At 69.6% G+C, this 47,519-nt stretch carries 38 protein-coding genes and 1 riboswitch; of the genes, 24 read left to right on the plus strand and 14 right to left on the minus strand.

Translation table 11 applies throughout. The annotated features are described in order from the left end of the window. From Q7T09_RS01805 to msrA, 3 genes are all read left to right on the plus strand, one after another. On the plus strand, nucleotides 1-168 hold a 168-nt coding region (locus Q7T09_RS01805; RefSeq protein ID WP_304697291.1), incomplete at its 5' end, for a CoA-transferase. Beyond that, nucleotides 168-815, plus strand: coding sequence for a 3-oxoacid CoA-transferase subunit B (locus Q7T09_RS01810; protein WP_304697254.1), 648 nt, complete (start codon nucleotides 168-170; stop codon nucleotides 813-815). The genes Q7T09_RS01805 and Q7T09_RS01810, both read left to right, overlap by 1 nt. 53 nt (nucleotides 816-868) lie before the next feature. Continuing rightward, a complete protein-coding gene (msrA, locus tag Q7T09_RS01815; protein WP_304697255.1) occupies nucleotides 869-1,444 on the plus strand; it encodes a peptide-methionine (S)-S-oxide reductase MsrA in 576 nt (191 codons plus the stop codon). Nucleotides 1,445-1,590: 146 nt separating this feature from the next. Here the strand turns inward: msrA and Q7T09_RS01820 are convergent, their stop codons facing one another. Continuing rightward, nucleotides 1,591-3,153 carry a glycosyltransferase family 39 protein gene (locus Q7T09_RS01820; protein WP_304697256.1) on the minus strand — a complete coding sequence of 521 codons (1,563 nt, stop codon included), beginning with the start codon at nucleotides 3,151-3,153 and terminating at the stop codon, nucleotides 1,591-1,593. Nucleotides 3,154-3,376: 223 nt separating this feature from the next. Between Q7T09_RS01820 and Q7T09_RS01825 the strand changes: the two genes are divergently transcribed. The 5 genes from Q7T09_RS01825 (at nucleotide 3,377) to aguB (ending at nucleotide 10,558) form a co-directional block, all read left to right on the plus strand. After that, nucleotides 3,377-6,754, plus strand: coding sequence for a TonB-dependent receptor domain-containing protein (locus tag Q7T09_RS01825; RefSeq protein ID WP_304697257.1), 3,378 nt, complete (start codon nucleotides 3,377-3,379; stop codon nucleotides 6,752-6,754). 281 nt (nucleotides 6,755-7,035) lie between these two features. After that, nucleotides 7,036-7,848 (plus strand): helix-turn-helix domain-containing protein, encoded by an 813-nt coding sequence (locus tag Q7T09_RS01830; protein WP_304697258.1) that lies wholly within the window; start codon nucleotides 7,036-7,038, stop codon nucleotides 7,846-7,848. Between the two features lie 65 nt (nucleotides 7,849-7,913). Continuing rightward, nucleotides 7,914-8,387: a nuclear transport factor 2 family protein gene (locus Q7T09_RS01835; RefSeq protein WP_304697259.1), complete on the plus strand. Its 474-nt coding sequence runs from the start codon at nucleotides 7,914-7,916 to the stop codon at nucleotides 8,385-8,387. A gap of 282 nt (nucleotides 8,388-8,669) precedes the next feature. Continuing rightward, nucleotides 8,670-9,680 (plus strand): agmatine deiminase family protein, encoded by a 1,011-nt coding sequence (locus Q7T09_RS01840; RefSeq protein WP_304697260.1) that lies wholly within the window; start codon nucleotides 8,670-8,672, stop codon nucleotides 9,678-9,680. Beyond that, on the plus strand, nucleotides 9,680-10,558 hold the full coding sequence (gene aguB, locus Q7T09_RS01845) for an N-carbamoylputrescine amidase (protein WP_304697261.1): 879 nt from the start codon (nucleotides 9,680-9,682) through the stop codon (nucleotides 10,556-10,558). Before Q7T09_RS01840 ends, aguB begins: the two co-directional genes overlap by 1 nt. 118 nt (nucleotides 10,559-10,676) lie before the next feature. Here aguB and Q7T09_RS01850 read toward each other — a convergent pair whose 3' ends face one another. Together Q7T09_RS01850 and Q7T09_RS01855 are read right to left on the minus strand one after the other, a co-directional pair. Beyond that, nucleotides 10,677-11,471, minus strand: a complete 795-nt coding sequence (locus Q7T09_RS01850) for a phosphatase PAP2 family protein (protein WP_304697262.1) — start codon at nucleotides 11,469-11,471, stop codon at nucleotides 10,677-10,679. A 55-nt stretch (nucleotides 11,472-11,526) separates the two neighbouring features. After that, entirely contained in the window at nucleotides 11,527-12,411 is an 885-nt protein-coding gene (locus Q7T09_RS01855) for a MaoC/PaaZ C-terminal domain-containing protein (RefSeq protein ID WP_304697263.1), read from the minus strand. Between the two features lie 194 nt (nucleotides 12,412-12,605). Between Q7T09_RS01855 and Q7T09_RS01860 the strand changes: the two genes are divergently transcribed. Then, the gene (locus Q7T09_RS01860; RefSeq protein ID WP_304697264.1) at nucleotides 12,606-13,406 is read left to right on the plus strand and encodes a SapC family protein; all 801 of its coding nucleotides are present in this window, start codon (nucleotides 12,606-12,608) and stop codon (nucleotides 13,404-13,406) included. A 124-nt stretch (nucleotides 13,407-13,530) separates the two neighbouring features. On the opposite strand, the gene Q7T09_RS01865 is transcribed toward Q7T09_RS01860, so the two are convergent. Continuing rightward, nucleotides 13,531-13,923: an acyl dehydratase gene (locus tag Q7T09_RS01865; RefSeq protein WP_304697265.1), complete on the minus strand. Its 393-nt coding sequence runs from the start codon at nucleotides 13,921-13,923 to the stop codon at nucleotides 13,531-13,533. Nucleotides 13,924-14,075: 152 nt separating this feature from the next. Here Q7T09_RS01865 and Q7T09_RS01870 point away from each other — a divergent pair, with 152 nt between their 5' ends. Further along, nucleotides 14,076-16,196 (plus strand): protein-disulfide reductase DsbD, encoded by a 2,121-nt coding sequence (locus Q7T09_RS01870; RefSeq protein ID WP_304697266.1) that lies wholly within the window; start codon nucleotides 14,076-14,078, stop codon nucleotides 16,194-16,196. Here Q7T09_RS01870 and Q7T09_RS01875 read toward each other — a convergent pair. Next, the gene (locus tag Q7T09_RS01875) at nucleotides 16,193-16,633 is read right to left on the minus strand and encodes a hypothetical protein (RefSeq protein ID WP_304697267.1); all 441 of its coding nucleotides are present in this window, start codon (nucleotides 16,631-16,633) and stop codon (nucleotides 16,193-16,195) included. The genes Q7T09_RS01870 and Q7T09_RS01875 overlap by 4 nt on opposite strands. A gap of 99 nt (nucleotides 16,634-16,732) precedes the next feature. Between Q7T09_RS01875 and pgi the strand changes: the two genes are divergently transcribed. From pgi to plsY, 3 genes are read left to right on the plus strand one after another with little or no spacing between them, the layout of a single operon-like run. Continuing rightward, nucleotides 16,733-18,346, plus strand: a complete 1,614-nt coding sequence (gene pgi, locus Q7T09_RS01880; protein ID WP_304697268.1) for a glucose-6-phosphate isomerase — start codon at nucleotides 16,733-16,735, stop codon at nucleotides 18,344-18,346. 18 nt (nucleotides 18,347-18,364) lie between these two features. Continuing rightward, nucleotides 18,365-19,234 carry an SDR family NAD(P)-dependent oxidoreductase gene (locus Q7T09_RS01885; RefSeq protein WP_304697269.1) on the plus strand — a complete coding sequence of 290 codons (870 nt, stop codon included), beginning with the start codon at nucleotides 18,365-18,367 and terminating at the stop codon, nucleotides 19,232-19,234. Between the two features lie 18 nt (nucleotides 19,235-19,252). Then, nucleotides 19,253-19,912 (plus strand): glycerol-3-phosphate 1-O-acyltransferase PlsY, encoded by a 660-nt coding sequence (gene plsY / locus Q7T09_RS01890; RefSeq protein WP_304697270.1) that lies wholly within the window; start codon nucleotides 19,253-19,255, stop codon nucleotides 19,910-19,912. Between the two features lie 2 nt (nucleotides 19,913-19,914). Here the strand turns inward: plsY and Q7T09_RS01895 are convergent, their stop codons facing one another. Then, nucleotides 19,915-20,697, minus strand: coding sequence for a siderophore-interacting protein (locus Q7T09_RS01895; protein WP_304697271.1), 783 nt, complete (start codon nucleotides 20,695-20,697; stop codon nucleotides 19,915-19,917). A 372-nt stretch (nucleotides 20,698-21,069) separates the two neighbouring features. On the opposite strand from Q7T09_RS01895, the gene hisS reads away from it, so the two are divergent. Genes hisS through hisG form a run of 3 tightly spaced genes read left to right on the plus strand, consistent with a single transcriptional unit; the run spans nucleotide 21,070 to nucleotide 24,622 of the window. After that, complete coding sequence (hisS, locus tag Q7T09_RS01900) at nucleotides 21,070-22,542, plus strand: histidine--tRNA ligase (protein ID WP_304697272.1); 1,473 nt, start codon at nucleotides 21,070-21,072, stop codon at nucleotides 22,540-22,542. Beyond that, nucleotides 22,539-23,675: an ATP phosphoribosyltransferase regulatory subunit gene (locus Q7T09_RS01905; protein WP_304697273.1), complete on the plus strand. Its 1,137-nt coding sequence runs from the start codon at nucleotides 22,539-22,541 to the stop codon at nucleotides 23,673-23,675. The genes hisS and Q7T09_RS01905 overlap by 4 nt, the downstream gene beginning before the upstream one ends. Continuing rightward, on the plus strand, nucleotides 23,672-24,622 hold the full coding sequence (hisG, locus tag Q7T09_RS01910) for an ATP phosphoribosyltransferase (protein WP_304697274.1): 951 nt from the start codon (nucleotides 23,672-23,674) through the stop codon (nucleotides 24,620-24,622). The genes Q7T09_RS01905 and hisG overlap by 4 nt, the downstream gene beginning before the upstream one ends. A 325-nt stretch (nucleotides 24,623-24,947) precedes the next feature. Here the strand turns inward: hisG and Q7T09_RS01915 are convergent, their stop codons facing one another. The 6 genes from Q7T09_RS01915 to Q7T09_RS01940 form a co-directional block, all read right to left on the minus strand. Beyond that, nucleotides 24,948-26,993 carry a M13 family metallopeptidase gene (locus tag Q7T09_RS01915; protein WP_304697275.1) on the minus strand — a complete coding sequence of 682 codons (2,046 nt, stop codon included), beginning with the start codon at nucleotides 26,991-26,993 and terminating at the stop codon, nucleotides 24,948-24,950. A gap of 83 nt (nucleotides 26,994-27,076) precedes the next feature. After that, nucleotides 27,077-28,708, minus strand: a complete 1,632-nt coding sequence (locus tag Q7T09_RS01920) for an AMP-binding protein (protein WP_304697276.1) — start codon at nucleotides 28,706-28,708, stop codon at nucleotides 27,077-27,079. 79 nt (nucleotides 28,709-28,787) lie between these two features. After that, entirely contained in the window at nucleotides 28,788-29,276 is a 489-nt protein-coding gene (locus Q7T09_RS01925) for a copper chaperone PCu(A)C (protein ID WP_304697277.1), read from the minus strand. 32 nt (nucleotides 29,277-29,308) lie between these two features. Then, nucleotides 29,309-29,785: a YcnI family protein gene (locus Q7T09_RS01930; RefSeq protein WP_304697278.1), complete on the minus strand. Its 477-nt coding sequence runs from the start codon at nucleotides 29,783-29,785 to the stop codon at nucleotides 29,309-29,311. Beyond that, nucleotides 29,773-31,839 (minus strand): TonB-dependent receptor, encoded by a 2,067-nt coding sequence (locus tag Q7T09_RS01935; RefSeq protein ID WP_304697279.1) that lies wholly within the window; start codon nucleotides 31,837-31,839, stop codon nucleotides 29,773-29,775. Before Q7T09_RS01935 ends, Q7T09_RS01930 begins: the two co-directional genes overlap by 13 nt. Before the next feature lie 64 nt (nucleotides 31,840-31,903). After that, nucleotides 31,904-32,179, minus strand: a complete 276-nt coding sequence (locus Q7T09_RS01940; protein WP_304697280.1) for a hypothetical protein — start codon at nucleotides 32,177-32,179, stop codon at nucleotides 31,904-31,906. A gap of 202 nt (nucleotides 32,180-32,381) precedes the next feature. Between Q7T09_RS01940 and Q7T09_RS01945 the strand changes: the two genes are divergently transcribed. From Q7T09_RS01945 to Q7T09_RS01960, 4 genes are all read left to right on the plus strand, one after another. Then, nucleotides 32,382-34,169 (plus strand): cation:proton antiporter, encoded by a 1,788-nt coding sequence (locus Q7T09_RS01945; RefSeq protein ID WP_304697281.1) that lies wholly within the window; start codon nucleotides 32,382-32,384, stop codon nucleotides 34,167-34,169. A 607-nt stretch (nucleotides 34,170-34,776) separates the two neighbouring features. Then, complete coding sequence (locus Q7T09_RS01950; RefSeq protein ID WP_304697282.1) at nucleotides 34,777-35,961, plus strand: OmpA family protein; 1,185 nt, start codon at nucleotides 34,777-34,779, stop codon at nucleotides 35,959-35,961. A 177-nt stretch (nucleotides 35,962-36,138) separates the two neighbouring features. Beyond that, a complete protein-coding gene (gene putA, locus Q7T09_RS01955; RefSeq protein WP_304697283.1) occupies nucleotides 36,139-39,228 on the plus strand; it encodes a bifunctional proline dehydrogenase/L-glutamate gamma-semialdehyde dehydrogenase PutA in 3,090 nt (1,029 codons plus the stop codon). 40 nt (nucleotides 39,229-39,268) lie between these two features. Further along, on the plus strand, nucleotides 39,269-41,053 hold the full coding sequence (locus Q7T09_RS01960) for an SLC13 family permease (RefSeq protein WP_304697284.1): 1,785 nt from the start codon (nucleotides 39,269-39,271) through the stop codon (nucleotides 41,051-41,053). On the opposite strand, the gene Q7T09_RS01965 is transcribed toward Q7T09_RS01960, so the two are convergent. Beyond that, nucleotides 41,050-41,613 (minus strand): TMEM165/GDT1 family protein, encoded by a 564-nt coding sequence (locus tag Q7T09_RS01965; RefSeq protein ID WP_304697285.1) that lies wholly within the window; start codon nucleotides 41,611-41,613, stop codon nucleotides 41,050-41,052. The two genes, Q7T09_RS01960 and Q7T09_RS01965, sit on opposite strands and share 4 nt — an antisense overlap. A gap of 17 nt (nucleotides 41,614-41,630) precedes the next feature. Further along, nucleotides 41,631-41,814: riboswitch (yybP-ykoY riboswitch) on the minus strand. A gap of 309 nt (nucleotides 41,815-42,123) precedes the next feature. On the opposite strand from Q7T09_RS01965, the gene Q7T09_RS01970 reads away from it, so the two are divergent. The 3 genes from Q7T09_RS01970 to Q7T09_RS01980 all read left to right on the plus strand — a co-directional run bounded on the left by Q7T09_RS01970 (nucleotide 42,124) and on the right by Q7T09_RS01980 (nucleotide 46,009). Continuing rightward, nucleotides 42,124-43,989: a ribonucleoside-diphosphate reductase subunit alpha gene (locus Q7T09_RS01970; RefSeq protein ID WP_304697286.1), complete on the plus strand. Its 1,866-nt coding sequence runs from the start codon at nucleotides 42,124-42,126 to the stop codon at nucleotides 43,987-43,989. 92 nt (nucleotides 43,990-44,081) lie between these two features. Beyond that, nucleotides 44,082-45,023: a lipid A-modifier LpxR family protein gene (locus Q7T09_RS01975; protein ID WP_304697287.1), complete on the plus strand. Its 942-nt coding sequence runs from the start codon at nucleotides 44,082-44,084 to the stop codon at nucleotides 45,021-45,023. A 137-nt stretch (nucleotides 45,024-45,160) separates the two neighbouring features. Then, nucleotides 45,161-46,009: a lipid A-modifier LpxR family protein gene (locus tag Q7T09_RS01980; protein WP_304697288.1), complete on the plus strand. Its 849-nt coding sequence runs from the start codon at nucleotides 45,161-45,163 to the stop codon at nucleotides 46,007-46,009. A gap of 106 nt (nucleotides 46,010-46,115) precedes the next feature. Here Q7T09_RS01980 and Q7T09_RS01985 read toward each other — a convergent pair whose 3' ends face one another. Continuing rightward, nucleotides 46,116-46,775 (minus strand): glutathione S-transferase family protein, encoded by a 660-nt coding sequence (locus tag Q7T09_RS01985; RefSeq protein ID WP_304697289.1) that lies wholly within the window; start codon nucleotides 46,773-46,775, stop codon nucleotides 46,116-46,118. 135 nt (nucleotides 46,776-46,910) lie between these two features. On the opposite strand from Q7T09_RS01985, the gene Q7T09_RS01990 reads away from it, so the two are divergent. Next, nucleotides 46,911-47,519 (plus strand): ribonucleotide-diphosphate reductase subunit beta (locus Q7T09_RS01990; protein WP_304697290.1); only part of this gene is annotated, 609 nt, incomplete at its 3' end.

Raw genomic sequence — 47,519 nt, forward strand, 5'->3', positions numbered from 1 at the left:
ACGGCCGGCAAGGCCACCGTCGTCGAGGTCGAGCAGCTGGTGGCGATCGGGGCGCTGGACAGGGACAACATCCACACGCCGGGCATCTTCGTCGACCGCCTCTTCAAGGGCGCGGTGTTCGAGAAGCGCATCGAGCGCGTCACCACCCGCGTCAAGGAAGCTGTCTGATGGCCTGGACCCGCGAAGACATGGCCGCCCGCGCGGCCCGTGAGCTGCAGGACGGCTTCTACGTCAATCTCGGCATCGGCATCCCGACGCTGGTGGCCAACTACATCCCCACCGGCATGACCGTCACCCTGCAGAGCGAGAACGGCATGCTGGGCATGGGCCCCTTCCCCTATGAGGGGGAGGAGGACGCCGACCTGATCAACGCCGGCAAGCAGACCATCACCGAGCTGCCGGAGAGCTCCTACTTCTCCAGCGCCGACTCCTTCGCCATGATCCGCGGCGGCCACATCGCGCTCTCGATCCTGGGCGGCATGCAGGTGTCGGAAACCGGCGACCTGGCCAACTGGATGGTGCCGGGCAAGGTGGTGAAGGGTATGGGCGGGGCCATGGACCTGGTGGCCGGGGTCAAGCGCGTCGTCGTGGTCATGGACCATGTGGAGAAGTCCGGCGCGCCCAAGCTGCTCACCGCCTGCACCCTGCCGCTCACCGGCGCGCGGGTCGTCGACCTGCTGATCACCGACCTGGGGGTGTTCGACATCGCCCGCGGCAAGTCGCCCCTGACGCTCACGGCCCTGGCCGACGGCGTCACCCTCGAGGAGATCACCGCCAAGACGGAAGCCAGGTTCGAGGTGGCCCTGGCGGGGTGAAACCTCCGGGCTCCCCCTTGCGTATGTCCCTCTGAGACAACCAAGGTAGAGCCATGAACAAGCCTCTCTTCGCCGCCGTCGGCGCCGCCGTCCTCCTGCTGGCCGGATCGGCCCCGGCGGCCGGCCCCCTGAAGACCGCCGTCTTCGCGGGCGGCTGCTTCTGGTCGGCCGAGCACGACATCGAGCACGCCAAGGGGGTGAAGGACGTCGTGGTGGGCTATGCCGGCGGCGCCTCCACGCGTCCCACCTACCAGGACCACGAGGGCCACCTGGAGGCCATCCAGGTCACCTACGACCCCAGCCAGACCAGCTATTCCCTGCTGGCGGCCAACTTCTTCCACCACATCGATCCCACCGACCCGGACGGCCAGATCTGCGACCAGGGCCCGTCCTACCGCACCGCGGTCTTCGTCGACGGCCCCGCCGAGCGCGCCGCCGCGCAGGCCATCAAGGCCCAGGTGGCCAAGGAGCTGGGCAAGCCCGTGGCGACGCAGATCCTGCCCGCCGGCGCCTTCCACATGGGCGAGGCCTACCACCAGGACTATGCGAAGAAGAACCCCATGGCCTACGCCCGCTACCGCATGGGCTGCGGCCGCGACGCGGCGCTGAAGGCGGTGTGGGCGCGCTGATCTCTTCTCCTCTCCCCGTTCAGGGGGAGAGGATGGGTGAGGGGGCGCGCAGCAAAGCTGCGCGTCACGACGCCGGAGCAATAACGGGACTTCAGAAAGAGCCCTCACCCTGCCCCCTCCCGCAAGCGGGAGAGGAAGAAGCGTCGCTACTCCGGCCTCGTCACCTTCGGCGCCGGCGGCTGCCCCGTCACCGGGTCCCTCGGCAGGGGGGCGAACCCGTCCCCGAGGAACAGTTCCGTCCGCCGCTTGCGTTTCCTGTCCAGCATCACGCTGCGGATCTCGCGGTCCGAGACGGCCTTGAAGTCCTGGGCCATCTCGTCGCGATAGACCAGGTCCAGGCTGGCGGCCAGGACGTGGGCGCCGGTGGCCGGTGTCAGGGGATCGGTGGTCTCGGCCTGGTTCTGCGGATGGGCCTCGCGCACCCACATCCTCAGGGGCGGGGCGCCGGGGCCGGCGAAGAACTCGCGCCCGTAATAGGCGCTGGCGTTGAACAGGAAGCGGTCGTCCACCGCCACCGCGGTCAGGCCCGGCTCCGCCGCCGCCCGCTCGGTGATGCCGCGCACGGTCTGCTCCCAGCCCTTGGCCCGCTTGAAGGCGTTGGCCGCCCCCATTTTCTCGGCCAGGGGCGGGCTCACCACGCAGGCCAGGAACAGGGCCGCGATCAGGGCCTGGGTCCCGACCGCCGCGATCAGCCACCCCTTCGCCCGCCAGCGCATCAGCCAGGCGGCGACCAGCACCGAACCGGCCACATAGCCCGCCCCGGACCAGTTGGCGTTGGCCCGGCTGATGAAGGCCTGGAAGGTGACGATCAGCAGCGGCGGGATGGAGAAGCACAGCAGGGTCAGGTCAGCCGGCGTCAGGCGCTTGCGGACCGCCAGCAGCAGGCTCCCGCCGATCAGCACCGCCAAGGGGATCGGCCCGAACACCCCGAACTGGGAGACGACGAACTCGCCCAGCTCGGGCAGGTTGAACAGCTTGCGCCCGCCCCAGGCGGCGTTGGCCGCCGTGTGCTGCACGGTGGAAAATCCGTGGGCGGCGTTCCAGGCCAGGTTGGGCGCCAGGATCAGCAGGAAGGCCGCGAGCGCCGCGCCCGCCGTATCCCAACTCCAGACCGTCCGGGCCTCGCGGCTGATGGCCAGGTGCAAGCCGAGCCCGATCAGGGCGTAGACCGCCGCGTACTTGGAGAGGAAGGCGAGCCCCACCGCCGCCCCGAACCCGGCGGCGATCCACAGCCGGCCGCGACCCTCCGCCCTCGGAAGCTCCACATAGGCCAGGAGCGCGAGGCTCAGATAGAAGAGCAGGATGGCGTCGGTGGCCATGGCGAGCGCCGAGATCTGCACCCCCGGCATCAGGGCGTAGAGGGCGGCCGCGGCGAACCCGACGGCGGGCGAATAGAGCCGCCGGCCGATCCCGAACACCGCCAGGGTCGCCCCCAGGTGATAGAGCGGGGCGGCCAGCCGCACCCAGGCCTCGCCGTTCCCGCCGATCGCCGTCGTGGTCCAGATGGTCCAGGCGATCATCGGCGGCTTGGAATAGTAGCCCCAGTCCAGGGTTCGCGACCAAAGCCAGTACTGGGCCTCGTCGGGATAGAGCTCCAGGGGGGTGACGAAGAGGGCGACCAGCCGCGCCGCCGTCAGGCCGAGCGCCAGCAGCAGGGCGCCTCGCCATTGGGCGCCGGCTCCGGAGGCGGACAAAGCGTTATCGGACAAGCGATCCATCCTGGTTTCGGCGGCGGACGGTGGCGCGGCGCGGGCGCCCTGTAAAGGACGATGCGTGTCTTTCACGCAGCACTTGCGCGGCTTGAAGCCGCCGTAACAAAAGCGTCACCCATCAACACAATTTTAGCGCTATAGCGTGAGCCAGACGCCGAAGGGGGCTGGGCAAGCGATCCCCGCACGGCACGATGGATAGGGGATCTTCCAGATGACTTCGATGAAACGCCTCGCCGGCGGCGCGGCCCTGAGCGTACTCGTGTGCGCCATGTCCAGCGCCGTCTACGCGCAGGAAACCACCTCGGCGGTGGGCGGCGCCATTGTCGACCAGAGCGGCGCGCCCGTTCGCGGCGCCAGCGTCGCCATCGTCCACACGCCTTCCGGCACCCGGTCCCAGACCGCCACCGGCCCCGACGGCAGCTTCGACGCCCGCGGCCTGCGCCCGGGCGGTCCCTACACCCTGACCTTCACCGCGCCGGGCTATGAGGCCAAGAGCCTCACCGGCGTGAACCTGGTGGTCGGCGGCAACCAGCGCCTCGACGTCAACCTCCAGGCCCAGGACCTGGTGGACGAGTTCGTCGTCACCGCCTCGCGCGACGTCACCGCCAACAACACCAGCCGCAAGACCGTGCTGGACGCCTCCGACGTCGAAAGCGTCGTCTCCATCACCCGTGACGTCCGCGACCTGGCCCGCCGCTCGGCCCTGGTCAGCCAGAACACCCGCGGCGACAGCGGCATCTCCATCGCCGGCTCGAACCCGCGTCAGAACCGCATCACCATCGACGGCGCCACCGCGGTCGACAACTACGGCCTCAACACCGGCGGCACGCCGACCCGGCGCGGCCCGGTCGTGCTCGACGCCGTCGAGCAGTTCACCATCGACGCGGTCCCCACCGACGTGGAGAACGGCGACTTCCAGGGCGGCGCCCTGGACGTGGTGCTCAAGGCCGGCGGCAACGACTTCCACGGCTCGATCTTCACCAACTATCTCAATGACGGGATGCAGGGCGACTCGATCCGCGGCGCGCCGGTGAGGAACGCGATCAGCCAGACCAACTACGGCGCCTTCCTGTCCGGCCCGATCTGGAAGGACAAGGTCTTCTTCGCGGTCTCCTACGAGCGTTACGAGTCCTCCGACCTGACCTCCACCGGCCCCACCGGCCAGGGCTACCAGAACAGCATCAACGGCGTCACCCAGTCGACCATCGACACCGTCACCAACATCTTCAACACCCAGTACGCCTCGAAGTTCGACGTCGGGAAGATCGCGCGCACCAAGCCGATCGTCGACGAGAAGTACGCGGCCAAGCTGGACTGGAACATCACCGACCGTCAGCGCCTCAGCCTGACCGCGCGCTACGCCCTGTCGGAGGTCACCCAGCGCACGAACCTCAGCCGCACCTCCGCGGGCCTGGACTCCTCCTGGTACCTGACCGGTGAAGAAGACTACTCCTATGTCGGCGAACTGAACTCCGACTGGACCGACAACCTCCACACCCAGATCCGCGTCACCTATCGCGACTACGAGCGTCGTCAGCTGCCGCCCTCGGGCCAGAACTTCGCCGACATCAGCGTCTGCACCTCGCCCACCAGCATCAATTCCGGCGGCGACAACCTGACGAGCTGCGGCTCCACCTCGGTCGTGCGCTTCGGCCCCGACGAATTCCGCCAGGCCAACAGCCTGGCCACCGAGACCTTCCAGATCCAGGCCAAGGGCGAATATTCGCTCGGCGACAACCTGATCAAGTTCGGCTATCAGCTGAAGAAGCAGAACATCAACAACCTGTTCGTGCCCACCAGTGACGGGGTCTACTACTTCGACTCCATCGCCGACTTCACCAACGGCACGGCCGGCCAGCTGCGCTACGGCAACTCCGTCGGCGGCAAGACGGTGGAATCCTCCGCCGCCGTCCTGGAATACATGGTTCACAGCCTGTACCTGCAGGACGCCCTGGCGGTCACCCCGGACCTGAACATCACCGCCGGCTTCCGCTACGACTGGTACGTCAGCGACTCGACCGTGGTTCCCAACACCAACTTCCTGGCCCGGAACAAGTTCAGCAACCAGTCCACCTATGACGGCCGCGGCATCATGCTGCCGCGCGTCAACTTCGACTGGAAGCCGACCCAAAGCCTGAAGATCAGCGGCGGCGTCGGCCTGTTCTCCGGCGGCGTTCCCGACGTGCTGATCGGCAACTCCTACGGCAACGGCAATGGCATCTCCACCTCGGGGATCCAGATCCAGCGCACGGCCACCGGCTTCCAGGACATCTCCGGCACCCCGGGCTTCACCCCGGCCATCGGCGCCGCGGCCCTGAACATCAACAAGGCAGACGCCACCTTCGGCTACGACATCCCAGCCGCGGTCATCGCCTTCCAGGGCGGCAGTGTCGCCTCGCCCCTGGCGGAAGTCTCGGCCCTGTCGCCCAACTACCAGCTGCCCTCGGACTGGAAGGCCTTCCTCTCGGCCAACTGGGACACCCCCTGGTACGATATTCGCCTGGGCCTGGACGTTGTGGGTTCCAAGACCCGCGACGGCATCCTGATCCGCGATACCCGCGCCCAGCCGCTGATCGTCAACGGCGCCATCGCCCGCACCCCGGACGGCCGCGTCCGCTACGACGCCATCGGGTCCTCGACCTCGGCCACCGCGGCGGCCCGCGCGGCCTTCAACGTCACCTCGCAGAACCCCGGCTCGTCCAACCGCGACCTGGTGGTGTTCAACGACGGTGCTGGCCGTGGTCTCACCGTGGCGGTCTCGGCCAGCAAGTCCTTTGACTGGGGCCTGGACGTTCGCGGCTCCTACACCCACTCCGACATCAAGGACCGCAGCTCGTCGCTGCGCTTCGCCTCGACCCAGAGCTCGCTCTACGGCGGCATCGCCGGCGATGACGCGAACGGCGCGGCCTACGGCACGTCCTTCGACTCCATCGACCACGCCTTCAAGTTGGACGTCTCCTACGCCCACAAGTTCTTCGGCGACAACGAGACCCGCGTGACCCTCTTCGGCGAACGCCGCTCGGGCCGCCCGACCTCCTTCGTGATGTCGGACGCCAGCTCCGGCCGCAGCCCGGTGTTCGGCGTCAACCGCGGCAACTTCCTGCTCTATGTGCCGAAGATCACCGGTGAAGTGTCCAGCCCGACCGACCTCGACGTCGGCCTGGTCACCTTCGACAGCGTCGCCACGCGCGACAACTTCCTGGCCGCGGTCACTCAGTTCGGGATGACCGAGGGCGCGGTGCAGGAAAAGGGCTCCTTCACCAACCACGACGTCACCCAGGTGGACCTGCAACTCTCGCAGGAACTTCCCTCGCCGATCTCGGGCCACAAGTTCCGGCTCACCCTCGACGTCCAGAACCTGCTCAACCTGATCAACGACAAGTGGGGCATCGTCGACGAGTACTCCGACACCAACCGCGTGGTCAGCGTGGCCTGCGCCGACGCTTCCGGCGCGGCTGTGACGACCTCCTCGGCCAACCCCTTCGCCTGCAACCGCTACCGCTACTCCAGCTTCCAATCGAGCTCGACCCAGCGGAACCTCGACACCGGCGGCAAGTCGCTCTGGACCGTCCAGGTCGGCCTTCGCTACGAGTTCTAGTCCTCGCGGCGACCTCGCTTTCGCGGAAAGGGCGGCCCTCCCGGGCCGCCCTTTTTCGTTGCGGGGGAATGAATTCCTCCCCCAACGGGGGAGGGGGACCGCGCAGCGGTGGAGGGGGCTAGGGCCGTGCCGATCCAACGGTCCAAGCCCCCTCCGTCTCGCGGCCTTCGGCCCCGATCCACCTCCCCCGAACCGGCCTTCGGCCTGGGGGAGGAACCAGGGGACTCGGACCCTCCCCCCACCTCGACAATCCCCGCCCCGCTTCCTAGGCTCGGCCCCGCATGGCGCGGATCACCCCCCTCTGGAGCTCGGCGGAGCTGACCGTCTATCGGTTCGACCACCCGGTCGAACACGAGGACCAGCCCTTCTGCGCGCGCTCCGACGCCTACCGCGCCAGCTTCGTGGAGGAGGGGACCTTCGACCTGGAGATCGGCGAGGGGCGCTGGCGGGTGGAGCCCGGCGACGTGATGCTCAGCCATCCGGGCATGGCCTTCCGCTCGGCCTTCCAGGGGACGGGGTTTTCCGACACCTGCCTGTCCATCGTCTACCAGGCGGCCAATGACGACGGCTTCGACCGCGCCGGCAGCTGGGCCGCCGCCGGACGCCCGGTGCTGCGGGCCAGCAACCGCCTGCGCTACCTGCGCTGGGGCCTGGCCCGGGCCGTGGACGAGGGCGCGCCGATGTTCGCCGAATACTGCGCCACCGAGATCTTCCAGGCGCCGCCCCACCTCGAGCCCACGGCCCTGTTCAGTGAAAAACGCTTCGCCTGGTACGTCGAGCGGGTGCACCACGTCCGCGACCGGCTGGACGCCGAATTCGCCGAGCCCTTCAGCGTCGCCGACCTGGCCCGTTCGGTGGGGATGAGCCTGTTCCACTTCAGCCGGGTCTTCACCGAACTGGCCGGGGTCCCGCCCCACCGCTACCTGCTCAAGGCCCGGCTGAAGGCCGCCCGCGCGATGCTGAGCCAGGGGCGCAGCGTCACCGAGACCTGCTACGCCTGCGGCTTCAACAACCTGTCCCACTTCAGCCGCAGCTTCGCCCGCCGCTATGGCGCGGCGCCCTCGGCGATCGCCCGGGGAAGTTTGGCAGGATAGTGCAAGCCGCCCGCGGCTTGGCTCGGCTAGGTCGGCCCCTATCAAGCTCGACGATAGGAAGCCCCATGAAACCCGCCCTCTACCCCCTGTGCGCCCTGCTGGCCATCGGCGCGGCCCCCGCCCGCGCCGCGCCCGACCAGGACCGCGCCGCCGTCGCGGCCCTCGACACCGCCTACCAGGCCGCCGTGGAGCGCAACGACGCCGCCGCCATGGCCCAGATCCTCCACCCGCGGATGATCCTCATCACCGGCGACGGCGGGGTCCATACCGGCGAGGACCTGCTGGCCCTGGCGCGGACCCGCGAGGTCGCCTTCGAACACCAGGTGGAGGACGAGGGCACCCAGACCGTGCGCCTCTACGGCCCCGACACCGCCATCGTCACCGCCCGCCTGTGGCTGAAGGGCGTCCGCGGCAGCCGCGCCTTCGACCGCCGCCTCTGGTTCAGCGACACCTATGTCCGCACCCCGCAGGGCTGGCGCTACGTCTTCGGCCAGGCCTCCACCGACCTGCCCGCCGCCGTGGGCGCGGGACCGGGGTAGGGACGGCGTCCCAGCTTCACCTCCTCGCCCCCGCTTGCGGGGGAGAGGTGCTGACCTCCAGATCCTCCCCCAGCGCGCAGCGCGATGTGGGGGAGGTGGCGCGCACCGAAGGGGCGTGACGGAGGGGGATCAACGTAGTTGACCTCTTCGACCCCAAAACAAGGGTCAAAGTCCCCCTCAGTCAGCTTCGCTGACAGCTCCCCCAGGAGGGGAGCATCTAGGCGCCGCTTGACGAACCTCTCCCCACCGCCCATTTCGCGCAGCCAACCACAAGGGCCGCCGATGACCGTGATCGTTCCCGCCGAATGGGCGCCCCACCGGGCCATGTGGCTGGGCTTCCCCAGCCATGAGGAGCTGTGGGCCGAAGACCTCGCCCTGGCCCAGGCCCAGGTGGGGGCGCTGGCCCGCGCCCTGGCGGGTCCAGGCCGCGAGCGCGTGCGCCTGATGACCGGCTCCCCCGAGGGCGAGGCGGCCGCCCGGGCTCAGCTCGGCGACGTGGCGGGGATCGAGATCGTGCCCGGCCGCTTCGGCGACATTTGGCTGCGCGACACCGGCCCGATCTTCGCCAAGGGCCCGGCCGGCGATGAGGCGCGCGGCTTCCGCTTCAACGGCTGGGGCGGCAAGTACGAGATGGAGGGCGACGACACCGTGGCCGCCCAGATCGCCACGGCCAGCGGCGCCCCGCTGATCCAGCAGGAGATCATCCTGGAGGGCGGCTCCCTGGATCACGACGGGGCCGGCACCATCCTCACCACCGGCCAGTGCCTGCTCAACCCCAACCGCAATCCCGGCTGGACGGCGCAGGCCGCCGAGGCCGAGCTCGCCGCCTCCTTGGGCGCCCGCAAGGTGCTCTGGCTGGGGGACGGCCTGGCCAACGACCATACCGACGGCCATGTCGACAACCTCGCCCGCTTCGTGGCGCCGGGCGTCGTGGTCTGCCCGGTGGCCTGGGGCCGGGGCGACGTCAATGTGGACGCCTATGACGCCTGCGCGCGCGACCTGTCGGCCATGACCGACGCCGAGGGCCGCAAGCTGAAGGTGGTCCGCGTCCCCTCGCCGGGCTGGATCGAGAGCCACGAAGGCGGGGCGGCGCCGGCCAGCCACATGAACTTCATCATCGCCAACGGGGCGGTGGTCATGCCCACCTATGACGGCGACCCGCGCGCCGCCGAGCTGGCCCTGCAGGTCCTGCAGAGCCAGTTTCCGGACCGCCAGGCCATCGCCCTGCCCTCGGACGCCATCCTCACCGGCGGCGGATCCTTCCACTGCATCACCCAGCAGGAGCCCGCCTGATGGCCCGCACCCTGACCGTCGCCGCCCTGCAGACCTCCTACGGGATGGACCTGGACGCCAACATCGCCAAGACCGCCGACCTGATCCGCCAGGCCGCCGACCAAGGCGCTCAGGTGATCCTGCCGTCGGAGCTGTTCCAGGGCCCCTATTTCTGCGTGACGCAAGAAGAGCGCTGGTTCGCCCAGGCCCATCCGTGGCGCGAACACCCCTGCGTCACCGCGCTGGCGCCGCTGGCCGCCGAACTCGGTTTGGTCCTGCCCATCTCCATCTTCGAGCGGGAGGGGCCGCACTACTTCAACTCGCTGGTGATGGTCGACGCCGACGGGTCGCCGATGGGGGTCTATCGCAAGAGCCACATCCCCGACGGGCCGGGCTATCAGGAGAAATACTATTTCCGCCCCGGCGACACCGGCTTCAAGGTCTGGGACACCCGCTTCGGGCGCATCGGCACGGGGATCTGCTGGGACCAGTGGTACCCGGAGGCGGCGCGCGCCATGACCCTGATGGGCGCCGAGATCCTGCTCTATCCCACCGCCATCGGGTCCGAGCCGCACGACGACACCCTCGACACCGCCGCCCCCTGGCGGCGCGCCATGCAGGGCCACGCGGTCTCCAACGTCATCCCGGTGGTGGGCGCCAACCGCATCGGCTTCGAGCCGTGGGAGAACTATCCGAACGGCGGCCAGGCCTTCTACGGCTCGTCCTTCATCGCCGACCATCGCGGCGACCTGGTGGCCGCCCTTGGCCGGCAGGAGGAGGGGGTGCTGAGCGCCAGCTTCGACCTGGACTTCCTGGCCGCCCACCGCGCCGCCTGGGGCTTCTTCCGCGACCGCCGCACCGATCTCTACGGTTCGCTGGTCAGTCCGCGCCCTGTCTGACGGTCACTTGTCGGCACATGTCGGTCGGTTCGTCGGCCGGAAAACCCTTGTGGGCTAAGGCCTCGCGGCGTGCGCGGCGAAAAGGCCGAATCCTCCATCCGCGACGGCCAACATGTTGTCAGGCCGGGCAGCTCATCGCCGGCGCCCTGGCCAGTTCCTTGCGCGCCGCGGCCAGGTCCCTCTGGAACTCCGGGTCCCCGTGCAGCCGCGCCACCATGGCCGAGGCCAGGGTCCGGCCGGCCTCGATGTCGCTCTGGAAGTGGACCCCGCAGATCACCCGGCTATCCCCCACCGCCCTGCCCGCCGCCATCAGCCCGTCGGCCTTGGCCGGCTCCAGTTCGCTGAGGATCAGCCCCCAGGACCAGCCCACCATGGCGTGGCCCGAGGGGTAGGAGGCGTTGGTCTTCATCCAGTCCTCGCGGGGCACGCAGATCTGCTGGCTGTCGCCGATCATCGGCCGCAGCCGGCCATAGTGGTTCTTGGCCGGCGTGCCGATGGTGCGGACGTCGAGCTCGATCCGGTGCAGCAGCTGGTAGAGCACCGGGGTGGCCTTGGGCCCGATCTCCTTGCCGGCCGCGCAGGCATAGCCCTTCAAGGCCCCGCCGGCCCAGATGTCGTTGTCGGCGATCGCCTGGGTCCAGCGGGCCGAGCCGGCCATGGACCGGGTCTCGTTGTACTGGGCCCGGTCGGCCTGGCCGCGCAGGCTGGCCTCCGCCGGCGGCGGGCCCAGCAAGGCCGCGCCGTCGAGGGCCGCAGGGCTCAGATAGCCGGAGAGCTTGGTGGGGATGGGGCCGGCGGCCGAGCTCGGCGAGACGTTCTCCGGCGCCTTGCCGGAGAGCTGCGGGAGCATGGCGCAGGCGGCCAGCGACAGGGCGGCGGCCGCGACCGCGAGGGGGCGAAGTCCTTGGATCATAGGCCTTCTTTAGAGCGGTTCCCCGGTGGGGGGAACCGCTCCGCAGAGGCGTCTTTTAGGCGCGCAGGACGGTCAGGCCGTTCTTGATCACCGTGGCGCCGCGTTCCTTCACGCGGGCCTCGAAGGAGATGTTCTTGCCGTCCTTCCAGAGGTCCACCGTGATGATGTCGCCCGGGATCACCGGGGCCGAGAAGCGGGCCTGGTGGCTGAGAATCTGGTCGGGGTCGAAGCCGGTGATGGCCTGCAGCACCGCGCGGCAGGTGATGCCGTAGGTGCACAGCCCGTGCAGGATCGGCCGCTGGAAGCCGGCGCGCTTGGCCACGTCCGGATCGGAGTGCAGCGGGTTGCGGTCGCCGTTCAGGCGGTAGAGCAGGGCCTGGTCCTCGCGGGTGGTGAAGTCCACCGACAGGTCGGCCTTGCGGGTCGGGACCACGTGGGGTTCCGGGGCGCCCTCCGACGGGCCGCCGAAGCCGCCATCGCCGCGGGCGAAGGTAGAGCCGGTCAGGGTGGCGACCTTCTCGCCCTTGTCGTCGCGCCAGATGGTCTCGTTGATGATCACCGCCCCCTTGCCCTCGCCCTTGTCATAGGCGCCGACGGTGCGGCCCTCGGCGGTGAAGGTCCCGGTGGCGGGCAGGGGCTTGTGGAGCTCGACCTTCTGCTCGCCGTGGACGACCATCAGGAAGTTGATCTGGCTGGGGCGGTGGCCGGCCGGCATGGCCGGGGCGGCGGCGCCGGCGGCGCGCGACAGGGCGGCCAGCACCGTGGCGGCGGTCGGGATAACCTTCAGGTTCTTCTCATAGACGAAGGCCAGTTCGTCCTCGTTCATGGGGTCCTGCCCCATGCCGACGCCGAGCGCGTAGAGCATCACGTCCTTGTCGCGATAAGTGAATTCGCGGGCCGGGGACTTTTGGTCGAGAATATCGGGATAAAAGATCGCCATTGAAAATATTTCCTCCGCTATGCGGTCCGTTGGTATCCGCAGATTGAAGCGGTTCAGCCTGCCCTAAGCAAGCGGCGAGCGAGCGCATTTGCCGCCCCCCGTCCGATCGGGTAGAAGCGCGGACCCTGCGAAGACGGGTCATTTGAAAACCCGCTCGCACCTTTCTTTCGCGCCCAGGACATCGAAGGCATTTCATGGCGACCGACACCCAGCCCGGCACGGGCGGCCAGATCACCGGCAACGTTCTGTTCTATTCCAGGCCGGAACCGCTGACCCCCGACCTCCACAAGACCCTCGGCGTCAAGCGCATCGACGGCCCCTTCGGCTTCGCCAAGGCCGGCCACGCGATCCCGCTCACCGTCACCGAATTCCCCCTGGCCGCCGTCTCGGGCCCGATCATCTTCGTCGGCGACGACAAGATGCCTCTGGCCGTCATGGGCCTGAACGCCGGGGACAACATGTTCGTCCAGGACAACGGCATGTTCGAGTCCGGCGTCTACATCCCGGCCTATATCCGCCGCTATCCCTTCGTCTTCGCCAATGACGACAAGGCCCAGCAGATGGTGCTCTGCATCGACCGCGCCGCCGAGTTCATCGTCGAGGGCGGCGACATGGCCTTCTTCGACGAGAAGGGCGAGCCGACCGAATACACCAAGAGCTGCATCCAGTTCTGCAACGACTACGAGGTCGAGCGTCAGCGCACCCAGGGCTTCATCCAGATCCTGAAGGACAACGACCTCTTCGAACTGAAGACCGCCAACCACACCCCGATGAACGCCGACGGCAGCGCCGGCGAGCCCCAGAAGATCGCCGAGTACTTCGGCGTCTCGGAAGACAAGCTCAACGCCCTGTCGCCCGAGAAGCTGGCGGAGCTGCGCGACAACGGCGCGCTCGGCCAGATCTACGCGCACCTGGTGTCGCTGGTGGGCTGGGACCGGCTGATCGCCCTGGCGATGTTCCGCGCCTCGCAGGTTCCTCAGGCGGCCAACGCCTGATCTGAAGACCATTTGGACGGCGACGCGGCGGGCTCGAAAGGGCCCGCCGTTTTCTTTGAGAGCTTCTTGGTCTGTCGCGTGACGGGCGCCTGAACCGGTTCCCACTTCAGGCTGTCACGCTCCGTCAGCGGGCGAAGACGCTGCGGGTCAGGCAGGAGAAGACCAGGCGCCCGGCCTCGTCCAGCAGGTCGTGTTGGGCGATGATGATGCCCTTGCCGTCGCCGACCGGATCCTTGCCCATCACCGTCATCCGGCCACGCAGGGTCTCGCCGGCGGGCGGATTGCGGGCCCAGCGCAGGGCGTCGACCCCCAGGCGCTTGGTCTGGGGCCAGTTGATCACCGAGGCGGCGTCCAGCCGGGTCCAGATGGCGAAGACCATGGCGTCGGGGGCGCCGCGCTCGGCCGGCCAGCCGGGGGCGAAGGCGGCGATGAAGGCTTCCAGGGCGCGGGCGTCCACACGCACCTCGCCGAGATAGACCACCTGACCGATCTCGATCTCGTCGAAGGGGGCGGGCACGTAACTCTCCTGCGGCTCTGGCCGAACTGATTCGTCGATGATGGAGCGCGCCGATGACAAGTCGAGCGCTTTGCGGATCGGCGTCCGCACGCCATATAGCGGCCTTGGGCGCAGTTTGGGACAACGGCATGACGCGTTTGATGGCGAGAGGCATGGCCGCCCTGGCGATGGCGGCGGCTTTCGCCCTTCCGGCCCAGGCCGCGCCGGTCCAGACCGGACACATCGAGGCCGAGCTGGCGCCCCGCGATCAGGGGATCACGCCTGGCGGGACCACCTATGTCGCCCTGCGCCAGAAGATCCAGCAGGGCTGGCACACCTACTGGCGCAATTCCGGGGATTCCGGCGAGGCGACCCAGATCAACTGGACCCTGCCGGCCGGCTGGACCGCCGGCGACATCGTCTGGGCGAGGCCCACCCGCCAGCCCACCGGCCCGCTGATGAACTACGGCTACCAGGGCGAGGTGTTGCTGCCGGTCGCCGTCACCGCGCCGAAGTCCGCCAAGCCTGGCGACACCATCACCCTGAAGGCCGCCGCGGCCTTCCTGGTCTGCGAGGAGATCTGCGTCCCGGAGGACGCGGTCCTGACCCTGGACCTGCCGGTGGTTGCCGCCGCGCCGTTACCCGACCCCAGGTGGGGCGCGGCCATCGCCAAGGCCCTGGACGAGGCGCCCAAGCCCGCCGGCCTGACGGCGACCTTCGCCCGGATCGGCGAGGGCCTGACCCTCTCCGTCACCGGCGCGCGCCTGAAGGGCGCAGACCTGGCCGAGGCCTATTTCTATCCCTTCAAGTCCACGGTCATCGATCACGCCAAGCCCCAGGCCATCGAGCGGGGCCCCGAGGGCCTGACCCTGACCCTCACCCCCGGCTACGACTTCACCAAGGGGACCGCGCCCGCGGCCCTGGATGGGGTGCTGAGCCTGGGCGGCCAGGCCTATGAGCTGACCGCCGCCGAGGGGCCACCTCCAGCGGGCAGCTCAGGGCTGGGCGCGCCGCCGGCCAAGGTCAGCGCGATCGCTCCCGGCGCGGGCCTCGGCCTGGCCCTGGCCTTCGTCTACGCCCTGGTGGGGGGCCTGGTCCTGAACCTGATGCCCTGCGTCTTCCCGATCCTCGCCATGAAGGCCACCTCGCTCGCCGGTCACGCCCATGAGCGGGCCGCGGCCCGCGCCCAGGGTCTGGCCTTCCTGGCCGGCGTCCTGGCCACCTTCCTGACCCTGGCCGGCGTGCTGATCGCCATCCGGGCCGGCGGGTCGGCGGTGGGCTGGGGCTTCCAGCTGCAGTCGCCGGCGGTGGTGGCGGGCCTGGCCCTACTGATGTTGGCGGTGGCGCTGAATCTGTCGGGCCTGTTCGAGGTGGGGACCTCCCTGCAGGGGGTCGGCACGGGCCTGGCCTCCCGGCGTGGCCTGGCCGGCGCCTTCTTCACCGGGGCCCTGGCCGTCGTGGTGGCCGCCCCCTGCACGGCGCCCTTCATGGGGCCGGCCCTGGGCTGGGCCCTGACCCAGAGCGAACCCGTGGCGCTGGCGGTCTTCCTGGGCCTTGGCCTGGGCTTCGCCGCTCCCTTCACCCTGGCGGCCTTCGCGCCGGCCCTGCTGGCCAAGCTGCCCAAGCCGGGTCCCTGGATGGAGACCTTCAAGAAGCTGATGGCCTTCCCGATGTACGGGGCCGCCGCCTGGCTGGTCTGGGTTCTGACAGTCCAGGCCGGCGAGATGGGCCTGGCCCGCATTCTGGTCGCCGCCGTCGTCCTGGCCCTGGCCGCCTGGATCCTGGGGCTGGCGCAACGTCGACAGGCGCAGGGCGGCAAGTCCCTGGCCCTGGCGGGCGTCGGGGCGGCGCTGGCCATCGGCGCCTTCGTCCTGGTCCTGGTCCCGGCCTACGGGACGCCCGCCGCGGCGGCTGGCAGCGCCGATGCGGCCGAGCCGGGGACCATCCCGGCCGGAGTCTACAGCCCCGAGGCGGTGGCGGCGGCGCGCGCGACCGGCAAGCCGGTCTTCGTCAACTTCACCGCCGCCTGGTGCGTCACCTGCCAGGTCAATGAGAAGGTCGCCTTCGGCACCGCGCAGGCCGCCGAGGCCTTCGCCCGCACCGGCGCGGTCTATCTGAAGGCCGACTGGACACGGAAGGACGCGGTGATCGCCGCTGAGCTGGCCCGCCACGGCCGGGCCGGGGTGCCGCTCTATCTCGTCTATGGCGTGACGGACCCCGAGCCGAAGATCCTGCCCCAGTTCCTCACCCCGGCGATGGTGGCCAAGGCCCTGGACAAGGCCAGGTCCAGCTAGACCGGCGCGCTCGACGGGGCGGTGATGACCTCGACATTGTCGTTCAGCAGATAGGCCATGTCGCGCAGGGCCAGGTCGCGGTCCTTAGGCGTGGCGGCGGCGGTGACGGCCTCGAGCTTCAGCGGCAGGTCCTGGGAGATGCCGCGCAGGATGCATTTCAGGTCGCCGTCCGTGCCCCGCCGGGCCAGCAGCAGGTGACCCTGCATGTCGAGGGCGGCCAGTTCGCCGATCTGGGTCTTGAAGGTGGGGGGCAGGGCCTTGCCGGCGCGCACGCTATCGACCTGCGCCCTCAAGGCGCCGGCGCGCTTGACGATGTCGGCGAAGAGCGGCTCCAAGGCCACCGCCGAGGGCGGCGTGCTGAGGCCCGCGCCCGGCGAGACCGGGCCGGTGGCGGCGAGCCACAGGAAGGCGAGGGCGGCGGCGGCGTCGCAGGACATGACGATCCTCGTTGCGCGAACTAAGACAGGGGACTGTGCGCTCCACCTAGCCGCAACATGGTAAACGCGATCCTACCGCGCGACCTGAAGGTAAGCTTGATGACGACCCGTGACGCCGCCTGGACCAACCTGAGGAACGCCGCCGTCGCCGCCCGCGACCCGATCGCCGGCCTGTTCGCCATCGAGCCCGAGCGGATGGAGAAGATGGTGGTGGAGGCCGCCGGCCTGAGGATCGACCTCTCCAAGCAGCCCTGGTCCCTGGGGGATCTCGACACCGCCCTGACCCTGGCCCGGGCCTGCGACGTGGAGGCGGCCCGCAACCGCCTGTGGGCCGGGGAGCTGGTGAACGCTTCGGAGAACCGGGCGGCCCTGCACATGGCCCTGCGCGCGCCCGACGGGGCCGACTTCAAGGCCGGCGGCGTCCCGGTCTCCCGCGAGGTGGAGGCCACCCGCAACGCCATGCGCGCCTTCGCGCGGGCGGTCCGCTCCGGGGGACGGACGGGCGCCGGCGGCAAGCCCTTCAAGGCCATCGTCCATATCGGCATCGGCGGCTCGGACCTCGGCCCCCGCCTGATCTGGGAAGCCCTGCGGCCGCCGAATCCCGACATCGAGCTGCGCTTCGCCGCCAATGTCGATCCGTCGGAGACGGCGCTGGCCCTGGCCGGCCTGGACCCCGCCGAGACCCTGGTGGTGGTGGTCTCCAAGTCCTTCACCACCCAGGAGACCCTGGCCAATGCTCAGGTGGTCCGCGCCTGGCTGCGGGCGGCGCTCGGCCCGGCGGGCGACGCCCATCTGGTGGCGGTGTCCGCCGCGCCGCAGACGGCCCAGGCCTTCGGCGTTCCCGCTGACCAGGTCTTCGCCTTCTGGGACTGGGTCGGCGGGCGCTATTCGATCTGGTCGGCGGTCGGGCTCTCCTGCGCCATCGGCCTGGGCTACGACGTCTTCGATCGCCTGCTGGCGGGGGGCGCGGCCCTGGACGAGCATTTCCGGCGCACGCCGCTGATGCTCAACGCCCCGGTGCTGCTGGCGCTGGCCCACATCTTCAACCGCGACGGCCTGGACCGGCCGATCCGGGCGGTCATCCCCTACGCGGCGCGCCTGCGCCTGTTCCCTAGCTTCCTGCAGCAGCTGGAGATGGAGTCCAACGGCAAGCGGGTGGACCAGCAGGGCCGGCCCGTCACCCACGCCACGGCCGCCTCGGTGTTCGGCGACGCAGGCACCAATGGTCAGCACGCCTTCTTCCAGATGCTGCACCAGGGGACCGACGTGATCCCGGTGGACTTCGTGGCGGCGGCCAGGAGCTCGGAGGGTGAGCCGGCCAACCACACCATCCTGCTGGCCAATGTCATCGCCCAGGCCGAGGCCCTGATGGTGGGCCGCGGCGAGGCCGATGTGCGCGAGGAGCTCGCCGCCCAGGGCCTGTCGCCCGCCGAGATGGACATTCTCGCCCCCCAGCGCACCTTCCCCGGCGACCGTCCCTCCAGCTTCATCCTGATGCAGGCCCTGACGCCGGAGGCCCTGGGCGCCCTGATCGCCCTGCATGAGCACAAGGTCTTCGTCGAGGGCGTGCTCTGGGGGATCAACAGCTTCGACCAGTGGGGGGTGGAGCTGGGCAAGACGCTCGCCACCCGCATCCTCGCCGAACTGGAAGGCGGCGCGCCCGGCGTCCATGATCCCTCCACCGCCGATCTCGTCGCGCGGCTCAAACTCTAGATCCTTGAAGGAATTCCCATGCGCGACCTGACCGGCAAGACCGCCTTCATCACCGGCGGGGCCAGCGGCCTGGGCCTGGCCATGGCCCACGCCTTCGGCGAGGCGGGCATGAACGTCATGCTGGCCGACATCGAGGAGGCGCCCCTGGCGGCGGCCGTGAAGGAGTTGGAGGAGCGCCAGATCCGCGCCAGCGGCGTGCTCTGCGACGTGGCCATCCGCAAGGCGGTGGAAGCCGCGGCGGCCAAGACCATCGAGACCTTCGGCAAGGTGCACGTGGTCTGCAACAATGCCGGGGTCGGCGCCGGCGGCCCCATCGACCAGGTGCGGCATTCCGACTGGGACTGGATCCTGGCGGTGAACCTGATGGGGGTGGTCTATGGGATGGAGACCTTCCTGCCGCTGATCCGCGCGCACGGCGAGGGCGGGACCTTCGTCAACACCGCCTCCATGGCCGGGATGATCTCGCCGCCGGGCATGGAGCCCTACAGCGCCACCAAGTTCGCCGTTGTGGCCATGTCGGAGGGCTGGGCCGGCCAGCTGGCGCCGGAGAACATCAATGTGGCGGTGCTCTGCCCCGGCTTCGTGAAGACCCAGATCAACAAGTCGGGCCGCACCCGCCAGGCCCAGTTCGGCGGCCCCGTGGAGAGCCCGGTGACCGCGGATTCCCTGGTGGACAACGGCATCGATCCCGAGCGGGTCGGCCGCCGCGTCCTGGAGGCGGTGCAGGCCGACGAGCGCTACATCTTCACCCACCCCGACATGCGGCCCTTCGTGGAGGCGCGGTTCGCGGGCCTGATGGCCGCCTTCGACGCCGCCGCCGCCAGCCCGGCGCTCAAGGGGATGGACTACAAGACCCCCGACCTCAGCGGGATGGCGACGCCGTCCTAGTCGGCCCGGAGGCGAACCATGGTGTTCTGGATCGCGAGCGTCGCCGGCTTGGTGGTCGCCTACCTGCTCGGGGCCACGCCCACGGGCTATCTGGCGGGGAAGTGGCTCCAGGGTATCGATCTGCGTGAGCAGGGCTCCGGGTCCACCGGGGCGACCAACGTCTTGCGAAACCTGGGGCTGGGGGCCTTCGTCGTCGTGCTGCTGGTGGATGTGGCTAAGGGCGCCGCGGCGATCCTCTTCGCCCTCTGGTTCTATCCCTGGCTGCATACCCTGCCGGCGCTTACGCCCCCGGCAGCGTCCGATACCCTCACGCCCTGGGCGGTCTGCCTAGCGGGGCTCGCCGCTCTCGTCGGCCATAGCTGTTCGATCTGGCTGGGGTTCAAGGGCGGCAAATCGGTAGCGGCGGGGTTGGGCCTGCTGCTGGCCATGGCCTGGCCGGTGGGCCTGGGCGGCCTGGCTGTGTTCGGCGTCGCGGTGGGGATCACCCGGATGGTTTCGCTGGGCTCGATCCTGGCGGCCCTGACCGCCATCGTTCTGATCTGCGCCTTGGAGCAGCCACTGGCCTACCGGCTGCTGGTGATCGCCGGCGGCCTCTACGTGATCGTGCGTCACCGCGCCAATATCGGGCGGCTGCTGGCCGGGACGGAGCCCCGTCTGGGGCGGAGTTCCGCGAGCTAGGTTCAGCCCCGCATCCTTGCCGCCATCTCGGCCTCGTCGCGGATGTGGTCGTGGCCGCCCTGGCGGCCGGGACGCCAGTAGCCCTCGGCGCTGATCTGGTCCTTGGCGAAGCCGCGGGCCAGCAGGCCCTGGCGTTGGGCGCGCACCGTGCTGGTCTCGCCGATGACATAGGCGTGGCCGCGGCCGGGGCGCGGCGCGAAGAGGGCCAGGCGGTCGATCAGGCGCGGACTGCCGGGGACGGCGGGGCCGCCCCGCACCAGCCACTCAAGTTCGACGTCGCAGACGGCGTTCAGGGTCTGCTGATCGGCCTTTTCGGCCACCTCGATGAAGGCGAAGGCCTTGGCGCGAGCCGGCAGGCTCTCGATCATGGCGAAGATCCCCGGCAGGCAGGTCTCGTCGCCGACGAAGACATGCCAGTCAGCGGCCGGGTTGATCATGGTGTGGCCGCGCGGGCCGCGGGCCTCCAGCTGGTCGCAGGGCTTGGCGGCGAGCGCCCAACGCTCCGCCGGTCCGCCGTGGCCGTGCAGGACGAAGTCGATGTCCAGCCGGCCCGCCGGCTTGTCCGCCGAGCGGATCGTGTAGTGGCGGCGGCCGGGCTGGCCGTCGTCGTCGGTCATCATCAGCACCAGGTCCTGGCCGGGCCGGTGGTCGAACCTCGTCAGGTCCTCGGTGGAAAAGGTGATGCGGCGCATGTGTGGGGTCAGGTCGCGGGCTTCCACCACCGTGAGGGGCCAGAGCGGCATCGGCGGCCGAAGGGGGCGGGTGGCGGTGAAGGTGTCGGTCATGGGGAGGCTCGTCGCTGCTATCTAGATATATCGAAACACAGACGATATGTCTTTGCAAGCAGCTCTCATCTGGCGAGGGGACTCGCCATCCCACACCGGCCGCGCTATAGGCCCGCCCACAATGACCGCCACCGCGCTCCACCACGGCCACCACCATTCGACCCGCCACGGCGGGCTCGGCCGGGGGCGTTTGGCCTAAGTTCCCCGGCGCCGAGCCCCCCGCAGACGCGGATGGGGCTTGAGCGAGATCGCCAGGCGCCATCCGTCGAACCCCACCTTTCAGGGATACAGACGATGGAATTCTCCGCTCCTTTCCAGCCACGCCGACGCCCGCGCCTTGCCGCGCGCGCCGCCATCGCTTAAGCGCGCGCCATGACGAATGACCCGACACGTCCGGAAGCCCGCGCGCCGCGCGGCTTCAACGACCGCCGCGCGCGGGACCTCACCGCCGAGCGCCAGATCCTGGCCAAGGTCTCGGAGGTCTATGAACGCTACGGTTTCGAGGCCTTCGACACCGGGGCGCTGGAATATGCCGACGCGCTGGGCAAGTTCCTGCCGGACGCCGACCGTCCCAACGAAGGGGTCTTCGCCCTGCAGGACGACGACGAGCAGTGGATGGCCCTGCGCTACGACCTGACCGCGCCGCTGGCCCGGTTCGTCGCCCAGACCTGGGAGACCCTGCCCAAGCCCTTCCGCCGCTACGCCTTCGGCACGGTGTGGCGCAACGAGAAGCCCGGCCCCGGCCGCTTCCGCGAATTCACCCAGTGCGACGCCGACACCGTGGGCTCGAGCCGGCCCGAGGCGGACGCCGAGATCATCGCCATGGCCGCCGACGGCCTGTCGGCGGCAGGGCTGCCGGCCGGCGCCTATGTCATCAAGATCAACAACCGCAAGCTCCTGAACGGCCTGCTGGCCACGGCCGGAGTCACCACCGAGGGCCAGAAGCTGGCGGTGCTGCGGGCCGTCGACAAGCTCGACCGCCTGGGGACCGAGGGCGTGCGCCTGCTGCTGGGGGAGGGCCGCAAGGATGAGTCCGGCGCCTTCACCACGGGGGCGGGGCTGGCGACGGCCGCCGCCGAGGCCGTGCTGGCCTTCACCGCCGCCGGCGCCGCGGGCCGCTCCGAGACCCTCGACCGCATCGCCAATGTCATCGGCGGCTCGCCGGAGGGTGACGCGGGCCTGGAGGAGCTGTCGCGGATCGACAAGGCTCTGATCGGCATGGGGGTCGCCCCCGACCGGGCGATGTTCGACCCCTCCATCGTGCGCGGCCTGGAATACTACACCGGCCCGGTCTTCGAGGCCGAGTTGCTGCTGGACACCAAGGACGAGAAGGGCGAGCCCGTGCGGTTCGGCTCCGTCGGCGGCGGCGGGCGCTATGACGACCTGGTGGCGCGCTTCACCGGCGAGCAGGTCCCCGCCACCGGCTTCTCCTTCGGCGTCTCGCGCCTGGCCTCGGCCCTGCGGGCGGCGGGGCGGGACCTGGGCGGACAGGCGCGCGGGCCCGTCGTGGTCATCGCCTTCAACACCGAGGACATGCCGGCCTATTACGGCGTGGTGGGGGAGCTGCGCGCCGCAGGCATCGCCGCCGAGGTCTATCTGGGCAGCTCGGGCATGCGCCCGCAGATGAAGTACGCCGACCGCCGGATGGCGCCGGCCGCCATCATGCTGGGGGGCGACGAGATCGCCGCCGGCACGGTGACGGTGAAGGACCTGGATCTCGGCCGCGAACTCTCCGCCGGAGTCACCGACAACGCCGAGTGGCGCGAGCAGCGACCCGGCCAGCAGACCATTCCGCGCGCCGAGCTGATTCCGGCCCTGCGCCGCATCCTGGACGCCCAGCCGTGAGGGCCGAACCGCGGGTTCCCGCAGGCGCCCTGGCCGCCATCCGCGCGCCCCTGAGCGAGGGCGCCTCGAGCGTCGATGCGCCGATCCTGCAGCCGCTCGGCCTATTGCTGGAGCTGGCCGGCGAGGCCATGCGCGCCCGGCTGTTCGTGGTCCAGGCCGAGGGGGGCGAGGAGTCCTGCCTGCGGCCCGACTTCACCGTGCCGGTGACCCGCCAGCACCTGGACGCCGGCGCCGCCTCCGGTCGCTACTACTATGAGGGCAAGGCCTTCCGCGCGTCGCCCGACCATCCCGACCGTCCCGAGGAGTTCGTGCAGATCGGCCTGGAACGGTTCGACGCCCCTGGCGCCCCGACCCTGGAGGCCGACGCCGAGATCGCCGCCCTGGCCTGGCGCTCGGCCCTGGCCGGCGGCCGCGACGACCTGCTGCTCTGGCTGGGGGACATCGCCCTGTTCGCCGCCTTCGTCGACGGCCTGGACCTGGCGCCGTCCCTGGCCGCCCGCCTGAAGCGCGCGGCCTCGCGGCCCCGTCTGCTGCAGGCCGAACTGGCCCGCGCCGGCGCCGAGCCGACGGCCGTGGAGAGCGGCGCCCTGGCCGATCTGCTGGCCAGCCGCTCGCCGGACCAGGCCGCGATCCTGCTGGAGGAGGTCTGGGCTCTGGCCGGGATCGAGCCCGTGGGGGGCCGCGGCCCCGCCGAGATCGCCCAGCGTCTGATCCGCCGGGCCGAGGCGGCTACCGCCCCGGCGCTCACCCTGCGACAGGCCGACAGTCTGCGCCGCTTCCTGGCGGTGGCCGATACGCCGCCCGCCGCCCTGGCGGCCCTGCGCGACATCGCTGGACCCAAGGCCGGCGCCTTCGGCGCGGCCCTGGCCGAATGGGAGAGGCGGCTGGCCCTGCTGGTCCAGGCCGGCGCGCCGGCAGGCGGACTGATGCTAGCCACCGCGCTCGGCCACGCCTTCGAATATTATGACGGCCTGACCTTCGAGGTCCGGTCCACCGCGCTCGGCGCCGACCGGCCGGTGGCCGTGGGCGGGCGCTATGACGGCCTGCCCGTGCGCCTGGGCGGACCAGCCGGCGCCCGGGCCGTGGGCTGCATGGTCCGCCCCTGGCGCGCCTTTGCGGGAGGCGAGGCATGAGCGGTCCCCTGATCATCGCGGTCCCCTCCAAGGGCCGCCTGAAGGAGCAGGTCGAGGCCTGGCTGGCCGACTGCGGGCTGAAGCTCTCGGTGAGCGGCGGGGCCCGGGGCTACATGGCCGAGATCAAGGGCCTGGCCGGCGCCCAGGTGCGCCTGCTGTCGGCCGGCGACATCGCCGAGGCCCTGGATGCGGGCGAGGTCCACCTGGGGATCACCGGCGAGGACCTGCTACGCGAGCGCGGCGGCGATCTGGACAGCCGCGCCCTGCTGTTGCGGGCCCTGGGCTTCGGCCGCGCGGACCTGGTGGTGGCCGTGCCCAAGAGCTGGCTCGACGTCGACACCATGGCCGACCTGGAGGAGGTGGCCCACGACGTCCTGGCCCACAGCGGCCGGCGCATGCGGGTGGCCACCAAGTACCTGGTCCAGACACGTGGCTTCTTCGCCCGGCACGGGGTGGCCGACTATCGGATCACCGAGTCGGGCGGCGCCACCGAGGGGGCTCCGGCCGCCGGCGCCGCCGAGCTGATCGTCGACATCACCACCACCGGCGCCACCCTGCTGGCCAACGGGCTGAAGATCCTCGCCGACGGGGTGATCCTGAAGAGCCAGGCCCAGCTCGCCGCCTCCCTGCGCGCCGCCTGGTCCGACGAGCAGCTGACGGTGGCCGAACACCTGCTGCGGGTCATCGAGGCCCGGGCCACGGCCCACGAGAGCGCCACCCTGGTCTGGCCGGCCGGAGACAAGGAAGACGCCCTGATCGACGAACTGGTGGCCGCCGGCGCCTCGCGGCGGCCTCACGGCCTGCTGGTGCCGGTCGACCGCATCGCGGCGGTCTCGACCTTGCTCACCGCGCGCGGCCGGGGCCCGGTCACCGCTTCGCGGCCCGACTTCGTGTTCGAGACCAGTTGTGTTCCGTTCGACACTCTCGCCCAGCGCGTCAAGAATTGACAGGCGAGTCAAAAATAACGCCGTCTGGCGATTGAATCCACAGGATCGCGGAAATCTGATCGAAATTAAGCGGCCCGGCGGATTTCACCGCATTGACTCGGGCGAGAAATTGCCGTTTTCTCAGTCCTGCGAGAGACATGGCGACACTAGTTCGACAGTCTCCGGCGTTTCGGGGAGGAAACGCCCGCTCAATAAGAGCTCCGGCTCAAAATAAGGCCCGCTGCGATTATCCCCCGCAGCGGGCCAAATTTTTGCCCGACGCAGATTTTGACACTTGAGTCAAAAATGGTGGGGCCCGATCACCCGGGCCCCACCCTCCAGATCCTCACCAGATGCGGACGCGGTTTTCCGGGGCCACGTACATCTTGTCGCCCGCCTTGACGCCGAAGGCCTTGTAGAAGGCGTCCACGTTCTGCACCGGGATGTCGGCGCGGTACTGCTCGGGGGAGTGCGGGTCGGAGACCAGCCGCTGGCGGGTGCGGTCCTCGCGGGACTTGGAGCGCCAGACCTGGGCCCAGCCCAGGAACACCCGCTGGTCGCCGGTCAGGCCGTCGATCACCGGCGCCGGCTTGCCCTTCAGCGAGGCGTGATAGGCATCCAGCGCCAGCAGCACCCCGCCCAGGTCGGCGATGTTCTCGCCCATGGTCAGTTCGGGATTGATGTGGGCGCCCGGCAGGACCTCCACCGCGGCGTATTGCGCGCCGTACTTCTTGGCCTGGGCGTCGAACTTGGCGGCGTCCTCGGAGGTCCACCAGTCGGTGAGCCGGCCGTCGCCGTCGGACTTGCGGCCCTGGTCGTCGAAGCCGTGGGTGATCTCGTGGCCGATCACCCCGCCGATGCCGCCGTAGTTGATGGCCGGGTCGCCGTCGGGATCGAAGAAGGGCGGCTGCAGGATGGCGGCGGGGAAGACGATGCCGTTCTTGGTGGGGGAGTAGTAGGCGTTGATGGTGGGGGGCGTCATGCCCCATTCCTTCTTGTCGACCTTCTCACCCAGGCGGTTGACGGTGCGGTTCCACTCAAAGGCGGTGGCCCGCGCGACATTGCCGTAGAGGTCGCCGTCCTTGATGGTCAGGGCCGAATAGTCCCGCCAGGTTTCCGGATAGGCGATCATCACGCTGAACTTGGCGAGCTTCTCCAGGGCCTTGGCCTTGGTAGGGCCGCTCATCCAGGTGAGCTTCTCGATCCGGCCCTTCATGGCGCCTTTGATGTCGGCCACCAGGGCGTCCATCTTGGCCTTGCTCTCCGGCGGGAAGTAAGCCTCGACGTAGAGCTTGCCCAGGGCTTCGCCGATCTGGCTGTCCACCAAGGTCACGCCGCGTTTCCAGCGGTCGGCCTGCACGGGCTGGCCCGAGAGGGTCTTGTTGCGGAACTCGTAATTGGCCTGGTCGAAGTCCTTGGAGAGATAGGGCGCGGCCTGGTCGGCGAGGTGGAAGGCCTGCCAGGCCTTCAGGGTGTCCAGCGGGGTCTTGGCGTAGAGGGCCGCGATCTTCGGGAAGGCGGTGTTCTCGGCCACCACGACCTTCTGCGCGCCGGAAAGGCCCGCGCCGGCCATGAAGGCGGTCCAGTCGAAGCCGGGGGCGTAGGCCGCCAGGTCCTTCACCGCGAAGGGATTGTAGGTCTTGTCGTCGTCGCGGCGCTCGGCCCGGGTCCAGGAGACCTTGGCGATCTCGGTCTCCAGCTCGACGATGGCCTTGGCGTTGGCCGCCGGGTCGGCCCAGCCCGACAGGGTCAGCAACTTGGCGACATAGGCCTCGTAGGCGGCCTTCTGCGGGGCGAACTTGGGGTCGAGATAGTAGTCGCGGTCGGGCAGGCCGAGGCCGCCCTGGATCAGGGTGACCACATAGTGCTCGGGGTCCTTGGCGTCGTCGCCGGGATAGGCGCCGAAGACCGAGCCGCCGAACATCATCTGCGACCTGCCCATCAGGCGGGCGACGTCGCTCAGGGTCTTGGACTTGGAGATCTCGGCCAGGTCGGCGGCCATCGGCTTGGCGCCCAGGGCGTTGACGGCGGCCTCGTCCATGAAGCTGCGATAGAGGGCGCCTATCCTGGCCTCGTCGCCGGCTGCGGCCGGGTTGGCCGAGGCCTTTTCCAGCACCGCCCGCATGCGGTTGACCGAGAGTTCGTTGAGCTTGTCGAAGGAGCCGTAGCGCGAGCGGTCGGCGGGGATCTCCATCTGCTTCAGATAGGTCCCGTTGGCGTACATATAGAGGTCGTCGCGGGGGCTGACGCTCAGGTCTCGGCCGGCGCTGTCGAAGCCCCAGGGGCCCATGCGCGGCGCCTTGGCCAGGTCCGTGGCGTCTGCGGCCAGGGCGGGAACGGCGCCGAGCGCCAGGGCGGACGCCGCGCAGGCGGCGAGCCAGAAGGTCTTCATGGGGTGTTCAAAGCCTCGGAAGGGGTTTGGGCGCGACCATGACTCGGTCGCGCCCTCCCTGGCTCGTTACATTTTGGTTACGTTCAGGCGCTGACGCCAAGCTTGGCCAGGGCCATCGCCTTGAGGGCCTTGTAGTCCAGCTTGCCGTTGGGCGCCCGGCCGACGGGCGCCAGGACCAGCTCGCGCGGGGCCTTGTAGTCGGCCAGGTGGCTCTTCACGTGGGCGGCCAGCTCGGCCAGGGTCGGCTCGGCCTTGCCGATCACCTCCACCACCGCGCAGATTCGTTCGCCGAAGCGCGGATCGGGCACCCCCACCACCGCGGCGTCACGCACGCCGGGAAAGCGCTTGAGGGCCTCTTCCACTTCCTCGGGGAAGACCTTCTCGCCGCCGGTGTTGATCACCTGGGAGCCGCGGCCCAGCAGGGTGATGGAGCCGTCGGCCTCCACCGTCGCCCAGTCGCCGGGCACGCTCCAGCGCTTGCCCTCGAAGGTGCGGAAGGTCTTGGCCGACTTTTCCGGGTCCTTGTAATAGCCGCTCGGCGTGAAGCCGCCGACCGCTACCAGGCCGCGGACGCCGGAGCCGGGCAGGACGCGCTCGCCCTCCTCGGTGAACACCGCCGCGTTGGGGCCCGTGGTGAACTTGGCGGTGCCCGCCGCAGCGCCGCCGCCGGAGACCGACGAGGCCAGGCCCAGCGCCTCCGACGAGCCGAGGCTGTCCATCAGCATGATATGGGGCAGGTGCTTGAGCAGGCCCTGCTTATTCTCCGCCCCCCACATGGCGCCCGAGGAGACGATGCGCTTGAGGCTAGGCATGGGCCACTTACCGGGGTTGGCCTCCAGGGTCTCCAGCATGGGGGCGGCGAAGGCCGGTCCCACGATGATTAGGCCCGAGACGCCCAGGCGCTGGACCTCGTCGAACAGCTCGGCGGGGTTGAACCGGCGCGATGGCAGGGTGGCTACCGCGCCGCCGGACACCAGCTGGCCAAAGCCGATGAACTGGCCGGTGGCGTGCATCAGCGGGGCGACCGGGATGGTGATGGGCTGGTCGCCGGAGGCCTCGACGGCCTTGGCGCGCTCGCCGGCCTCGGCCACCCGCTCCATGGGCGGCAGGCCCAGCAGCAGGTTGGCGCCGCCGCCAAGACCCTTGAACAGGTCCTCCTGGCGCCACATCACGCCCTTGGGCATGCCGGTGGTGCCGCCGGTGTACATCAGCAGCAGGTCGTCGGCCGACCGGTCCCAGGGGGCCTCGACCCGATGGGCGCCCTTGGCGACGATGTCGTCATAGCTCACCGCCCAGTCGGGGATCGCGCAGCCCGGCTCGGGAACCGCGACCCAGGTCTTCACCTTGGGCAGCCGGCCCCGCACCTTGTCGGCCATCTCGGCGAAGGAGGCGTGGAACACCACGGCCTCGGCGTCGGCGTTGTCGAACAGGTAGGTCAGCTCGTCGCCGCCGTACCGGTAGTTGGTGTTGAAGGGGACCAAGCCGCCCTTGAAGGCCGCGAAATAGGTCTCGATGTATTCCGGCGCATTGTAGAGATAGGCGGCGACCTTCGACTGCTGGGTTAGCCCCGAGTCGATGAAGTGCTGGGCGAGCGCATTGGCGCGCCGGTCGAAGTCGCGCCAGCTGATGACGCGGCTACCATGAATAAGGGCGGGGCGGTTGGGGATGGCCGAGGCCACCGACTCCCACAGGTTGGCGTAATTCCAAACCTCCACGGGCAATCCTCCATACTTAAAATATGGAGCGCATAAACGTTCGGTCGGCGCTGCTGTCAACGCCGACCGAACGGTCGTTTTAGTGGTTCATATGGTCCATGGGCATGGCGCCCATGGGCGCGGCGCCGCCTGTCGGACCCGCGCCCACGGCGAATTCGATCTTCAGGCGTGCGCCGCTGGAAAAGACCAGGGTGGCGGGGACGACGTCGCCGGCCTTCTGCGTCTTGGCCAGGCCGATCAGCATGATGTGGTAGCCGGCCGGGGCGAAGGTGATGGCCTTGCCGGGCGGCAGCAGGACGCTGTCGAGGCGCTGCATCCTCATGACCCCGCCGTCCATGGAGGTCTTGTGCATCTCGACGATCCGGGCCGCCGGGCTCTCGACGGCCGTCAGGGTGTCGGGGGCGACCCCCCGGTTGGTCAGGGTCATGTAGCCCGCGCCGTTGGTTCCGGCGGCCGCGGGCCGGCTCCAGGGCTGGTCGACCTCCAGACCGCCGAGGCGGTAGGTGGCGGCCTGGGCCGGGGCGGAGATCAGGACGGCGGCCGTCAGGCCGAGGATCAGGTTTCGCATAAGGTTCACTCTATATCAGGTTCAGATCAGGTTCAGGGCTGTTCGGTCGGCGCGACACGGAGCGCTGGGGCGGGATGGGAGAGACCGCCGGGCGGCTCGCCCGGGTCGGGGATCTGGGTCCATTGGGACTCCTGGGTCCCGCAGGTCTGGACGGTGGGGAAATAGAGAACGCCCCCAGCCGCGGGCAGCTTCACCAGGATGGCGAAGGTGTCGAACTGGTCAGCCGGCAGGTCGCCGCGCCAGGTGAAGGCCGTGGGGCGGTCGCCCACCTTCTCGATGTTCAGCGTCCAGCCCGGCTTGGGTTGGGGCCGGGCGCTGGCCAGGCCTTGCGGCAGCTCGAGGCGCAGAGCCGTGGTGGCCGCCTCGCCGCAGCCGTGGCCGACCCGGAAGCTCACCGTCTGGTAGGCGCCGGCCGGCGCCTGGCGGGGCTCGGCGCCGACATGGGCCAGGGCCGGGGACGCCGCCAGGCAGACCCCGGCGGCGATGGCGGCGGATCTCAATAGCGCCATGTCAGGCCTCCGAAGACGGACCGGCCCTCGCCGGGGAAGAAGACCGCCTGCGAGACGAGGCGGGCGTCGGTGATGGCGCTGACGTTGGAGACGTAGCGGGTGTCGAACAGGTTGCGCGCGTCGAGGAAGAGGCTGAGGCCGTTTCCGAGCTTCCATCCCGCGCCGAGGTTGGCCACGGCGTAGGACGAGGACCTCAGGCTGTTCTGATAGTCGACGACGGTGTCCTTAATCGACCATTCCACCGAGGGCGCCACGAACCAGCCGAAGGGATGCTCGTAGCGAAGCTCGGCCCGATAGAGGTGCTCGGGCACGACGGGCAGGCGGTGGTCGCCGTACTGGACGTCGCCCTCGAACCTGAAGTCCGACCAGGCGTAGGTCTGGCGTAGCCGCAGACCCTGGGCCAGGGTCCAGTCGAGGCCCGCCTCCAGGCCCTGGTGGATCGTCTTGTCGGCGTTGAAGGTCGAGGCGGGAATCCCCTGGGCGGGGTTGACCGTGTAGTTGAGCAGCTCGTGCTCCAGCTGGGCGCGGTAGAGGGTGACATCCCAGATGAGCGCGCCCCGGCGTCCGCGGGTTCCGAGCTCGCCGGTCCAGGCCTCCTGCGGCCGCAGGGGCGTGAAGCCGCCGACGGTGGGCGCCAGCGCGCTGAAGTTGGGCGGCTCCACCGAGCGGGTCAGGTTGGCGTAGACCTGGGCGCCGCCCGCATCCTGCCAGATCACGCCGACCCGCGGGGCGAACCAGTCGTCGTCCTTGCCGGCAGCCAGGTTGAAGGTGGAGGCCACCCCCGGCAGCTTGAAGCCCTGATAGTCCCGCTCGGCCCGGCCATAGGAGCCGCCCGCCACCAGGGCGACCTGGTCGGTCACGAAGACCCGGCCCTCGGCGAAGACGTCCAGGGCCCGGGCGTTCTGGCGGCTCTTGGCGGTCTGGGCGCCGCGCGAACCTCGGACATTGACCCACTGGTTGGCGTCCAGGTCGCCTGAGCGGAAGGAGGCGCCGTAGAAGGCGTCGGCGCGGCGGCCGGCCAGCTCGCCCTCCCAGTCGAAGCGGCCGAAGGCGCCCCAGTTGCGGCTTTCCTGATCGATCACCTGGAAGATGGGGTGATCGAGATCCTTCCAGGTCGCATAGACCCCGCCCTCGAACACCGTCGAGGGGCTGAGGCGCCAGTGGGTCTGCAGGGCGGCGCGCATCGAGCCCATGTCGCGCTGATAGTTCAGCGCCCGGTTGCCGGGGTTGGCCGCCTCCGGATCGGACATGACCTGGGCCAGGGTCACCGCGCCCGGGATCTCCTGGTGGACATAGCCGCCGTGGATCAGCAGGCGGACCTCCTGCTCCTCGCCGAAGCGGCGACCGATGTTCAGGCTGGCATGCTGTTCCTGGCCCGCGCTCTGCGTCCGCCAGCCCTCCGCCTGCTGGGCGGTGACCGCGGCGAAGGCGTCCCAGTCGCCCCAGACCCGGGCCGCCTCGGCGTGGCCGCGCAGGGTTCCATAGGATCCGCCCTCGATCCGCAGCAGATTGTCGCCGCCGGCGTCGCGGCCCGTCGGGGTCACCAGGTTGATCGCCCCGCCCAGCAGCGCGCCGCCGAAGCGCAGGGCGTTGCCGCCCTTGTAGACCTCGGTGTAGCGGGCGATCGACGGATCGATCAGCTGGAAGTCGCCAAAGCCGTCGGCCTCGTTGAAGGGCACGCCGTCCTGGGCCAGCAGGGTCCCGCGGTTGTGGGTGGAATTGCCGATCCCCGAGCCGCGGATCGAGAGCCGCGTGTCGCCGCCCCACTTCTTCTGGGCGTAGACGCCGGGGACGTCCCGCAGAAGGTCGGCGACGCCCGGGGCGTAGCGGTTGGCGTAGGATTCGGCCGAGATCACCGCTACGGCGCCAGGAGTCTCCGAGAGGCGGGCTCGGGCGTTGGCGACGACGGGCGGATCCTCGGGATTGCGGGCGGCGGTGACGATGACGCTGTCGACGACGGTGGGCTGCTCTTCGGCCAGGGCGAAGGTCGGGGCGGCCAGGGCGCTGGCGGCGAGCAGGACGACGCGCAGCGAGGCGCGCGAGAACTTGGGCATGTGAAAAATCCAGACTCAAAGACGTCAGGACGCGCGCGGACGCAGGCCGGCGCGTGGTGAAGTGTCAGGGAGTCTGGGTTGGAGGGCCCTGGCCGAAGGGACGGGGTGGCGCGCGGGCGCCGCGCAGGACGACCTCGACAGTCGCCACTTGAGCGATGCGCTCGGCCACATAGGCGATCGGGACGACCGACAGCTCCGGCGTCGTCGTCACCGCCAGGGTCGCGCCGAGGCAATCGTGGCAGGGCAGGCCGGCGAAGCCCTTCTGGGCCTTGCCGTCGTGATCCAGCACCACGGTCGTGGCGCCCTGCGGCGTGCAGAGCTCGACGCGGACGGCGCCCATCGACTCCGCGGCGAGGGCCGCGGCTGGGACGAGCGCCTGGATCAGGAGGGCGGCGACCGCGAACAGGACAGCCAGGAGCGAACGCCCCCGCGACCTGCCTCGATGCGCCCCGATTTGCATGGCGCCGGTCATAGGGCCTCGAATACGGGTTCCGCAAGACCCCCTGCCCCGGGCATAGTGAACTCGCCCACAAGGAGAGCGCATGGAAGGCCACGTTTCGCCCGGCGAATACAAGGACGTCATTCTCTTTCTCGCCACCGCCGGCGTGATCGTGCCGCTTTTTCGCCGTTGGCGGATCAGCCCCATCCTCGGCTTTCTCGGCGCCGGCGTGGTGCTTGGCCCCTATGGCCTGGGCGCCCTGAGCGGCAGCCTGCCCTGGGTCGGCTACTTCACCATCGACAATCCTGACGAGGTCGCCCAGCTCGCCGAGTTCGGTGTGGTGTTCCTGCTGTTCATGATCGGCCTGGAGCTCTCGTGGGAGCGACTCCGGCTGATGCGCCGGTTCGTCTTCGGCATGGGCGCCCTGCAGGTGGGTCTCTGCATCGCCGCCATCGCCGCGGTCGCCATCTTCTTCGGCGTCGATCCGATCGCCGCCATCGCCATCGGCGCGGCCCTGGCGCTCTCCTCCACCGCGGTGGTCATGCCGATTCTGACCGAGCAGAAGCGCCAGCACTCCACCGCCGGACGCGCCACCTTCTCGGTGCTGCTGTTCCAGGACCTGGCCGTGGCTCCCATCCTGATCACCCTGGCCATCCTCGGCCGCGGGGGCGGCGACCAGGCCTTCTCACCTAAACTGCTGCTGGCCTTCGCGCCCGCCGTGCTCGGCATCCTGGGCCTGGTGGTGTTCGGCCGGCTGCTGCTGCGGCCCATGCTGAAGTCGGTGGCCCGCGCCAAGAGCGAAGAGCTGTTCATGGCCGCCTGCCTGCTGGTGGTGATTGGAGCGGGGTTGGTGAGCGCCCTGACCGGCCTCTCCATGGCGCTCGGCGCCTTCATCGCCGGCCTGCTGCTGGCCGAGACCGAGTACCGCCATGAGGTCGAGGTCACCATCGAACCCTTCAAGGGCCTGCTGCTGGGTCTGTTCTTCCTCTCGGTCGGCATCGGGCTGGATCTCTCCATCCTGGCGGCCAAACCCCTGCTGGTGCTGGGCATGGCGGCGGGCCTGATCGCGCTGAACGCCTCGGTGGTCTATGGCCTTGCGCGGCTGTTCGGGATGAAGTCGCCGCCGGCGATCGAGGCCGGCCTCCTGCTGGCCGGCGGCGGCGAGTTCGCCTTCGTCATCCTGTCGGCGGCCATGGGGGACGGGATCGTCGACCGTGCGATCGGCCAGACGGTGCTGGTCTCTTCCACCCTGTCGATGATGTGCATTCCGCTGCTGGCGGCCCTGGGCCTCAAGCTCGGGGGCCGCAAGGTGTCCGGGGAGGGCTTGGCGGTGGAGCCGATCGCCCCGGCCGACGGCGAGAAGCCCCGCGTCCTGGTGGTCGGCTACGGCCGGGTCGGGCGGCTGGTGGGCGACATGCTCAGCCGCCACGACATTCCCTGGGTCGCCGCCGAGCGGGATCCGCGCTTGGTGGAGGCCGCCCGCCGGGCCGGAGAATCAATCTTCTTCGGCGACGCCTCGCGCCCTGAGTTCCTCAAGCGCTGCGGCCTGGAGACCGCGCCGTCCCTGGTGGTGACCATGGATGCGCCGGACGGGGTGGAGACCATCGTGGCCACCGCGCGCCAAATGCGCCCCGACCTGACCATCGTGGCCCGCGCCCGCGACGCCCGCCAGGCCCAGAGGCTCTACGAACTGGGCGCCACCGACGCCGTGCCGGAGACCGTTGAGGCCTCCCTGCAGCTCTCCGAGGCCGTGCTGGTGGAGATCGGCGTGCCCATGGGGCTGATCATCGCCTCCATCCACGAGCGCCGCGACGAGTTCCGCAAGTCCCTCAACCGGCCCGAGGCCCTGGGCGGCCGCGTGCGCCGCTATCGGCGCAACGCCGAGGCGTGAGTCCGCCGCCCGCCCGCGCCGATATTCCACGGTTGGGCGAACATGTTGTTCATCTTGAACAAAGTGAGTCACAGTGCGGTCTTAAAGAGACACAGCCGCCCCATCTTCGCCTGGAGATGGCCTCGTAAAAATTGTCGGGAACCAAATTTGGGAGCCGACGTTCTCGGGGTTCGGTGCGACAGGGGCGCGCTAGTGAAAGAGGGGTGAGGGATGTCGCGCGAGCGGTTCGGAAGGATCGAAACAGAGGCTGTTTCGCCGTCCGTACGGGCCTGCGACGTTCCGGCTGGTTTACAAGATCACTGTGGAACTCGGCGACGGATGGGGGGAGCCCTGGGCGACCGTTTGATTCGGCGTGGCCAAGTTCAACATCAAGATTCGACACTCCGGCGTCCGCCAGGCACGCTGAAAGTGGCTCGAAGGAGGACACTGTCTTCCGTCCCGAAGTTGATCGCTGAGGGGTTTATTGTGTAGCGTCCTGGCGTCTAGTTCGCGGGTCGGGCAGATTGGCGGTCGGTGTGGCTTCGGCGACACTTTCGCCGCGCTTCGGCCTTGTTATAAAGGTGCTGGGTCATATGGCCGCAGCAGAGGGCAATGAGAGGGCTCTGATATGAAATTCAAACTCCTAGCGGGAGCCGCCCTGGCTGCGGTGTTCGCCGCGTCCGGTGCTTCCGCGCAAGAAGGCTGGTACGGCGCCGTCGACCTTGGCTACCACTGGCCGGAAGGCATCGAAGCCGACTCGTCCAACAATGCGGCCAACGCCAAACCCTATTCCTGGACTTTCGATCAGGAAAAGGATTGGGCCGGTTTCGCTCGTCTCGGCTACCAGCTGAACGACAACTGGCGCGTTGAACTCGAAGGCGGCTACCGTCCGGGCGACATCAAGTCGGTCCGCGGCGGCACGGGCAACTCGATCCTGGGTCTCTGCACCCCGGGCGTGCTGCGCACCGTCGGCGCTCCGAAGTGCGGCGCCCCGACCGGCGAGATCGAGTCGTGGACCGTCATGGGCAACGTGCTCTATGACTTCGCCCCCGGCGCGACCATCAATCCCTTCGTCGGCGCTGGCGTGGGTATCAACCACGTCTCGCTGAAGACCGTCGGCCAGTTCTCCAGCGTGACCGGCGCGATCACGGCGGCGAACCCCGCCATCCAGAACCTGACCATCGACGACGACGATACGGCGCTCGCCTATCAACTCATCGCCGGTCTGGCCTGGCAGGCGACCGACAAGCTGAACGTCGACCTGACCTATCGTTGGCTCGGCGGCTCGGACCTCGACTTCGCGTCGACCGGTTCGAACGCGCTGCAACCCGGCGTCTTCAGCGGCGAATACCGCGACCAATCGGTGACCCTCGGCCTGCGTTACTCCTTCGCTTCGCCGCCGCCGCCCCCGCCGCCCCCGCCGCCCCCGCCCCCGCCGCCTCCCCCGCCCCCGCCTCCTCCGCCCCCGCCGGCGTATGAGGCCAAGCAATTCATCGTCTACTTCCCGTTCGATCAGTACGTGCTGACCCCGGACGCGCAGGCGGTGGTTTCGGAAGCTGCGAACTACGCCAACGCCGGCCACGCCACCCAGGTGGTGGTCGTCGGTCACACCGACTCCTCCGGTTCGCCGGCCTACAACGTCCGCCTGTCGGAACGTCGGGCCAAGGCCGTGGCTGACGCGCTCGTCGGCCAAGGCGTCGGCGCCGGTACGCTGCAAGTCGACTGGAAGGGCGAAACCATGCTCGCCGTTCCGACCGGCGACGGCGTGAAGGAACCGCTGAACCGCCGTTCGACGATCGACATCAACTTCTAAGATATCGATCTCGGCGGTTCGCCGAACTAAGCGAGGGGCCCGGTCGCAAGACCGGGCCCTTTTGCTATGGGCCGGGCGAGCGCCGTCCAGCGCAGCCTTGTCGCGGTTAATTCTTCGCGTCCGCCTTGTGTTTTCCGCAACAATTTCGCATTTTCTGCCCGAACTTGAGGGCCGGACATGTCTTGGGACCATCTCGACCGGGATAAATTTTCAGACGAGCGGGAGGCCGTGGCGGCCCTGCTCGCTAGTCGGCCCCTGTCGCCCGAGGATCGCGAGGAGGTGCGCCAGGAGGCCGAGGCCCTGGTCCGCTTCGCCCGCAAGGGCGCGGCCAAGCAGGGGGTGGTGGAGAGCTTCCTGCAGGAGTTCTCCCTGTCGACCCGCGAGGGCCTGGCCCTGATGTGCCTGGCCGAGGCCCTGCTGCGAACCCCCGACGAGGGGACGCGCGACCGGCTGATCGCCGAAAAGATCGCCTCGGCCGACTGGGCCAGTCACCTGGGCCGCTCCGATAGCCTGCTGGTGAACGCCTCGACCTGGAGCCTGATGCTCACCGGCAAGCTGATCGATCCTGACGAGGAGGCGCGCGCCGACCTGCCGGGCTTCATCCGCCGGCTGGCCGGACGCCTGGGCGAGCCGGTGATCCGCCAGGCCGTGGGCGCGGCGGTTCGAATCATGGGCGAGCAGTTCGTCCTGGGGCGGACCATCGAACAGGCCATCAAGCGGGCGGGCGCGGACGGATTCGTCTGCTCCTTCGACATGCTGGGGGAGGGGGCTCGCACCGCCGGCGACGCCGACCGCTACGAGACCGCCTATGCCGACGCCTTGACCACGGTGGGGTCCAAGTCCACGGGGCAGGGGCCGGAGGCCGGCCACGGCGTCTCGGTGAAGCTCTCGGCCCTGTCGCCGCGTTACGAGGCCCGCCAGGAGGACAAGGTCTGGGCCGACCTCTATCCGCGCATCCTGCGCCTGGCCAAGATCGCCGCCCAGGCCAACATCAACCTCACCCTGGACGCCGAGGAGGCCGACCGGCTGGTCCTCTCCCTCAAGCTCCTGGAGCGCCTGGCCGCGGAGCCGGAGCTGGGGACCTGGAAGGGGCTGGGCCTGGCGGTCCAGGCCTACCAGAAGCGCAGCCCCCGGACGATCGAGGCGGTGGCCGACATCGCGCGCGGCGCCGGCCGGCGGCTGATGGTGCGGCTGGTGAAGGGCGCCTACTGGGATTCCGAGATCAAGCGCGCCCAGGTGGGCGGCTTGCCGGGCTACCCCGTCTACACCACCAAGGCCGCCACCGACGTCTCCTACCTGGCCTGCGCCCGGGCCCTGCTGGCCGCGGCGCCGGCCCTCTATCCGCAGTTCGCCACCCACAACGCCCACACCCTGGCGGCCGTGCGGCAGATGGCGCGCCGGGCCGGGGTCGAGCCCGAGTACCAGCGCCTGCATGGCATGGGGGAGGCGCTTTATGCGGGCGCGGTGGAGCGCTACGGCCCGCTGAAGCTGCGGGTCTACGCGCCGGTCGGCGGCCACGAGGACCTGCTGCCCTATCTGGTGCGCCGCCTGCTGGAGAACGGCGCCAACACCTCCTTCGTCCACGCCCTGCTGGACGAGAAGACCCCGGTCTCGGCGGTGGTGGGCGATCCCATCGCCACGGTGGAGGCCGCCGGCGGCGCGCCGCACCCGCGCATTCCCCTGCCGGTCGACCTCTATGGCTCGGCCCGCAAGAACTCCACCGGGGTGGACCTATCCATCGCCGCCGACCGCCACCGGCTGAGCGCCGCCGTGACGAGCCTCGACTTCCTCACCGGCCGGCCGATCGTCGCCGGCCGCGAGACCGGAACCGGGACGGGCGCCCCGCGCACCTCCCCCAGCGACCTGCGCCGGCTGATCGGCCAGGCCTGGAGCGCCGGCGAGGCCGACATCGAGGCCGCCTTCACCGCCGCGCGGGCCGCCCAAGCCGCCTGGGACGCCCGCGGCGGCCACGGCCGGGCCAAGGTGCTGCGCGCCATGGCCGAGGCCCTGGAGGCCCACCGCGACCAGCTGATCGCCATCTGTGTCGCCGAGGCCGGCAAGACCTACGGCGACGGCGCGGCCGAGGTGCGGGAGGCCGCCGACTTCTGTCGCTACTACGCCCACCTGGCCGAGCGCCAGTTCGCGGGCCCCGAGACCCTCAAGGGCCCGGTGGGGGAGGTGAACCAGCTCTCCCTGCATGGCCGCGGGGTCTTCGTCTGCATCAGCCCCTGGAACTTCCCCCTGGCCATCTTCACCGGCCAGATCGCCGCGGCCCTCGCCGCCGGCAATTCGGTCCTGGCCAAGCCGGCCGAGCAGACTCCGCTGATCGCCGCCGAGGCGGTGCGGCTCTTCCACAAGGCCGGCTTGCCGGCCGATGTGCTCCATCTGCTGCCCGGCGACGGCGCGAGCGTGGGCGGCGCGCTCACCGCCCACCGCGGCTGCTCCGGCGTGGCCTTCACCGGCGGCACAGACACCGCCTGGGCCATCAACCGGACGCTGGCGGCTCGCCCCGGGCCCATCGTTCCCTTCATCGCCGAGACCGGCGGCCTCAACGCCATGTTCGTCGACACCACCGCCTTGCGCGAACAGGTGATCGACGACGTCATCGCCTCGGCCTTCGGGTCGGCCGGCCAGCGCTGCTCGGCCCTGCGCATCCTGTTCGCGCCCCGGGAGACCGCCGACCTGCTGATCGAGGGCCTGGCCGGGGCCATGGACGCCCTGGTGCTGGGCGATCCCGCCGACCCGCGCACGGACATCGGCCCGGTGATCGACGAGGACGCGCGGGCCGCCCTGAACGCCCACCTGGCGCGGCTGACCGCCGAGGCCAGGGTGATCCGGCGGATGGCCGAGCCGGCCGGGGGGCACTTCTTCGCCCCCACCCTGGCGGAGATTCCATCCTCGGCCTTCCTGCAGAAGGAGGTGTTCGGACCGATCCTGCACGTGGTCCGCTACGACCCAGCCCGGCTGGAGGAGGCCTCGGGTCCGCTGGCCGCCGCCGGCTATGGCCTGACGCTCGGGATCCACAGCCGCATCGAGGGCTTCGCCGACCAGGTCCGCGCCGCGGTCCCGGCGGGCAACGCCTATGTGAACCGCTCGATGATCGGCGCCGTGGTGGGCGTCCAGCCGTTCGGCGGCGAGGGCCTGTCGGGTACGGGCCCCAAGGCCGGGGGGCCGCACGCCCTGCTGCGCTACGCGGTCGAGCGGGCGGTGAGCGTCAATATCGCCGCCCAGGGCGGAGACCCAGCGCTCCTGAACCTCAACCCCTGACGCGCGTTCCCCGCCCAAGCCATTGGGCGCGGGGCGAGGCATGACACATCAACAGGCGCTGGCCTTCGGCCTGATCGCCGTCACCATCGGCGCCTTCATCTGGGGGCGGTTCCGCTACGACCTGATCGCGCTCGTCTCGCTGCTGGCCGGCGTGCTGCTGGGGGTGGTGCCGGCCAAGAACGCCTTCGACGGCTTCTCCAACGACATCACGGTGATCATCGCCAGCGCCCTGGTGGTCAGCGCCGCCTTCGCCCGCTCCGGCATCATCGAGGCCCTGCTTCGGCCGCTGCTGCCGCGCCTGAAGACCGAGCGTAGCCAGGTTCCCGTGCTGACCGCGGCGGTCACCCTGCTGTCGATGGCCACCAAGAACGTCGGCGCCCTGGCCATCATGATGCCGGTGGCCCTGCAGGTGGCGCGGCGGTCCGGGACCTCTCCAGGACGCTTGCTGATGCCCATGTCCTTCGGCGCCCTGCTGGGGGGCCTGGTGACCCTGGTGGGGACGGCGCCCAACATCATCGTTTCCCAGGTGCGCGAGCAGATCCTGGGCAAGCCCTTCGGCATGTACGACTACGCTCCCGTCGGCCTGGCGCTGGCCGCGATGGGGGTGCTGTTCCTGTCCTTCGCCTACAAGATGCTGCCCAAGGACCGCACCCCGACCACAAACATCGACGCGGCCCTGGCGGCCAACGCCTATTTCACCGAGGTGAAGGTTCCCGAGGACTGGAGCTTCGAGAAGAACCGCATCCTGGACCTGCACGCCATGGCCCACCACGAGGTGCGGGTCATGGCCCTGCTGCGCGGCGGCAGGCGCAAGTCCCAGCCCCACCCCAACACCAAGATCCTGCCCGGCGACACCCTGTTGCTGGAGGGCGAACCGCACGGCTTGGACGACCTCATCACCCGGGCCAAACTGCGCCTGACCCGGGCCGACAAGCCGCTCTCCATGGAGGAGCCCACCGAGGAGGTCCGCGTGGTGGAGGCCGTGGTGGGGGCGGAGTCGGGCCTGATCGGCGAGACCGCCCAGCGCTTCGACCTGCACGGCCAGCACGGGGTCAACCTGCTGGCGGTCAGCCGCTCGGGCTTCCGGCTCAGCCAGCACCTCAACCGGGTGCGCCTGCGGGCCGGGGACGTCATCGTGCTGCAGGGCGGCGAGCGCAGCCTGCCCGCCGCCCTGACCTCGCTCGGGCTGCTGCCCCTGGCGGAGCGGGAGGTGCGTCTGGGCGGCATCCGGCACGCCCTGGCCCCCGCGGTCATCCTGGCCGCCGCCATGGTCCTGGTGGCCTTCCAGGTGGTTCCTGTGGCCATCGCCTTCTTCGGGGCCGCCGTGGTCATGATCGCCATCGGCTCGATCCGCATGCGGGAGGCCTATTCGGCCCTGGACGGTCCGGTCCTGGTGCTGATCGCGGCCCTGATCCCGGTGTCGGAGGCGATCCAGACCACCGGCGGCGCCGACCTGATCGGCGGCTGGCTCTCGGCCCTCTTCCGCGGCCAGGCGCCGATGCTGGCCCTGGCCGCCATCATGGCCGTGGCCATGGCCGCCACGCCGTTCCTGAACAACGCCGCCACCGTGCTGATCGTGGCCCCGGTGGGGGCGGCGCTGGCCCTCAAGCTGGGGCTCAATCCCGACCCCTTCCTGATGGCCGTCGCGGTGGGCGCGGCCTGCGACTTCCTCACCCCCATCGGCCACCAGTGCAACACCCTGGTGATGGGGCCGGGGGGCTACAAGTTCCGCGACTACCCCCGCCTCGGGGCGCCGCTGACCCTGCTCGTCCTGATCGCCGGCACGCCGCTGATCGCTCTGTTCTGGCCCCTGGTGAAGGGCTAGCCCCAGATCAGGATCCAGAGGCCGATGGCGGCGAAGGAGGCCGCCGCGGCCCAGCGGATGGCCTTCAGGGGCAGCTTGGTGGCGGCCGCGTCGCCGAGGAACACCGCCGGGGTGTTGGCCAGCATCATGCCCACCGTGGTGCCGGCCGCCACCAGGGCCACCTCATGGAAGCGGGCGCCGAGGGCCACGGTCGCCACCTGGGTCTTGTCCCCCATCTCCACGAAGAAGAAGGCCACCAGGGTGGTCCAGAAGACCGAGGACCCGGCCCGTTCGCGGGGCGCGTCCTTGTCCTCGAAGGTGTCGGGAATCAGCGCCCAGCCGGCGAAGGCGATGAAGGCCAGGCCCAGGACCCACTTCATCCAGGGCCCGTCGAAGAAGGCGCCGGCCACCGAGCCGATGGAGGCGGCCAGGGCGTGGTTGGCGATGGTGGCGAAGAAGATCCCCAGCAGGATCGGGACCGGCTTGCGGAACCGGGCGGCCAGCAGGATGGCCAGCAGCTGGGTCTTGTCGCCGATCTCGGCGATGGCCACGAGGCCGGTGGAGACGAGGAAGGCTTCCATGAATCGAGCGTCCGGGCGGGGTCAGGCGCATACCAATGGCTTTCCGCGCCGCCGACCCCGCAAAAGATCAGCGCACGAAAGCCAAAGGTCTCGCCAAGCTCGATGCCGGACGCGCCATGCTTGGGACCTTTCGGCCCCGCACAAGTCTGTTGACGCGCCCCCTGCTGGAACCGCAGGCGGCTACTCCCCAGTGACGCGGTGGGGATAGGGCGCGGCCTCCGCGGGTGCAAGTTCTAACTACGCGTTCGGGAGGCGAGATGTTTTGTCACACTGTCGTGAGCCGGGGCTGGCGGGCGCCGCTGAAAGCCTTGCCGAACAACCCCCAGGGAGCCACGTTAAGACCTCGTTAACGAAAAAGCCTGGGGACGCGGCCATTCCCCCCGTTGACGAGTCATTAGGCTTCATGCCCCCATATGATGCGTATCTGGGGTTAGGCGACCACTAGATATAGGGCTTGCCGCGTTGGGGCGGTTCTAGACGGAAGCGCCTGATAGTTATGGGTTTTGGATCATGAGCAGCAGTGAAGCGGTATTGCGGACGGTTTCGGAAGCCAACACGGCGGCCCCGGAACGGGCCGATCGACCGCAGCTGCAACTGGTCCGCAAGGTCGAGGTCGATCGGTCGCGGGACGCCCTGCTGACCGACTTCGGCAAGACCACCCTGGAGGACCGCTATCTCCTGCAGGGGGAGTCCTATCAGGACATGTTCGCCCGGGTCGCCACGGCCTATGCCGACGACGCCGACCACGCCCAGCGCGTCTATGACTACATCTCCAACCTCTGGTTCATGCCGGCCACCCCGGTGCTGTCCAACGGCGGCGCCGATCGCGGCCTGCCGATCTCCTGCTTCCTGAACGCGGTCGGCGATTCGCTCGACGGCATCCAAAGCGTCTGGAACGAGAACGTGGCGCTGGCCTCCAACGGCGGCGGCATCGGCACCTATTGGGGCGGGGTGCGCTCCATCGGCGAGAAGGTGAAGGGCGCCGGCCAGACCAGCGGCATCATCCCCTTCATCCGCGTGATGGACTCGCTCACCCTCGCCATCAGCCAGGGCTCCCTGCGCCGCGGCTCGGCGGCGGTCTATCTGGACATCCACCACCCGGAGATCGAGGAGTTCCTCGAGATCCGCAAACCCTCGGGCGACTTCAACCGCAAGTCCCTGAACCTGCACCACGGCATCTCCATCAGCGACGCCTTCATGGAGGCCGTCCGCGACGGGGAGATGTTCGGCCTGCGCTCGCCCAAGACCGGCGACGTGGTCAAGGAGGTCGACGCCCGCACCCTGTGGCAGAAGATCCTCGAGATCCGACTGCAGACCGGTGAGCCCTACCTGATCTTCTCCGACACCGTGAACCGCTCCATGCCGCAGCATCAGCGCGACCTCGGCCTCAAGGTCCGGCAGTCGAACCTGTGCTCGGAGATCATGCTGCACACCGGCCCCGACCACCTGGGCGCCGAGCGCACCGCGGTCTGCTGCCTCTCCTCGGTCAACGCCGAGAAGTTCATGGAATGGCGCGACCACCCGACCTTCATCGAGGACGTCATGCGCTTCCTCGACAACGTCCTGCAGGACTTCATCACCCGCGCCCCGCCGGAGATGAAGAACGCCGTCTACGCCGCGATCCGCGAGCGGTCGGTGGGCCTGGGCCTGATGGGCTTCCACTCGTTCCTGCAGGCCCAGAACGTGCCCTTCGAGAGCGCGCTGGCCAAGTCCTGGAACATGCGCCTCTTCAAGCACCTGCGCCGCCAGTGCGACGCGGCCTCCCGGACGCTCGCCGCCGAGCGCGGCCCCTGCCCGGACGCCGCCGACATGGGCGTCATGGAGCGCTTCAGCCACAAGCTGGCCATCGCGCCCACCGCCTCGATCTCAATCATCTGCGGCGGCACCAGCGCCGGCATCGAACCGATCCCGGCCAATATCTACAGCCACAAGACCCTGTCGGGCACCTTCGCGGTCAAGAACCCCTATCTGGAGCGCCTGCTGGACGAGAAGGGCCAGAACACCGCGGCGATCTGGGACACGATCCTGGAGAACGAGGGCTCGGTCCAGCACCTGGACTTCCTCACCGACGACGAGAAGGACGTCTACAAGACTGCCTTCGAGCTGGATCAGCGCTGGGTCGTGGAGCTGGCCGCCGACCGCACGCCGGACATCTGCCAGTCCCAGTCGGTGAACATCTTCCTGGCCGGCGACGTCGACAAATGGGACCTTCACATGTTGCACTGGCAGGCCTGGGAGCGCGGCTGCAAGTCCCTCTACTATCTGCGCTCCAAGTCGGTGCAGCGCGCGGCCCACGCCGGCGGCGAGGGCCTGGTCATGATGGACCAGGGCCCCAGCGAGAAGACCGACTACGACGAGTGCCTCGCCTGCCAGTAGAACCCTGGCGCCAAGTCGATCGCACCGCGGTACAAGGTTTATCGACCTAACGGCGCAGGTCCCTCGGAGTGGCTATGAGACTGCTCGCGGCGATGGCTTTGACGCTCGGATGCGCGGCCACCACGGCCGCGGTCGGCGCCGCCGTCTTCCCCGCGCCCGCCGTCCAGGCCTCGCCGGGCGACCGGGTCTTCCAGGAAGAGTGGAACAGCCTGCAGGCGGCGGTCTTCGCCCCCAGCGCGACGGCGGCGGTCGACTTCGTCCGGCCCCCCACACCCGACCTCGCCGGCGGCGCGGCGGTGGAGGCGGGACTCGAGCCCGACTTCCGCCAGCCGGCCATGACCGGCACCCCCCTGGACCTGTCCACCGCCTTCGCCGCCGAGACCTACGTCCCCGGCGAGGGGGTGGCCCGCTGGAAGGTGACCGAGATGGCCATCGCCCGGCCCGCCGTCCACGCCGTGGACGCCGTGCGGGTCTCCATCGGCCAGATCGCCCGCACGCCCGGCGCCCTGCCGCCGCGCCCCGGCCAGGCGGTCTCCGCCGACACCGAGGCCTATGAGGTCAGCTACACTCGCGGCTGGCCGGCCCTGGTGGCTATGGACGCCGGCCCGTTCGACCTGGAGCTGACCCCCCACGCCGGGGTCGGCATCTCCAACGCCGGCGGCGAGGCCGAGGCCGGCGCCATGGTCCGCCTGCGCCGGAAGGCCGAGGGCCTGGTGGACCGCCTGGGGGTCAGCGACGGCGCGCGCTTCGGCGACCGGGGCCGCTGGTACCTGTTCGCCGCCGCCAGCGGCCGGGCCGTGGGCCTGAACCTGCAACGCGCCAACGGCGACTGGTCCAACCGTGGGCTCTCCACCGACTCCTCCAGCGCCCTGGTCAGCGACGTCCAGGCCGGGGTCGGCTGGCGCAAGGGCTCGGTCCAGGCCTCGCTGGCCTGGATGCGGCGCAAGGTGAAGGCCGCCCAGACCATCATGGGCTGGGACCATCGCGACGATTCGATGGTGGCCTTGACCGTATCCATCAAGCCTCGGCGCTGATCTTGCAGGGAAATTTCCAACCACGACAGGTGCGGCGGTTAAGCACGGGAACCGAATTTCCCGTTGCGTCCTTCTCAGAGCGTGGAAGAATGTCGTCGGGCCGCTCGCCTGACGACGCGGCAAGGGGAGATCGCCTCATGAGGTCGATGGCTGGGCTGGCCACCGCCTTGGGCATTACCGGGATGTGCGCGGCGACGAGCGCCGCGGCGCAGTCGACACCGCTCATCCTCGATTCGGGCGCCGCGCAATTGATGAGCGCGGCCTTCGATCCCAAGGCCTATTCGCCCCGGGACGACGATCTCATCGCCAACCTGCTGGACCGGGAAACCTACAGCCCCGGCGTCGGCCCGGTGCGCTGGGACAACAGCAAGGTCCTGCTGGGCGACCACGGCGTGGCCGTCGACTCGCTCAGGGTCTCGGTGGGCGGGGCGGTTCGCACGCCCGGCGGCCTACCGGTGAATTTCGACCGCGCCGAGTTCGAGGCCCAGGCCTACGAGATCTCGCTCACCCGCAACTGGCCCGACGCGGTCAGCTTCGCCACCGATCGCTACGACGTCTCCCTGACGCCCCACGCGGGCCTGGGCGTGTCCAGCGCCGGCGGCTCGGCCGAGGCCGGCGCCATGCTCACCCTGGGCCAGAAGGCCTCGGACGGCTTGAAGTCGCGCCTGGGCGCCATGGGTGTCCGCGACGGCGCCGCCTTCGGCAATGAGGGGCGCTGGTACCTGTTCGCCGCCGCCAGTGGTCGGGCCGTGGGCCTGAACATGCAGCGCAACAACGGCGACTGGAACGGCGCCGGCTGGTCCACCGACCCCTCCAGCGCCCTGATCGGCGACGCCCAGCTCGGCGTCGGCTGGCGCAAGGGCGCCATGCAGACCTCGCTGGGCTACATCCACCGCGAGGTGAAGGGCCAGCACATGGTCTGGGGCCAGGAGACCAAGGACGACTCGATGGTCGCCTTCTCCCTCTCCATCAAACCCCGGCATTAGACCTAGAGCTGTTCCTGTTTCGAATGAATCGAAACGGGGCTCTAGAGTCCTGACTTGGTCGCTCTTCCTGATCGCCTGATTTGATCCAAGTCAGGCGGGAAACGCTCTAGCCTTCCCACCCCTCATGGAAGCCCATGCGCTCGGCCCACAGGGCGTGCAGCCGCGGGTCATCGTCCACCCGGCGCACCACCTCGCCCATCTTCGGCGCCACCTCGTGGAAGCGCCGGCGGCGCGGCCGGAACCGCGAGACCGCGGCGACATAGAGGTCCAGCACGGTGAGGTCGTCGCCCAGGATGTAGCGGCCGGGCGTGACCTGGCGCTCCATCATCCCCCAGCACTCGGCGATGCGGTCCAGCACGCGGGTCTCCAGGGCAACGTGACCAGCCGGATCGGGGACGAGGCGCGAAGGGTCGTCCTTGACCCAGTAGAGCGAATAGATCGCCGAAGAGACGAAGCTCATCCAGCGCAGGAACTGGGCCCGCTTCGGATCCCCCGGCGCCGGCGCCAGCCCGGCCTTCGGATAGGTCTCGGCCAGCCAGATCAGGATCGCCGCGCTCTCGGTGACCACCTCGCCGGACGGCAGCACCAGGGCGGGAACCTGGCGCATGGGATTGGCCTTCAACACCTGGTCGCCGCTGGCCGGGTCGTCATGGTCCCAGGTGTAGGCGTCGATCAGAGTGTAGGGGACCTCCAACAAGGTCAGGGCCGCCTCGACGGGAACCGCCCCGGAGCCCCGCGCGCCATAGAGGGTGAGAGCTGCGGCCATCTGTCCATCCCCATGCAATTCACAACATCTTGGGGGCCTGCGTTAACTCGCCGCTAGATGTTGTCGTGGATCGATGGCTAAAGTTAACCCACTAACGCGTCGTCCGTCGAATCCGTCCTGCTGGAAAGTCCGCCCGTGACCGCCTCGAAAATCGCCCTGCCCGGCCTGCTCACTCCCTCCTACGCCTACAAGCCCTTCCGCTATCCGTGGGCCTACGAGTTCTGGAAGAAGCAGCAGCAGGTCCACTGGATGCCCGAGGAAGTTCCGCTGGGCGAGGACTGCAAGGACTGGGCGACCAAGCTCAACGACCGCGAGCGCAACCTGCTCACCCAGATCTTCCGCTTCTTCACCCAGTCGGATGTCGAGGTGAACGACAACTACATGGAGCGCTATTCCCGCGTCTTCAAACCGACCGAAGTGAAGATGATGATGTCGGCCTTCTCCAACATGGAGACGATCCACATCGCGGCCTACGCCCTGCTGCTCGAAACCATCGGCATGCCCGACAGCGAGTTCACCGCCTTCCTGGATTACCAGGAGATGCGCGACAAGCACGACTACATGCAGCAGTTCGGGGTCGACACCAACGCCGACATCGCCCGCACGCTGGCCATGTTCGGCGGCTTCACCGAGGGCCTGCAGCTGTTCGCCAGCTTCGCCATGCTGATGAACTTCCCGCGCCACAACAAGATGAAGGGCATGGGCCAGATCGTCTCCTGGTCGGTGCGGGACGAGAGCCTGCAC

It is taken from the genome of Phenylobacterium sp. (genome assembly GCF_030645195.1).
Classification (GTDB): domain Bacteria; phylum Pseudomonadota; class Alphaproteobacteria; order Caulobacterales; family Caulobacteraceae; genus Phenylobacterium.

Coding starts and splice junctions, on each gene's coding strand:
- Q7T09_RS01810 (WP_304697254.1), top strand. CDS start 168: ATGGCCTGGACCCGCGAAGACATGGCCGCCCGCGCGGCCCGTGAGCTG.
- msrA (WP_304697255.1), top strand. CDS start 869: ATGAACAAGCCTCTCTTCGCCGCCGTCGGCGCCGCCGTCCTCCTGCTG.
- Q7T09_RS01825 (WP_304697257.1), top strand. CDS start 3,377: ATGAAACGCCTCGCCGGCGGCGCGGCCCTGAGCGTACTCGTGTGCGCC.
- Q7T09_RS01830 (WP_304697258.1), top strand. CDS start 7,036: ATGGCGCGGATCACCCCCCTCTGGAGCTCGGCGGAGCTGACCGTCTAT.
- Q7T09_RS01835 (WP_304697259.1), top strand. CDS start 7,914: ATGAAACCCGCCCTCTACCCCCTGTGCGCCCTGCTGGCCATCGGCGCG.
- Q7T09_RS01840 (WP_304697260.1), top strand. CDS start 8,670: ATGACCGTGATCGTTCCCGCCGAATGGGCGCCCCACCGGGCCATGTGG.
- aguB (WP_304697261.1), top strand. CDS start 9,680: ATGGCCCGCACCCTGACCGTCGCCGCCCTGCAGACCTCCTACGGGATG.
- Q7T09_RS01850 (WP_304697262.1), bottom strand. CDS start 11,471: ATGATCCAAGGACTTCGCCCCCTCGCGGTCGCGGCCGCCGCCCTGTCG.
- Q7T09_RS01855 (WP_304697263.1), bottom strand. CDS start 12,411: ATGGCGATCTTTTATCCCGATATTCTCGACCAAAAGTCCCCGGCCCGC.
- Q7T09_RS01860 (WP_304697264.1), top strand. CDS start 12,606: ATGGCGACCGACACCCAGCCCGGCACGGGCGGCCAGATCACCGGCAAC.
- Q7T09_RS01870 (WP_304697266.1), top strand. CDS start 14,076: ATGGCCGCCCTGGCGATGGCGGCGGCTTTCGCCCTTCCGGCCCAGGCC.
- Q7T09_RS01875 (WP_304697267.1), bottom strand. CDS start 16,633: ATGTCCTGCGACGCCGCCGCCGCCCTCGCCTTCCTGTGGCTCGCCGCC.
- pgi (WP_304697268.1), top strand. CDS start 16,733: ATGACGACCCGTGACGCCGCCTGGACCAACCTGAGGAACGCCGCCGTC.
- Q7T09_RS01885 (WP_304697269.1), top strand. CDS start 18,365: ATGCGCGACCTGACCGGCAAGACCGCCTTCATCACCGGCGGGGCCAGC.
- plsY (WP_304697270.1), top strand. CDS start 19,253: ATGGTGTTCTGGATCGCGAGCGTCGCCGGCTTGGTGGTCGCCTACCTG.
- Q7T09_RS01895 (WP_304697271.1), bottom strand. CDS start 20,697: ATGACCGACACCTTCACCGCCACCCGCCCCCTTCGGCCGCCGATGCCG.
- hisS (WP_304697272.1), top strand. CDS start 21,070: ATGACGAATGACCCGACACGTCCGGAAGCCCGCGCGCCGCGCGGCTTC.
- hisG (WP_304697274.1), top strand. CDS start 23,672: ATGAGCGGTCCCCTGATCATCGCGGTCCCCTCCAAGGGCCGCCTGAAG.
- Q7T09_RS01915 (WP_304697275.1), bottom strand. CDS start 26,993: ATGAAGACCTTCTGGCTCGCCGCCTGCGCGGCGTCCGCCCTGGCGCTC.
- Q7T09_RS01925 (WP_304697277.1), bottom strand. CDS start 29,276: ATGCGAAACCTGATCCTCGGCCTGACGGCCGCCGTCCTGATCTCCGCC.
- Q7T09_RS01930 (WP_304697278.1), bottom strand. CDS start 29,785: ATGGCGCTATTGAGATCCGCCGCCATCGCCGCCGGGGTCTGCCTGGCG.
- Q7T09_RS01935 (WP_304697279.1), bottom strand. CDS start 31,839: ATGCCCAAGTTCTCGCGCGCCTCGCTGCGCGTCGTCCTGCTCGCCGCC.
- Q7T09_RS01940 (WP_304697280.1), bottom strand. CDS start 32,179: ATGGGCGCCGTCCGCGTCGAGCTCTGCACGCCGCAGGGCGCCACGACC.
- Q7T09_RS01945 (WP_304697281.1), top strand. CDS start 32,382: ATGGAAGGCCACGTTTCGCCCGGCGAATACAAGGACGTCATTCTCTTT.
- Q7T09_RS01950 (WP_304697282.1), top strand. CDS start 34,777: ATGAAATTCAAACTCCTAGCGGGAGCCGCCCTGGCTGCGGTGTTCGCC.
- putA (WP_304697283.1), top strand. CDS start 36,139: ATGTCTTGGGACCATCTCGACCGGGATAAATTTTCAGACGAGCGGGAG.
- Q7T09_RS01960 (WP_304697284.1), top strand. CDS start 39,269: ATGACACATCAACAGGCGCTGGCCTTCGGCCTGATCGCCGTCACCATC.
- Q7T09_RS01965 (WP_304697285.1), bottom strand. CDS start 41,613: ATGGAAGCCTTCCTCGTCTCCACCGGCCTCGTGGCCATCGCCGAGATC.
- Q7T09_RS01970 (WP_304697286.1), top strand. CDS start 42,124: ATGAGCAGCAGTGAAGCGGTATTGCGGACGGTTTCGGAAGCCAACACG.
- Q7T09_RS01975 (WP_304697287.1), top strand. CDS start 44,082: ATGGCTTTGACGCTCGGATGCGCGGCCACCACGGCCGCGGTCGGCGCC.
- Q7T09_RS01980 (WP_304697288.1), top strand. CDS start 45,161: ATGAGGTCGATGGCTGGGCTGGCCACCGCCTTGGGCATTACCGGGATG.
- Q7T09_RS01985 (WP_304697289.1), bottom strand. CDS start 46,775: ATGGCCGCAGCTCTCACCCTCTATGGCGCGCGGGGCTCCGGGGCGGTT.